The sequence below is a fragment of the Streptococcus sp. KHUD_012 genome (assembly GCF_052588255.1).
In genome coordinates this window covers 243689-301359 of the sequence record NZ_CP159355.1, presented here as the reverse complement: position 1 = coordinate 301359, position 57671 = coordinate 243689, and the positions used below count along the sequence as shown (strand labels likewise).

The following is a 57671-nucleotide window of genomic DNA, read 5'->3' as shown; positions in this document are numbered from 1 at the left end:
GCTTCCGGAGCAATAGCTGAGGTAATCAAGCGGTGCAACTCAGGAAGTTCATCCAAGCGTGCAATCAAGACATCTAAGACCGGATCACCAATCCCCAGTAGAATCGACTTGATCGTCGGCACATGCCCCAGAGTATCTCCTAGCTGCAAGAGATCCTTAGGATTGATCTTACCAAAGGAAACCCGACTCGCTAAGCGTTCAATGTCATAGACCCCTTTGAGGCTGTCGGTCAAATCGCTCCGTTCAAAGAAATGATCCATAAAGACCTGAATGATGTCCTGACGCTCTCGAATCCGTTTCAAATCGACTAAGGGTTTCTGAATCCAGGACCGCAACAAACGACCGCCCATGGCCGTCTTGGTTTCATCCAAATACCAATACAAGCTACCATGTTTCTTCCCAGTTCGCGCATTCTCTGTCAAATCAAGACTAGCCTTGGTCGCAAAGTCCATCTGCAAGAAATCGCAAATCTCATAATGATGGGCTTTTTTGAGGTGGCTTAATTCCCGCATTTGTGTCTGGTGGACATACTGGAGAAGTTTTCCAGCCGTTTTCTTTTCTAGCTCACTCAACTGATCCCCTAAGAGTTGAACATCGTCGAGCGCCGTCTCTACATGTGACAACAAGAGATTCATCTGGCTAATAAACACACGCTCTTCCTGTTCTGGCAACTCATAACCCAGGACCACCTCACGCGCACGTAAATTGCGGATTTCTCCACAAACCATGCTAAAGTCATTGAGGGTCGTCACCTGAAACTCCCCTGTCACCAGATCCATATAGGCTAGCCCATAATCAGTTCCTGAACGATCCAAAGCAACTAGGAAGTTATTCTCACTATCTGGCTTGGTCGAATCCACCACTGTACCCGGTGTAATCACCTGTACGACTTCACGCTTAACGACCCCCTTGGCTTCTTTAGGGTCTTCCATTTGTTCTGCAATCGCGACCTTATACCCCTGTTCAATGAGAACATCAATATACTGCTGGGCCGAGTGATAGGGAACACCCGCCATAGGGATCGGATTCTCTGCATTTTTATTCCGTGAGGTTAAGGAAATCTCTAAAATTTGAGCTGCATTCACTGCATCTTCATAAAATAATTCGTAAAAATCTCCCATTCGAAACAGCAAAAAGGCATCCGGATAGTCTTTTTTGATATCTAGATACTGCTGCATTCCTGGGGATATTTTCTCTACTGCCATACTTCTTTATTCCTTACTGTTGCGTCGTTTCCTGACACAAGCCCCATAGATGAAAACAGGAGTAGATAGCTCACTATCTTCCTCCTTTTGGCATCTTAACGGGGTATTTTCTTTCTCTCCAACAGGGCTTGATTACTGCATCATCCCTAAAATTTCATTTTGAATTTCAATGGCTGCCTCTTGGTCTCGACAAACAATCAAGAGGGTATTGGCCCCTGCTACTGTTCCCAAAATACGCTCATCTGACATTTCATCTACACCATTGGCCAAGAGAGCTGCTTCTCCTAGCTCTGTCCGCAAAACCAAGGTGAATTCTGCTCGTGAGACAGACTTGGCGTGGCTGGACAACATAATATAAATCTCCGCCACCTCAGGCTCATTTGGCAAAATATAATACAACTGGTCTTTTCGTTTCACCTTGACTAGACCCAGATCGCGCAAATCTCGTGACAGAGTTGTTTGCGTTACAGCAATTCCTTTTGCTTCTAATCGATCCTGAATCTCTTTTTGAGTCGACAATTTTTCATTTCGAATCATTTGTTGAATCAAAAGGTGACGTTCTGTCTTTTTCATTGGACCTCCACTTTTGAATAAATATACTTTAAATTATACCAAAAAAATTGAAAATTCGCTCAGAATTGTGTTAAAATAATAGTTAAAAGGACTAAGGAGCTAATATGAACAATAAAGAACTCATTGCTAGTGAATTGGCCAAAGTGATTGACTCTCTTGACCAAGATGCTATTTTAAATTTGCTTGAACAACCAAAATCATCTGATCTTGGTGACATTGCTTTTCCAGCCTTCTCACTTGCAAAAGTGGAACGCAAGGCTCCTCAAGCAATCGCTGCAGATATTGCTGAAAAGATCAACCAAAGCGCCTTCGAAAAAGTTGTTGCAACTGGACCTTACGTGAACTTCTTCTTAGACAAATCTAAGATCTCTGATCAGGTGATCAAATCCGTCATCGAAGCAGGGGCAGACTACGGTCAACAAGACGAAGGTCATGGCCAAAACATTACCATCGACCTTTCAAGTCCAAATATCGCAAAACCATTCTCAGTTGGTCACTTGCGCTCAACCGTTATCGGGGATGCTCTTTCAAACATCTTCCGCAAAATGGGCTACAACACGATTAAAATCAACCACTTGGGAGACTGGGGTAAACAGTTCGGTCTCTTGATGGTAGCCTACAAAAAATGGGGTAGTAAGGAAGCTGTCGAAGCCAACCCAATCGATGAATTGCTAAAACTTTACGTTCGGATCAACGCTGAAATCGAAAACGATCCTGAGCTTGATGATGAAGGACGTCTCTGGTTCAAGAAACTGGAAGATGGAGATCCAGAAGCGACTGAGTTGTGGCAATGGTTCCGTGACGAAAGCTTGGTAGAATTCAACCGTATCTACAAACTCCTCGGTGTTGAATTTGACAGCTTAAACGGAGAAGCTTTCTACAATGACAAGATGGATGAAGCTGTCCAAATTCTTGAAGACAAAGGCTTGTTGAAAGAGTCTAAGGGAGCTAGCATCGTTGAGCTCGATGATGTCAACCTTCCACCGGCTATGATTAAGAAATCAGACGGTGCCACTCTTTATATCACTCGTGATATCGCAACCGCTATCTACCGTGCACGGACTTACAACTTTGTGAAAAACATCTATGCTGTAGGTCAAGAACAATCTAACCACTTCCGTCAATTGAAAGCTGTTTTGAAGAAAATGGGATTTGACTGGAGCGATGATATGGTTCACGTTGACTTTGGTTTGGTGACAAAAAACCGCCAAAAATTGTCAACTCGTAAAGGAAATATCATCCTTCTCGAACCAACTCTTCAAGAAGCCATCTCTCGTGCCAAAGCTCAGATCGAAGAAAAGAATCCTGAACTTGAAAACAAGGAAGAAGTGGCACATGCAGTCGGTGTTGGTGCGGTTAAATTCTACGACTTGAAGACAGACCGCCGCAATGGGTATGACTTCGACCTCGAAGCCATGGTATCCTTCGAAGGAGAAACTGGACCTTACGTTCAATACGCTTACGCTCGTATCCAATCAATCCTTCGTAAAGCCAACTTCACACCATCTACAGATGCGACTTACAGCTTGAGCGACCCAGAAAGCTGGGAAATCATCAAGCTTCTCCAAGACTTCTCTCGTGTTGTCAAACGTGCCGCTGAAAACTATGATCCATCCTTGATCGCAAAATATGCTATCAACTTGGCTCAAGCCTTCAACAAATACTATGCACACACTCGTATCTTGGATGAAAGCCCAGAACGCGAAAGCCGTCTTGCTCTTAGCTACTCAACTGCAGTAGTCTTAAAAGAAGCCCTTCGCTTACTTGGTGTCGATGCCCCTGAGAAAATGTAATTTCTTATCTAATGATTGATAAGTAGAACATCTCATATGGGAGTGAGAGGAGAAACTAAATGCGATTCAATTTAGTTCTTTCTCACTCCTTTTCTCATGCCTAATGCCCTTCATTCTCTACATTTTCAAATCCTTTATATACAGGAGAAATCTATGAATCAAACCGTTTACATCTTAATCCTCATCAGTTTAGTGGTCCTCTTTTTATTCAACAAGTACGAAAGAGAAAAACTACAACGGCTCTTACAAGAGCAACTCTTGAAAGATCAAGCTTTCAAAGATAGCATCAAGGAAAAAATCCAAGAGACCGACAATATCAACGATGTCATCCATGCCATCAACAAAGACTATCGATTGGGACTCCTACTTGCTAAAGAAATCACAGAAAAATTAAAATAAGCCATAGAAGAGGAGTCATATAAAATGTGACTCCTCTTCTATTCAGTCGCAACAAATAAGAGGCTGGGACAAAAGTCCTAGCCTCTCAATTATTTTTGGATTGTCGAGCAAGACGCAGTGGTTGAGTGGGCTCTACTACGCTGATTTCATCAGCTTTTACAGCCCTACTCAACTGTGCGGAGGTGGGACGACGAAATCGAATTCTAACGAATTACCGATTTCTGTCCCACTCTCTTTATTTTAAAGATGATACAAATCTTCTACAATGGCGGCTACTTTTTTAATATCTCCCAACATCCCCCGCATTTCAAAATCGGCTAACATAGGGAAACCAAAGCGTTGGCTGTATTGCTTAGCGGTTAAACAATATTGATTGTTAAAATTCCGATTGCCTGATCCAACCACTCCTAAGCACTTGCTGGCGTTGCCTCCGTAAGCAATAAAATCTGCGACATCTGTCGTCAAAATTTCCACATCGCCATTGTCAACACCATTTCCACCCTCCAAATAGGTTGGCAAAAAAGTAATAAAAGGATTGGTCATTTCAAAGAAGGGCTGGCCCTCTTTGACCAGGTCTTTCACATGCACTTTCTCGATTTCAAGTCCGGGATGGGCTTCCAGCAAATAGTCACTTAAGCGGCGGACAAAACTCTCTGTATTCCCACTCAGACTAATATAAACAAAGGATACTTTCATCTTTTTTCTCCAATCAAGAAGCTCTCTTATCCTCTAAGAGAGCTCCATTCAAACTTATCTATTATGCCGTAGCTTGAGCTTTTCTCAAACGCAAGGTTTTATACAAAACAATCCCAAGGAAGAGAAGAGATAAAGCAGTCAAGAGTAACAAAGCAATGGACGAAGATGCCAGATATCGTTGGCGAAGGGACGGGGTTGAAAAACTAGCTAATAGTGGACGCCCTGCAAAATAATTATAGCAAGAGAAGGCTTGACTTAATAAAATCTGCCCCATGTAAGTATAATGGGCTGTTAACAGATCCTGCTTCATAAAGAGGAAATAGAAAGTTGCCAGTAAGGCAATCAGAATCAGGGAAACAAATAAAAAGGTTAGTGGAGACTGATTGAGTTGGGCTGATTTCTCATAATATGTCACGTAGTCAGCCTTGTCTTGAGCCGTTGTTAAACCAAGTTGTTTCGCAAAATCATCTGTCAGCTCAAAACTCTTTGAAGCTCCAAAGGTTGAGACAGCTGAAGTCAGGGTTCCAACCGTAGAGAAAAATAACAGGATGTAAAGATAGATAGGTTTCTTTTTCATACAAACTCCTTTTCATTTCTTACACCCTATTATATCGCGATACAGATAGAAAGGCAAGCGCCTCAAAACCGTGGAAGCACTTGCCTGATCACTGATACGTTCAAATGAAATTCATTTGGAAAAGTAATGTGTGCAAAAGATGAAAAGCCATCGCAACTGTATCATTGGAATGATTAGAGATATAACGGAGTCCTATAAACTTTCATTCGAACACCACCAGTATACCTCATTCTCTTCTTCTTGTGTCATCCATTTCTATTCTGCTTCATTTCGACACGATTTGGTCTATAAAAGCCATTTCCTCTCCTCATCCAAAAACTATTCTGTTCTATTTCTCAACTATTTGGTCATCACTCCATCAAAAAAGCCAGAAGAACTTGCCTTCTGACTTTCTTTATTTAGATGAATGAACGACAGAAATAAGAATTAATCTTCTTTTTTCTTGCGTGCAAGACCCAATCCAAGCAATCCAGCCATCGCACCTGCAAGAACAGCTGCAGTTGAGCTTTCTGTACCTGTATTTGGAAGCGTAGGTGTTTGTGGTTGCGCAGGTTGTACAGGCTGTTCCGGAACTTCAGGAGTTGGTTCGGTTGGAACCTCTGGAGTTGGTGGAACGATTGGTGTAGGTGGAACAATTGGTGTAGGTGGGTTGTATGGAGTTGGTGGAGTTGGAGGAACTGGTGTTGGTGGGGTTGGAATATCTGTTTCCGTTACCACTTTGTTCTTATGCCATTTCACCTCAGCTTCCGGTTTCACCGGATTCGTATTTGGAACGACTTCAGGAGTCGGTGGGGTTGGCGCTTTTGGTGGAGTTGGCGCTTTTGGTTCCTTCACATCAACTGTGATCACAGTGTAGTTAGGTTCTTTTGGAGCCGTTGGACCTTTAGGTTCTTCTGGTTTGCTTGGTTCTGCAGGTAGATTTTCCACTGTAATCGTTGGTGGAGTTGGAGCCTTTGGTTCTGTTGGTTTTGTTGGCTCTTTCGGTTCTTCTCCTGGCTCTTTAGGAAGACCTACATTTGAGTTGATGGCAAACCAGTAAACCGTTGGTTGACCAGCCGCATTGGCACCATTAGCCGTAAAGACTAAGTGTCCATCTGACATCTTCAAGCCTGCTCCACCATAATAGAGGTATGGAGAAGATGGATTATCCCAACCTTCAAGAGTTGTTGAAGATTCACCGTTAAAGACAGAGCCATGTTCAATATATTGGTTATCTTTAAAGGAAGTCACTTCTTTAGTAGCAGCATCATAAGAAACACTTGAGTTTGGAATTGGAATAAATTTATTATTTCCAACATTTACAGACTCTTGGTGTTCCACGTTTTCAAATTTCTTCTTAGGCGTGAACGTAATTTGACCTGTAGTTGCATCTACTTTGTATGATCCGATAACATCATCCTTACCTTCAAAGGTAAATTCTTCTGTACCAATAGAATGAACACTTCCTGAACCCGAAGCATTTACAGTTAACGCATCCGTTACTTCTTCCTTCTCAGGTGTCGTACCAGGAACCCATTTACCTGTGTCATCTTTAACATAACCATATTTCTGAGTCACAATTTTGAGAGGGTTGTCTGCTGAAATGGAAACAGTTGCAGTACCAAAGTCTGCTTTTCCTGTTTTAACCTTCACTTCATTGTTTTCAATGCTCATGGATGAACCATCTGCATATGGATCCCAAGTTCCACGAACAGTGTTGCCATTTTTATCTTTGGCTTCTACTGTAAGGGCACGAGGTTTGTCTCCACTATCGACATAGGAAGCACCTGTCCAGTGGTTGAGCGAGTTCAAAGCGACAATGGCATTGCGTTGAGTCAAATCAAATTTATTGCCATCACCATCATAGAATTCAACATCGACAGCAACCTTAACAGGTTTGTCTTGGTCTGTTGAAGCACCCACTGTCATGGTTACCGTTGGATCTGCGTTGACTGCTGCAATCCCTTTGCCATCATTTGATGGAAGACTTAAAATCTCATAACGGTAAATCACACGTTTGATTGGATGCATATCCGTATTTTCACGCATGCTGGACTGATTCAAGTTATCATAAGTAACGACAAATTTATCGCCTTCTTTCACTTGAATGTACTCAGTTTCATTATTGGCCCAAGGACTAGTTGCTACAATATCTGAAGCTTCCAATTTATTAGAATCATATTGATGGACATTGCTTGTATTTAAACGAGCTTGAGCATCACGAGTAAGATAAGTGCTGATGCCGTCAATGGTGTGAGTTGCACCACCTTCACGTTGGAAGGTCAAATCTTGAACAGTTGAAACATTTTTAAGGTCAGCATACGCATTGTCTGTCATATATTTGTCGTATGCTTGTTTCGCGTCCGTATATTGTTTTTTGGCAACTTCGTATTCAGCTAATTTCTTTTGATAAGCAATATAATCATTTTCGTACTGTACTTTTTCTACATTGTATTTTGCAAGATCAGCTTCGTATTGAGCCTTAGCAGCATCTTCTTCTGCCTTCTTCGCTACCAATTGATCATAAGCTGCTTTATCTTTATCGTATTGCGCTTTCTTAGTTTGGTATTCTTGTAAATCTTTATCGTATTGCGCTTTCGCTGTATTGTAAACAGCCATTTCTGCTTCATACTTAGCTTTTGCTTCTGCATTGGCCTTATCTGCTGCTGCTTTTTCTGCTACTTTAGCATCGTAGGCTGCCTTTTTAGCATTGTACTCTTCTAAAGCTTTATCATAAGCTGCTTGTTGGGTTTTGTAGTCTTCTACTTGTTTCTTGTAAGCCGCTTCTGCTTCTGCATTTCTCTTTTCAATCAATGTGATTTCTTGAGATTTTGCTTCATACTCCGCTTTTGCCTTTTTGTAGTTATCAACTACTGTGTTGATTTCAGCTGTTTGAGCTTTATTATCTGCTTCTGCTGCTGCGATAGATGGTTGGACTTTTTCAGCTTCTTCTGTAACGGTCACACCTTCTGTAGCCGCATCAGCTTTTGCTTTTTCAAGTTCTGGTGATTCTACATAAGTCGTCGTAACTGTTTTATTTCCTTCTGTCACAGTTGTAGATGTCAACTTAGAACTTGTTGAAACAGCTGCATCGCTTGTTGCTGTATCCGTAGTAGTCGCTTCAGTTGCAGGTGCTGTTGCCTCATCCGCTTTCACTTCTGCTCCGTAGGTATTAACAGTAGCCAATCCAGCGATGGCCAATGAAACAACACCGACTGATAACTTACGAATTGAAAATTTTTCCTGCTTCGAAACATGTTCACGATAGCTTTTCATTTTCAAAACTCTCCTTTTTTGTTTAAAAAAATCTCACTGTAGAGGCAAAAATATGCTACTTCCAGTTAACTTCATTGTATCACAATCAACCATTTTTATATATTTGTCAATTTAATTTTTTATTTTACTTTAAATATATAACAACTTGAATCCCCAAACTTTCCTTGCCTTCCCCATCTTTAGTTGAAAATATATGCAAACGCCTGTGAAAAAATCCTTTATTTTCAAGGGTTTTTAAGACACTTTCTCTTTTTATAAATTTCACCGAAAGGCTTTTTAAAGGGAAGTATTTTTTTATACCAATAAATTAGATTTGAAGACTGAAATAAAAATTATGTAATTTTTTCCCTTTAGGGGTTGCAAAATTCAAAAAAACAACACTTTTTGCAGAGTGTCCATTCCCTAAACTAGCTCCATTTCTTCTCCCAAATGAGAAGTAATGAAAAAGACCAAGGTCTTATGGACCTTGGTCTAACAACTAATGATTAGTTTAAGTGCCAGATATCTTCATTGTACTGAGCGATCGTACGGTCAGATGAGAAGAATCCTGCTTTAGCAATGTTTACGATAACTTGATCCAACCATGCATCACGGTCTTCGTAATCAGCCAACATGCGTTCTTTGGTTACAATGTAGTCTTCCAAGTCAAGAAGAGTCATGAACCAGTCTTTGTTGATCAATTCCTTGTGAAGACGAGTCAAGCGTTCCTTGTTACCAACTGCAAGAACGGCATCGCTGATAATGAAGTCTACCAATGGTTTGATAGCTTCACGTTCATAGAAGTCCGCTGATTTGTATGCTGATTTCTCATATAGATCGATTACAGTTTCTGAATCTTCACCGAAGATGTAGATGTTGTCACGTCCAACCAATTCAGCGATTTCCACGTTTGCTCCATCCATAGTACCAAGTGTTAACGCACCATTCAACATGAATTTCATGTTACCAGTACCTGAAGCTTCCTTAGAAGCAAGGGAGATTTGCTCAGAAATATCGCTAGCTGGAATCAAGTAGCTTGCAGCAGTCACGTTGTAGTTTTCTACCATAACGACTTGCAAGTGTGGAGCTACTGCTGGATCGTTTGCAATCACTTCAGACAAGCAAAGGATCAAGTGGATAATATCTTGTGCAATGGTGTAGGCAGGAGCTGCTTTACCACCAAAGAGAACAGTGATTGGGCGAGCAGGGATATTTCCAGCTTTGATGTCCAAGTATTTGTGGATCACATACAAAGCGTTCATTTGTTGACGTTTGTATTCGTGGAGACGTTTGATTTGGGTATCAAAGATAGAGTTAGGATTGATTTCCACACCTTGATGGTCTTTCAAGAAACGAGCCAATTTCCGTTTGTTGTGAGACTTGATGTTTTCCAATTTTGCTTTGACTGCATCTTTATCTTCATAAGAAAGAAGGTCTTCCAATTTAGATGCGTCATGGTGCCAGTCACGTCCGAGGATATCATCCAAGTAGTGTGACAAGGTTGGGTTGGCATGCATGAGCCAACGACGGAATGTGATACCGTTTGTTTTGTTGTTGAATTTTTCAGGGTAAATGTCGTAGAAAGCTTTCAACTCAGAATTCTTCAAGATTTCTGTGTGAAGTGCTGCTACCCCGTTTACGCTAAATCCATAGTGGATATCCATGTGTGCCATGTGTACACGATCATTCTCATCGATGATTTGAACAGCTGGATCTTTGTATTCAGCGCGAACACGGCGGTCCAATTCTTCAATGATTGGAACCAAGTGAGGAACCACTTCTTGCAAGAATTCAAGTGGCCATTTTTCAAGGGCTTCTGCAAGGATTGTGTGGTTAGTGTAAGCCGTCATGCTACGAACGATAGAGATAGCTTCATCCATTCCAATACCACGTTCTGTCAAAAGACGGATCAATTCAGGAATGACCATTGATGGGTGAGTATCGTTGATTTGTACAACCGCATAGTCAGCAAGGTCATGCAAGTTGCTTCCTTTTTCGATGGCTTCGTCGATGATCAATTGAGCACCATTTGATACCATGAAGTATTGTTGGAAGATACGGAGCAATTCCCCTTGACGGTTACTATCATCTGGGTACAAGAAGAGGGTCAAGTTGCGAGCGATATCTGTCTTGTCAAAGTTAATACCATCTTCAATAATAGATGAATCAACTGAATCTAAGTCGAACAAGCGCAAACGGTTCTTGGTATCGATCTTGTAACCAGGTACGTCGATATCATAAAGGGTAGAAGTCAATGTGAAGTGTGCGAATGGAACTTGGTAGCTACGGCTTGAACGAACGAGCCAGCTTTGGTCAGTCAACCATGCGTTTGGAATCGTTTCTTGTTGGTTGTTTTTAAGGACTTGTTGGAACAAACCAAAGTGGTAGTTCAAACCAACCCCATCCCCTGTCAAACCAAGGCTTGAGATAGAGTCGATAAAGCAGGCTGCCAAACGTCCCAAACCACCGTTACCAAGTGATGGTTCCAATTCCACTTCTTCGACTTCGATCAAGTCTTTACCAGCATCTGACAATTCTTTTTTGACATCGTCGTAAAGACCCAAGTTGATCAAGTTGTTAGACAAGAGTTTACCGATCAAGAACTCAGCTGAGATGTAGTAAACTTTTTTCTTACCAGTATTTAATTTCTTTTGGGCACTTGCTTGCTTGGTGTAATTAAGCAAAGCAAGGTACAATTCTTCATTTGAACATTCTGCAATTGTTTTTTGGTGATGATCAATCACATATTTTTGTAATGATTCCATGTTTTAAAGTCTCCTTTGTTTCAACAATTTTAATAGGGAAAGATTATTTTTCTGCTTTCTTAACTTCTTTTTTCAAGTCTTTGTTTTCACGACGATAGATCGTTGTGAAATCAAGCAATTCTTGCTCAACAGCTGGAGTCAATTGATCCGCTGTCATCCGCCATGACCAGTTACCACCAAGAGTTGATGGGAAGTTCATCCGAGCTGAGCCATCTAACTCAAGCAAGTCTTGCATCGTAGCAATCGCCATGAAGCTGACAGAAGCAAAGACTGTGCGAAGCATAGCATGTGGGACAGATTCGTACTCTTTCCGGTTGGTATAACGAGCAAGGTACTCACGAGTTGGATCGTCGATTTCATTGCGGTACCATCCAAGAACTGTGTTGTTATCATGTGTTCCAGTGTACATCACAGAGTTGTTTGGTGCCAAGTGAGGGCTATCGATACTTTCATCGTCAGGATTGAAGGCGAATTGAAGAATCTTCATTCCTGGGAAGCCAGTACGTTCGCGAAGCTCAATGACTTCATCCGTCATAAAGCCAAGGTCCTCAGCGATGATGTTCAAATCACTGAGCTCTTCCTTCACGGCTGCAAAGAGTTTGTAGCCAGGACCTTTGACCCATTTACCTGGTGCTGCAGTTTCAGAACCAGCAGGGATTTCCCAGTATGATTCGAAACCACGGAAGTGGTCGATCCGAACGATGTCATAGATCTTGAAGCTTTCACGCAAGCGTTCAATCCACCATTGGTAGCCATCTTTGTCCATTGCTTCCCAGTCATAGATTGGGTTCCCCCAAAGTTGACCAGTTGCTGAGAACTCATCTGGCGGGCATCCTGCAATGCAAGTTGCTTTTCCGTTTTCATCTGTTTTGAAGAGATGAGGATTAGCCCACATGTCGCTTGAATCTTCTGCTACATAGATTGGCATATCTCCCACAATTTCAATGTGGTGGTCGTTAGCATAAGCTTTCAAGGCCAACCATTGTTGGAAGAAGAAGAATTGAGTCACACGATGGTAAGTCAATTTATCAGCCAATTCTTCACGGTATTTAGCCAAAGCTTTTGGCTCACGCGCACGAATAGCTGCATCTGGCCACTCTGTCCAAGCTTTCAAATCAAAGTGTTCTTTAATAGCCATGTATTCTGCGAAGAGCTCCAACCAAGAAGCATTGGCTTCACAAAATTCTTGGAATTCTTTTTGATCACTTGATTTTAAGAAATTCGCAACTGCTTTTTCAAGCAAGGGACGACGTTGTTCGAAAACCTTTGCATAATCCACTTGAGTAGGATCTTGACCAAAGTCCACTCCTTTAAGGTCTGCTTCTGTCAACAAACCTTGTTCGATCAAAAGATCGAAATCAATAAAATGAGTGTTCCCAGCAAAAGCTGAGAAAGATTGGTATGGAGAATCTCCATAACTGGTTGTACCAAGCGGCAAGATTTGCCAGTAACGTTGCTTGGTCCGAACGAGGAAATCAACAAAATCATATGCTGATTGTCCGAATGATCCGATTCCGTATTGTCCAGGAAGGGAAGAAATGTGCATCAAAACACCACTTTGACGTTTTTTCATGGGTTACCACCTCTTTTTATTTCTTTGAAGCCTGCGATTCGGTGCACGGTATGGGTATCGTTGCAGAGTCGTATCCAGCTCTCAAGCGGCTCTACTCTTTGTTAAAATCGAACAGGCGCAACTCAGTTTACGCAATTTTTGCGAAAACGTTTGCGTACCATGTCATTATAAACTTTTTCCATATTTTCTGCAAGGGGTTTCTTAAAAACTTTTTAACTTTTTTCAGAATGTCCTCACCCCCCTAGTGTATTCTTTCCTTTGCCTAATGTCAACAAATTTAATGTATTTTATAGAAGAAAGTTCGGAATTAAAATATTTTTAAAAAATTTTCTCAAAATCACTTGCAAACGTTTTCGCCTTGTGATATACTTAAGTCGTTTTAGGAAAACGTTTGTCTAAAACGGTTTCTAATTATTATCTTTTTTTATTCTTTAGGAGGAATAAATCATGAAACGTACAATTTTACGTAGTGCTGCTGTACTTGGTACAGTTGGTTTTGCCGGCTTCTTACTTGCTGCTTGTAGCAATAGCTCTTCAGGTTCTTCTGAGGCAAGTAAAGAAATCAACGTCTATGTAGACAAAGGCTACAAATCTTATGTTGAAGAAGCTGCAAAAGCTTTTGAAAAAGAAAATGGCGTAAAAGTTAAAATCAAAACTGGTGATGCCCTTGGTGGATTGGATAACCTTTCTCTTGATAACCAATCTAAAAAAGCTCCAGACGTTATGATGGCACCATACGACCGTGTAGGTGGTCTTGGTAACGATGGTCAATTGGCTGAAGTGACATTGAACAAAGATAGCCACACAGACAAAACAACTGAAGCTCTTGTCACAAACGGTGGTAAGGTTTACGGTGCACCTGCTGTCATCGAAACTTTGGTTCTCTACTATAATAAAGATCTTGTAAGCGAAGCTCCAAAAACATTTGGTGACCTTGACAATCTTGCAAAAGATAGCAAATACGACTTTGCTAGCGAACCTGGTAAAACAACTGCCTTCTTAGCTGACTGGACAAACTTCTACTATGCTTACGGTTTGCTTTCAGGTAATGGTGGTTATGTATTTGGTAAAGATGGTACAGATCCTAAAGATATTGGATTGAACAACCAAGGTTCTATCGACGGTATCGAATATGCGAAAACTTGGTATGCTAAATGGCCAAAAGGTTTGCAAGATACTAAAGGTGCTGCTAACTTCATCCAAACACAATTCCAAGAAGGTAAAACAGCTGCTATCATCGATGGTCCTTGGAAAGCTGCTTCATTGAAAGAAGCTAAAGTAAACTATGGTGTCGCAACTATTCCAACTCTTCCAAACGGAAAACAATATTCTGCCTTTGGTGGTGGTAAAGCTTGGGTTATCCCTGCAGGTGCGAAAAACCTTGATGGCGCTCAAAAATTCATTGACTTCTTGACAAGCACTGACCAACAAAAAGCTTTGTTTGACAAGACAAATGAAGTTCCTGCCAACACCGAAGCTCGTAAATATGCGGTTGGTAAAAACGATGAATTGACAACTGCCGTTGTTGAACAGTTCAAGAACGCTCAACCAATGCCAAACATCTCTGAAATGAGTGCTGTTTGGGATCCAGCTGCTACTATGCTTTTCGATGCTGTAAGTGGTAAAAAATCTGCAAAAGCTGCTGCTGACGATGCAGTGAAATTGATTAAAGAAACCATCGAACAAAAATTCGGTAGCAAATAAGACAGTTTTTAGGTTTGAGTAAGAGGTTGGCGACAAGGTCCCAACCTCTTATGTTCCATTATCAACCTTCTACTTGATAACTGTCAAACTTGTCTTCTTGCTCTCTGGCAAGGACATTATAAGGAGATTTGAATGACTACAGAACAAAACCCTAAAAAGGCTATGTGGCTCTCTTTGATCCCGGGTCTTGGGCAAATTTATAACAAACAAAAAGCTAAAGGCTATATTTTTCTTGCAGTGACTGCTCTCTTTCTCGTTTACTTCATTGGAATTGGAGCTGGAGAATTATCGAAGTTAGTCACACTTGGAACCGTTCGTGGACAAGATAATTCCCTCTTTATCTTGATTCGTGGGGCCTTCCACTTGATCATCACTGTTGTTTACTTCCTATTTTATGCCTTAAATATTAAGGATGCTGGAACAGTTGCTAAACGCATCAACAACGGGATTGCCGTTCCAAAAACCTTTAAAGATATGGTTCACGCGATTTATGAAAATGGATTCCCTTATCTTTTGATTATCCCTTCTTATATCGCTATGACCTTTGCGATTATCTTCCCAGTTTTGGTTACTTTGATGATCGCTTTTACCAACTATGACTTCAAACATACCGCACCAACAACCTTGTTGGATTGGATCGGGTTCCAAAACTTCACTAACATGTGGACCTTGAGTACCTTCCGTTCAGCCTTTACATCTGTTCTTGGTTGGACCTTGATTTGGGCTCTCGCAGCATCAACTCTTCAAATCGTGCTCGGTATTTTGACAGCCATTGTGGCAAACCAACCATTCGTAAAAGGAAAACGAATCTTTGGGGTTATCTTTCTGCTTCCTTGGGCTGTTCCAGCCTTCATCACTATCCTTACATTCTCAAATATGTTTAACGATAGTGTCGGCGCCATCAACGCCCAAGTTATCCCATTGTTTGCTAAGATCTTCCCATTCTTAGATGGTGTCTTGGTTCCTTGGAAGACCGATCCTACCTGGACAAAAATCGCTTTGATTATGATGCAAGGTTGGCTCGGTTTCCCTTATATCTATGTCTTGACTTTGGGGATTCTTCAATCGATTCCAAACGATCTTTACGAAGCTGCTTATATTGACGGTGCCAACGGTTGGCAAAAATTCCGCAACATTACTTTCCCAATGATCCTTGCGGTTGCAGCACCAACCTTGATTAGTCAATACACCTTCAACTTCAACAACTTCTCCATCATTTACTTGTTTAACGATGGGGGACCTGGTTCTGTCGGAGGAAATGCTGGATCTACAGATATCTTGATTTCTTGGATCTATAAGTTGACAACTAATACCTCTCCTCAATATTCAATGGCCGCAGCGGTAACCTTGATTATCTCTGTGATCGTGATCTCAATCTCAATGATTGCCTTCAAGAAACTACATGCATTTGATATGGAGGATGTATAAAATGAAAAATTCAGTTCAATTTAAACGCCGCCTCAATCATTTCTTGACTTACCTGTACATGGTGGTTCTTTCAATCATCATTATCTACCCGCTGTTGATTACGATCTTATCGGCCTTTAAGTCAGGGAACGTCAGTGCCTTTACACTTGATTTTAGTGGCAATCTTAGTTTTGATAACTTCTCAAAACTCTTCTCTGAAACTCCTTATGGCACTTGGTATATGAATACCTTGATCATCGCGATTATTACGATGGTGGTACAAACCAGCATCGTTACCTTCGCAGGTTATGCCTATAGTCGTTACAACTTCTTAGCGCGTAAGCAAAGTTTGGTCTTCTTCTTGATCATCCAAATGGTCCCAACTATGGCAGCCCTCACAGCCTTCTTCGTTATGGCTTTGATGCTGAATGCCTTGAACCAACCTTGGTTCTTGATCTTCCTTTATGTTGGTGGTGGTATTCCAATGAATGCTTGGTTGATGAAGGGTTACTTCGATACCGTTCCAATCTCACTTGATGAGTCTGCTAAATTGGATGGTGCAGGACACTTCCGCCGCTTCTGGCAAATTGTCCTTCCACTTGTTCGCCCAATGATCGCCGTTCAAGCACTCTGGGCTTTCATGGGACCTTTCGGAGACTATATCTTGTCTAAATTCTTGCTTCGTGATGAAGTAAACTATACGGTAGCCGTTGGTCTTCAAACCTTTATCAGTGACCAAAAAGATCAAAAGATCGCCTTCTTTGCAGCCGGTGCCATTTTGATCGCGGTTCCAATCTGTATTCTATTCTTCTTCCTACAAAAGAACTTTGTTTCAGGCTTGACAGCTGGTGGGGATAAAGGATAAAATAGAACCTTATTTCAAACACATTTTATTTTTAAGTTAAGGGTAGTATGGTGGATTCTTTACTACCCTTCGTTAAGAATAAAATCAATCAAAGAGATTCCTCTTTGCATCTCTGATTCTCTTATGTTTAGAAAGGTCATCTCATGCCCTACCCTTTTAATTATTTCGCAAGTATCTTCAATTTCCGCTCTTCTTTTGCAAACCGCAAAAAGCTGAGTTGGTTCCAAATGATTTTTACTTCTTTCTTTCTGATTTCTGTCACACTATTACCAGTGGCTCTTCAAAATGCTCAACTCAAAACCTATCCCTTAACAACCTTTGTCAGCGATGTGTTTGATCCTTTATCAAATGACGTCATGAAAGATATCCAAGAACACGTTGTGATCAAAGACCAAGAGCTCACCTATACAGGAAACAACCCTGTACACAAGACTTCAAAAGGACAGGTTGTCTTGGGCCAAGAAGCAAAGGCGAGTGAGGGCAAGGAGTTAACCCTCCATTTTGATCGAAAACAGTTGATCATCTCAAAAGAAAATAAAGAACTCGCTACGGTCTCATACCAGGCTATCAATCAAGAGAGCCTTCGGGATAAAAAAAGCTTCACTCAAGCTATCTCTAGCGATTGGTTCCGTGAAAATCGACTCCCTGTCAGTCTCTTTCTCGTGATTTTCTCTGGCTTCTTATCGACAGTCAATTATTTGATTCTCATTGTAGGGGCATCTTTCTTCCTCTACTTGACGCGAAAATCTCGACTCTTTTCACTACAAACTTTCAAGGAATGTTTCAATTGTATTCTGAATTGCTTGGGACTCCCTATTTTACTAAGTGTCCTCATCAGTTTACTATTCCATCAAGTATTTACTACGACGATCATGATCCAAAATGTCTTATTTGTACTCTATCTTGCTATGGTATTTTATAAGACCCACTTCCGTGATCCAGACTATCACCGCTAGGAGGTTTTCTCATGCGTGTTACCATCAAAGATGTGGCAAAACTCGCTGGCGTCGCGCCTTCAACTGTCACGCGCGTCATCCAAAATAAATCCACGATTAGTGATGAAACAAAAAAACGAGTCCGTGAGGCCATGGTCGAGTTGGATTACCATCCCAACCTTAATGCTCGCAGTCTTGTCAGCCAATCTAGTCAAGTCATTGCTTTAGTTCTTCCAATCGATAGTGACGTCTTCTACCAGAATCCTTTCTTCCCAACTGTTTTAAGAGGGATCACCCAGATCGCCTCAGACAATGATTATGCTATCCAAATCTGTACGGGGCAAAATGAAGAACGGCGGCTCGACAACCTCAAGCAACTCATCTACGGAAACCGTGTAGATGGTTTGATTTTCCTATATTCTAGCCCGAATGATCCCCTCGTTGACTTTGCGATCAAAGACAAGTTCCCCTTCCTCATCCTCGGAAAGGCAGCTTCTCCTTTTGTTTCGCTAGTGGATAATGATAATATCAAGGCTGCATTTGATGCGACAGAATATTTCATTCAACAAAACTACCGGAAAATTGCTTTTATTGGAGGAAACAAAGAGCTGTCTGTGTCTCAAGACCGCTATGAAGGTTATAAAGAAGCTCTCCAAAAAGCAGGGATTCCTCTCGATGAAAAACTGGTTCATTTTTCATTTGGTTTTATGTTAGAAGACAATTCTTATCAATTGATGGAGAGTCTTCCTCTAACAGAACTAGATGCTATCATGACAACCGATATTCTCGTTGCTGAAGGGGTGCGCCAATACCTATTAGAACACCAGCTGACAATCCCGATTATTTCCTTTGATTCGATTAAGCCACGACTCGATATTGAAGCCTATATTGACATCAATGCAGTGGAACTCGGACGTGAGTCTGTTCGGACAATTCTACAAATTATCAAGGATCACAAAGAAGGAAAAACCGTTTGCTACCGTCAATTGATTGACCATACCATTACGAAACTCTAGGAGTCTTTATGTCTACATTTACTGCTTATTTAGATGACCAAGACCTGATTCGTATCCAAAAAGGAGAGGAGCATATCCTTCCTTTTTATTTGGAAACAAACCACGGTCGTCTTGCCTTAATCCCTGTCAAAACGTCAAGTGGAGCGACTGATACAGGAGACTATTTCTTAAGCCCTGTTCCGCTTGAACTGGGAGAAGAGTACACCATCTACGATGCTGCTGGAAATTCTTCTATTCTCCACTATCGTCAAATTGTTCGCAAACCCATTTTTGATCAAACCTTCACCTATAGTGGAGAGGATCTAGGAAGTTTCTACACACCAAGTCAGACACAATTTAAATTCTGGGCACCGATTTCGCAAGATGTGACCCTCCATATCGAAGATCAGGTCTATCCGATGAATCGTACAGAAAACGGTGTCTGGGAACTCGTGCTCAAAGGGGATTGGGAAGGAGCTGCCTACCACTATGAGTTCCGTGTCAATGGCCTAGAACGTCGGATCCACGATCCCTATGCTCTATCCTCTTTAGCAAACTCTGGAGATAGCTTAGTCGTCGACCGCAAGAAAATCACACGTCCTATCAGTCGTGCCACTCGTCAATTAGATCCGACAGAAGCAATCATCTACGAGATGAGCGTTCGGGACTTCTCTGCCCAAAAAGAGGCTGGCTTTAAACACCCTGGTAAGTTTAAAGGCTTGACAGAGTCGCCCCAACTCAATGGCCAGGTCCTTGGATTTGATTACCTTCAAAAACTGGGCATTACCCATGTACAGTTACTTCCTGTCTATGATTTCGGTAGTGTCGATGAAGAGGATCAATGGAAAGCCTACAACTGGGGTTATGATCCTGTCCAATACAATGTTCCAGAAGGAAGCTATGCGAGTGATCCTAACGATCCTTATGCGCGAATCCTGGAGCTCCAAGACACTATTGACACCTATCACCGGGCTAATCTGAGTGTCATCATGGATGTAGTCTACAATCACGTCTACCAGGCAGATGAGTACGCTTTTGAACAGATCGTTCCTGGTTATTTCTACCGTTATAATGCAGAGGGAGAGCGGACCAATGGAACCTTCTGTGGAAATGACGTGGCAAGTGAACGTTCCATGGTGAAACACTATATCAAGCAATCTCTCAAACAATGGGTTTCCCTCTACGGCTTTGATGGTTTTCGCTTTGATTTGATGGGAATCCTAGACATTCCAACCATGACAGAGATTGCAGAGGAGCTCCGTGAAATCTATCCTAACGTCTATCTCTATGGGGAAGGGTGGAAGATGGATACCGGCCTCTCTGAAGACCAGCTCGCTCACCAGTACAACTCAAAACGATTACCAGATTTTGGCTTTTTCAGTGATAATTTCCGGGATACGGTCAAGAGAACACTCTTAGCCGGTCACCGTTGTGAGAGTCAACATTCTGCGAATGATTTTGCGAACATTCTAACGGCGAATGTCGGGAAGCTAGGGCCTGCTCATTTCACCCAACCTCAACAAGCCATTCAGTACGTCGAATGCCACGATAATGCAACTGTTTTTGATTATTTCCAACTTGAAAAAGAAGAGATTCGTCTAGAGGAGCGAAAAGCTCTCTCACGCCTCGCTCTTCATTTGGTATTATTATCCCAAGGTGTACCTTTTATCCATGCTGGTCAAGAACGTTACCGCACAAAAGGGCTCGAAGAAAACACCTATAACTTGCCAGATAGTCTCAACCAATTGGACTGGACATCCCTTTCAAAATGCCAAGAAGAACTTGCTTTTCTTAAAGAATTGATTGCTTACCGGAAATCGCAACCTCTCCTTCGTTTGAAAAAAGGACAAGAGATTCGAGATTACTGTGACGTCAAATGGTTGTCTGATTATCATTTGATCTACACGATTGAAAAAAATCGTGAAAAAATAACGATTCTCGTTAATATCGGTGATCAGGACATGACCTATCAACATCCGAGCGATAGTCAACTGCTATTTGCCTATCCTCATGCAAATCTCCAAACACCTATTCCTAAAGGAAAGGAACTTTCTATTTCCGCCCATAGTTGGCTCCTTCTCCACGAAACGAAATCAGCAAAATAAGAGGCTGGGACAAAAGTCCTAGCCTCTCAATTATTTTTGGATTATCAAGCAAGACGCAGTGGTTGAGTGGGCTCTACTACGCTGATTTCATCAGCTTTTACAGCCCTACTCAACTGTGCGGAGGTGGAACGACGAAATCGAATTCGAACGAATTACCGATTTCTGTCCCACTCTCTTATTTTTATTCTTCTGTTTCCACAAAGCGTCCGATGATATGAACATTTTCTGAAATGGTGATAAAAGCCTGAGGATCAGCTTTTTTCATAATATATTTGAATTCATTAAACTCTGCACGCGTAATAACTGTCAGCAGAACCGCTTTTTCCTGATGGTTATAGGTTCCTTCTGCATTGTGGATAATGGTTGCTCCACGATGCAATTTTTTATGGATCTTTTCAATAATGGCATCCGGCTGGCTCGTTACAATCATGGCCTGCATCCGTTTTTGCTTGGTAAAGACAGCATCCGTTACTCGACTCGATACGAAGATGGTAATCATAGAGTAAAGAGCATACTTCCAACCAAAGGTCAAACCTGCAATCAACATAATGGTCCCATTGACCAAAAAGGAGATGCTGCCAACATTCTTTCCTGTCCGTTTTCGAATCGTCAAACTGACAATATCCGTTCCTCCACTGGAAATGTTGTTCCGAAGAGCAAAACCAATCCCTGTTCCCATGACAACCCCACCAAATAGGGCATTCATGATCGGATCGTTGGTCAACGTAATCACTGGCACGAACTGAATAAAGAGGGAACTCATCGAAACCGTAATAAAGGTAAAGATGGTAAATTTATGGCCAATTTGATACCAAGCCACAATCATCAAAGGGATATTGATGGCATAAAAGGTCAAGGAAACTGGAATCGTAAAGCCAATAAAGCGTTGGCTCAGAACAGACAAAATCTGAGCTAGACCTGTTGCACCGCTGGAGTATACATGTCCTGGTTGAAAGAAGAAGTTGACGGCAATCGCTGATAGAAAACCATACAGCAAGGAAGCTGACACTTTTTCATCGTATTTCTCACGGGAGATGCTCTTCAGCACGCGCAATAATTTAATGTTATAAGCTAGTCGCCGCACATGATAGCGAAATAGCTTATGAAAGCGAATTTTTTTCATTTTCAATCCATCGATTAGAAGAAAAGGAAAATCTTAGAGCAACTGATTCCTAGACTCTCCCTTTTCTCTCTTGTCCTATTCTTGCTCTGCTACTTCTACTTGAAGATTTAACTCATCCAATTGCTTTTCAGAAACGACAGAAGGAGCTTGTGTCATTGGATCTGTCGCCTTGTTATTCTTAGGAAAGGCAATGACTTCCCGAATATTATCTTCACCTGCAAGAAGCATCACGAAGCGGTCCAAACCAATCGCCAATCCTCCATGTGGTGGGAAACCATAATCCATTGCTTCCAACAAGAAACCAAATTGTTCATTGGCAGCTTCTTTTGTAAATCCAAGTGCCTTAAACATCCGTTCTTGCAAGTCTTTATGATTAATCCGTAGGCTTCCTCCACCTAATTCATAGCCATTTAAGACGATATCATAGGCAATCGCTCGAACTTTTGAAAGATCGCCTTCCAATTCATGCTCTGTTTCAGCTTGTGGGAGTGTAAATGGATGGTGAGCAGACATATAACGGCCTTCTTCTTCAGACCACTCAAACATTGGCCAATCCACTACCCAAAGGAAGTTGTATTGATTGTTGTCAATCAAGTCAAGCTCTTTCGCAAGACGAACACGCAAAGCACCAAGCGTTGCATTGGCTACTTCAAGAGTATCTGCTACAAAGAGAACTAGATCTTTGTCTTCTAACTGTAAAGCAGCTGTCAAGTCACTTGTCAAGTCTGTCAAGAACTTCGCAACAGGACCGTTCAAAGTACCCTCAGCATATTTCACCCAAGCAAGACCTTTTGCACCGTATTGCTTCGCAACTTCTGTCAATTTATCGATGTCTTTACGAGAGTAATGATCCGCTGCACCTTTGACAACAATCGCCTTAACTGCTGGAGCTTCTGAGAAGACTTTGAAGTCTACACCCTTGACAAGTTCTGTCAAGTCTTGGAGCAACATTTCAAAACGTGTATCTGGTTTATCTGAACCGTACAAGGCCATAGCATCATCATAATTCATCCGTGGGAATGGGAGTGTTACTTCAATTCCCTTGGTTTCTTTCATGACACGTGCAATTAAGCCTTCTGTGATATCCTGGATTTCTTGATCACTCAAGAAAGAAGTTTCCAAGTCGACCTGTGTAAACTCAGGTTGACGGTCTCCCCGTAAATCCTCATCACGGAAACACTTCACGATTTGATAATAGCGATCAAATCCAGCATTCATCAACAATTGTTTTGTAATTTGAGGACTTTGAGGAAGGGCATAGAAATGACCCTTATTGACACGGGAAGGAACCAAATAGTCACGCGCTCCTTCTGGAGTTGACTTAGAAAGAAAGGGTGTTTCCACATCAATAAATTCTAATTCATCCAAGTAATTGCGGATTGAATGGGTTACTTTTGCACGGAGTTTGAGATTTTCCAACATCTCAGGACGACGAAGGTCTAAGTAGCGGTAACGAAGACGGGTATCATCATTGGCTTCAATTCCGTCCTTGATTTCAAATGGTGTTGTTTCGGCAGTATTGAGAACCGTAATAGCTTCTACCTTGAGTTCTACTGCTCCTGTTGGCAAGTTGGGATTAGCTTGTTCACGAGCTTCCACAAGACCTGTCACTTCTACAACATATTCACTACGGATACTTTCAGCTGTAGCCATCACTTCTGCACTAACTGTTTCTGGATTGATCACCAATTGCATGATTCCTTCGCGGTCGCGTAGATCGATAAAGATCAAACCACCCAAGTCACGACGACGGCTAACCCATCCTTTCAAGGTAATACGAGTTCCAATGTGTTCTTCACGAACACGTCCAGCATACATTGAACGTTTCATTTCTAATTAATCTCCAAACTAATATTCTTCCTTCTATTTTACCATAAAGACCAGCAGAAAGTGGCCTTTAGCTCAACTTTTTCAGTCTCCAACTTCTTTAGTTATCGTGGCTCTCTTCTTTCTTTTTGGGATCATCGTAGAGAGTGGGTGCTAGCACCTTCATTAAAGTCGCCGTCCCAAATCGCAAGACAGCTGCTGCTAGTCCAAAAATAGGGGATAGGTAGCGGAAAAAGAAATCTCCCCTAAGTACATAGGTCATGCCACCCACAATAAAAAAGATCACAATTCCCTGAACGATTGCGTAAAACCAAATTTTTTTCACACTATTCTCCTTTTCACAAACCAGCTGACTTATCCACTGTTTTTTATCACTTATCCACAAAAATGTGGATAACTTTCACCTATTGCCCCCTCAAAAGAGGAAGCGTCATCAGCACCAGGACTTGTTTTCATCCATTTACAAGTAAGTTTCCCACAGCCTGTGGATAACTCTCTTGCTTATTTGTGACTTTCTCGTCACTTTCCTCACAAATCAAGGAGCCAGGATTTGATCCTGCCCCCTTTGATCAAGCATTATTTAAATTCGTCTGGTGTCCCTTTATATTGGGCCCAGTCTTTACTGAAGAAGCGATCATTTAGATGGTAAGTTGGTGCTTTTTCAGCCTTTGTGACAAAGGGATTGACCGCTTTATCAAAGGCTAGCCAACCATTCCATCCCATATGAATCGTATCTTCCATAAAGTAAGGCTGATCACCATCTTTAGAAAAGTCTGCAATATTGGTGAATCCTTGACTTTCCAATTGGTAACGAATCTTTTGAACAGCCTGTTCATACTTTTCTTGGCTCAAGCCTGTGTATTTCATCCATTTGGCATTAACTGGAGGAATGACAAAGATAACATTGGTCCGAGATTTAGCAAACTGGTCTAGAACCAACTGCAAGTCATTGTACTCAGGAGATTGAACATAGGATTCGTTTTTTTGGAAACCTTTTAGTTTCTTCAACTTCATTTTTAAACGAGTATTGTAAAAATGATTGCTGATTCCAAGGTCGTTGTTATTGGTTTTGACTTTTGCTTCAGCCGTTGCAATTTCTTCCAATTTCTCATATGAGAATTGATCTGGTAAATCTTGTAGACGTTTTTTGACCTTCTTATCGTAATTCCCGTTTGTACGCGTTGCAAGATTACTAAACAAAGCATCTTCGCGTTGAACAAGGTGGGAAACAAACTGGTTCAAAGACTGATCAAATCCGGAAATTTTCTTTCCTTGAGAAATTTTTGTTACAACACTTTGAAAGGCGACGTTTGGATACTGTTGTAATAGACGCTTTGCAGCATACTGGGATGCAGCATCCTGTTGGTGATTGGCAATAAAGCTATTCAACTGATCGCTATTAAAGAATTGTTGAAAAGCAGAGGAATCGTACCCCTTTTTGGTAAACCATTGCGGAGAAACTACATAAACAGCTGTATTGTCCTTGAGTTCTGGCAAAATCTGTTGCATCCCAAAATACTGGTTCAAAGAAGCCGCACCACGTTCTCCTAAAAAGTAGGGTCTATAATTGCGGTCATATTTCTCAGCCAAAACTGCTGGATGCACCACATCAAAGCGCAACCATTCACTGGAGCCGAAATAAGGGACAAAGCGATGCTGTGGATCAGAAAGTGCTTCTTGTTTCTTTGTACGACTCTTGAATCCTTCTGCATTCAGACTAACCGCAGCTTTTTTCTCTTCGGTATAGTTGTGCTTATGATTGATTGGATAAAAGAATAATAAAGCTGTTACCATGAGGAGCGCGCAAAATACGGGCCCTAAAATCAGCCACAAACGCTTAAGCATTCTGAAGCTCCGTTACACCTTCTACGATCTTGTTAGCAGTATTCCAATCATCGCGTCCAAATTCAGATACAGGAACACGGATGCCAAAGCGATTTTCCAATTCCACAATCAATTCGACTGTTCCCATACTATCAAGGACACCCGCATCAAAGAGATCCTCATCCATCATGTCTGAGACATCTTCCATAAACAATTCGTCAATAATTTCAATTACTTGTGATTTTACATCCATTTTTCTATTCTCCTTTTATTTCAATTTTGGAAACCATTGTTGATCCAAGAATCCTGAGAAAATCAGGAAGGACAGCATCACTGTGTTAAAGGTGATAAAGATCCCCAAAGCTTTGGTCCAACGATTGTCCGGTATAGGATCCAATCCTTTTGCTTTTCTTTCTTTATTGATGGTCTTTTTCTTACGAATCCAAGCATCATTGATAACCAGTCCAAGCCCATGGAAGAGCCCATAAGCGATGTAGTACCAGGTCACCCCGTGCCAGAAGCCCATGACCAACATATTGATAATATAGGCAACATTTGAGGTGGTAATTCGGCTCTTGAATACTTTATTGCGCATCAATACCATCACGAGACGCATAAAGACAAAATCACGGAACCAGAAAGACAAACTCATATGCCAACGATTCCAGAATTCCTTTAAGTCACGTGATTTAAAGGGACGATCAAAGTTGATTGGACTTTTAATTCCCATCAAATTTGAAGCTGCTAAAGCAAACATCGAATAGCCCGCAAAGTCAAAGAAGAGGTCAAAGCCATAAACATACATGACTCCCAGCGTTCCGATATTGAAGAATCCACCTTGAGACAAGGCATAGGTCTGCACATGTCCTAACAATAAGTGACCAAAAATATGAGCTAGGATAAATTTATAAAGGAAGCCATACATGATATACTTAACAGCTTGCTCCAACATATCCAATAATTCTTCACGCTCAGGAATAGCGTTATAATCCTCATTAAAACGCTTGAAACGATCAATCGGCCCACTTGAGAAGGTCGGCATAAAGAGCATAAAGCGTAAGAATTCCCAGAGTGTGAATTCTTTCAAGACACCATCTCGCATTTCGATGATCATTCCGACAGCCCGGAAGGTTAAATACGAAATCCCTAAAAATCCAAACAAGGATTGGTGCCCATTCTTGATTGCTGGCTCTACCTTCACAAAGATCAGAGGCAAGACAGACAAGAAGGAATGAAGATAGAAAATCCACTTATTGTCCGCTTTCTGACGATAAATCTTGTAGGAATACACAATCAAAATTTGCCAGACTACGTAAAAGAGCAGGGCATAAATTTGCTTGAGATTCGAACCTGTCAGCATCAAAATGATAAAGATCAGACTCACCAGTCCTTCATAGACCGGAAATCTCTTTTTGAAAAAGAGGCCCACAAAGATCGGCAAAAAAGCTAGAATGAGGTAGATAAAATAGATCGGTGTTCCATAGTGTTCTAAATGAGGGAGCTGTTTCAAAAACTCGATCATCGGTTGTTAACCTCGCTAATCAACCCTTTGATGTCGATTTTCCCGTTTGGTGTTAATGGCAGGCTGTCACGATAGAGGAATTTTGAAGGCATCATATAAGACATCATGATGTTTTCTAAATCTTCCTTAATGGCTTTCGTGATATCAATTTCGCGCTCAAATTGTTCTTTGACGCCCTCTTTTAAGATGACATAGGCCAAGAGATTTTGAACTTTGTGATCTTTATTATAACGCGGTACCGCAACTGCTGAGTCAATATACTTCGATTTGTTCAAGTTTTGAGAGACATCCTCTAGCTCGATACGATAACCGTTAAACTTGATTTGGAAGTCCATCCGTCCACCGTAGAGAAGGAGGCCTTCATCCGTCATGGTTCCGACATCTCCCGTATGGTAGGCTGGAAGACCTTCAAATTCGAAGAAGGCTTCTGCTGTTTTCTCTGGATTATTCATATAACCTTTTGAAACAGCTGGGCCAGATACGATGATCTCCCCTTGCTCACCATTTGGCAATTTGTTTCCTGCCTCATCAATGATGAAGGTTGGAGAATCTTCTTTGGTGTAACCAATTGGCAGACGTTTCAAAGTAGCTAACATCTCATCTGTTACGGCTACAGCCGAAAGAGCTACAGTTGCTTCTGTTGGCCCGTAAGCATTGATGATACGCGCATTTGGGAAACGCTCGCGCAATTTTTGAGCGGTTTTAACTGTCAACTCTTCCCCATCAAAGTAGAAATGGGTGATCCCTGGCATCTTTTCAGCATTGAAATCTTCAGACAACATGGCCATATCTGCAAAAGATGGTGTCGAAGTCCAGATAGCAATCGGAAGAGAAAAGATGGTCGCAAAGAGTTGTTTGAAGTCTTGAGTAATGGCTGATGGAAGAGCAAAAAGCGTTCCTCCAAGAGCCAAGGTCGGTGCCCAGTACATGACAGACAAGTCAAAGGAATAGGGCGGTTGCGCCAACATTTGCGGACGCTCTGGCGTTGCAAATTCCTTGTCCGTAATCATCCAGTTGGTAAAGCTGAGCAAGTTATCGTGCGAAATTTGCACCCCTTTTGGCTTCCCAGTTGTCCCTGAGGTAAAGATGATGTAGTAGTTATCATCCCCTTTGACCGGATGTTTCAAGTCATAGGCATGCTGAGCCGCATAAGCTTCACGCACTTGCTCCAAGGACATGATTGGAGCAGCTGGGTTTTCCAATGGAAATTCATTGATGGCAATAATCAAGCTTGGCTCTGCTACTTCAACAATGGCAGACACGCGCTCCAAGGCAGAGTGGCTATCAATTGGGATATAGGCATGGCCAGATTTTGTCAAGGCCACAAAGGTTGCTAACATTTCATATTCTTGACCACCAAAGACCACTACAGGTGACTTTTCAGGAAGTCCCATTTGGTCGATGTGGGCAGCCAAGCTATCTGAATCAGCCTTCAATTGGCCATAGGTATGCTCCTCACCAAGGACATTGTAGACAGGATAGTCTGGTTGTAGTTGCGCATAACGTTCAATTGTCTCGATCATATCAGTAATTGGTTGGTTTGACACGGCTAGGAGTCTCCTTTTCTAAAATTCGTTGTAGATAAAGCCACCCTGACCTTGACCAAGGTAACTAAAGAAATAAAGTAGGGCTAGGAAAATGGCGAAATACAAGACCGTCTGCCCGATAAATTTATAAAGTGTTTTATGTTTCATAAGTTTCACTCTTCATTTTGATTGTTACTCACTATTTTACCATTTTTTATACCAAGTAAGCAATTTTAAACATAGTGAGAATGTCGTAGAAAACGTTATCATTTCAGACATTTATCCCTTCTAACCAAAGGATTTTTTTCTTTAATCAGTTTTTCTGATTGAAATCCTGTTTTATTTAACATTCCCCTGACGAATCAACTCCAGACACTTGTCCAGATCCACATCTCTCTCGAAATGGCTAGGTGTCCAAGGAATCTCTATATCGGGTAGATCACCCTGATCCGTCATCCCTTTCCCTTTATCCACGCTTAAACAGCGAGAGGTGGGAAACATTAAACAAAAATTGCCATAATCAACCGTACAACAATTAGAGTAGTCTAGAATCCCGAGAGTTGGTCGACCCACCACCGTTACCTTCTTAAACTGCCTCATCATCTGAACAAAGTTATCCCCAGAAGAAGCGCAGTAGATATCTGATAAAATAAAGATCTGTTCAGGATAGTGGCCTCCTCTAACCTCTGGAAAGAATTCCTCGCTTTCTTCCTTATATGCTACATAGCCTTTTCCCCGATGGCGGAGCAAGTCCTCTTTCATATCTTCAAGCAGCTTAACTGTTTCAGGACTAATTTCTTCCTGTTGCATCCAGTCCTCAAAGTCTTTCAAGCGCAGATCAACATTACGTTCCGTGTAGAGAATTTCCATACCATCATCGTCCCAGTCAAGCGAATCATAGCCCTGATCCTTCTCTAAGCCTAGATGTAATAGAGGGAAATATAAAGAGTCTGTCCCTCCGCCGTTCTGTCGGACATCAATGATAAGAAACTTGACTTCCGTCATCATCGGTAAACACTCTTGATATACCCGACTAATGGCTCCTTCATCCATAAAATTATCCAGACGAAGATAAAGAATCTCATCGTCTAATCTTTTCCAAAAAATCTGATCTTGGATCGGTTCTCGACTAGGGACTACTTCAATGGTCTTTTCTATCCCTTCTCGAAGCAGGGTGACACTCGTTGACTGAGAGACCAAATCTGCCCATTCTCGGTAGTGTCTTTCAGGGGTCTTGCTGATAAAATAGTCTTTATGAAGAGAAGCTATCTGATCCAAGTCACTTCCATCCAGAGCTAGGATCTGATCTCCTACTTGAAGACCAGTCTCTTCATTAGCTTCCTCAACATACAATTTCTGTCCATTTATTCTCAAAAGGAACCCTTTTTGACTGGCCTTTTTATCTCGAAAGGAAACATGCCCGATCACCCCAAAACTAGCTAGGTAAGTCTTAACTTGATAGAGAAAGGCATCATCTGTCATATCATCTGTAATGTTTTCTCGAAAAGGCTCTGGATCGCATCCTTTTCGATCCTTGATGGTAGATGAATCATGGGTCATAATAGAGACGACATCTTCAAAAATAGCAGTCTTTTTCATAAGGGATTCCTTCCATTTTTTAGAAACAGTATACCACTTTTTCTTAAAAAGTTCTTAAAATCCTAAAAAACTATCCTAAAGTAGGATAGCCGTTATAGATTCTTTCTTTTCTTCGCTTTCTTTGTCAGAGCGACATCACAATTTTCAATCTTGCTAATCAATAGATTGGCAAGAGCAAAATCATCGATGTTCGATTTCATATTTACCTCGTAGTTCAAGGTCAGTTGTTCTCCAGCTTGGGCCGTTGTGACAGAAATAAAGTCAATTTCTGAACAACTTTGGTCCAACAACTGACTGATTTGTTCTGCAACAGAATCTTGTTCTGAGACGGTAATAGTCAAATGGCGGCGCCGTTGATGGTCTGCCTTACTCTGTTTGTTCTCTAATACCAGCCATACCCCTAGTAAAGAAAGGGTTGATAATATGGCCAATAAAAGATAGCCTGAACCTGCCGCTAGTCCTATAATCATAGCTAAGAAAATGGCAATCAACTCTCTCGAACCACTCGTAGCCGAACGAAAACGGATCAAACTAAAGGTCCCTGCCACTGCAATCGAGGTTCCCAAACTTCCATTGACCAAAAAGATCACTAAGGTCATCATACAAGGAAGCAAGGTCAAACTAATGACAAACTCTCGAGTGTAAAGTGTTCGGTATTTATAGGTCCAAGATAGGGCCAACCCTAGAAAGAGGCTGACCAAAAGGGCCAGCAGTAAGCGCAAGGGATCCACCGCTGCTGTGGCATTATTAAAAATAGAATCAAATAGATTAGACATAGGCAGCACCTACCGTTTCTTGAACTGGTCTTGGGGCATAATCCAAGCCTTGTGATTTATGATAAGCACAGCTATATTTTGAAAATTTCTGTTTGACCAGTCCGTACTTATCTAAAATATCCTTTAGCCATTTAGGTTCTTGCCCAGGAGCCTTAATTTCCATGATCACGAAGTCATCCTCTAGTAGAGGTTCTCCTTTCTTCCCATCAAAAAGGCTAACAGCCTGATCTCGAAAAACTAGGTTTTGATCGATTGTCACGCGAATCTTCTGATAAGGATAACCCTGAATGGATTTCTTTTCTTTGAGAGATAAGCGATCGTAATAAATGAACATCCGTGGTTCCAATCGATGACCATAACGTTTGCGCAATCTCTGAATCTCTTGCACTAAGTCTGGATCTTGTATCTGATGATCTACTTTCCCATCTGTCATCAAGTTGATAATGGCTTGCGAAGTGGCGACTAGACGGAATTTATGGCCAATTCCTTCTTCATCTTTTGACTTCACCTCTAGAAATACTGGACTGTCTGCTTGAGGTGTTTCTATATAAGTCCGCATTCGAATTTTTTCACGGCGGTGTTGTTTTGCAAGAGCATCTTGAATGACATCAAAATTTTCCGTGTCAAAATAAATGTTTGAAATGGTTGAGGTTGGGTAATCATCTTCTACGACGTATTCTTTTAAGTCTTTGATCAAGTCCTTCACGTCATCTTTTGCGACGATATATTTTGTTTCGATTCGTTTAAAACTTGTCTCAATTGTTTTTTTCATGTTTCTTCTCCTTTAAGAGGGATCTATTGTTTCTAACCTTCAGTAAGTATGAATACGACTTACGTGCTTTCTAGTTTAATGGGACTTTCTTAACTGGTCATTAAGCCAAATTTAAAGAAAACTAAAGTTAAGGTTCCTTTCAGAAAAACTTTAGGAAACTTTCAGCTAGCAACTTTAGACTAGGAGCATATCAATTGAACGAGAGGAAAAGCTCATGAAATCAAACAAATGGAAATTTTTATTAACGGGGGCCGCAACCCTCACCTTACTGACAGCTTGCACCCAGGCGTCATCACAATCAGCTACAAAAAGCAATACTGCACAAACAACCGCTACTTCTACTTCAAAAAATAAAACAAACAATTCCAACTATTTTACAGATAAGGACAAGGACACCTCTTATGATGAAAGCAAAGCCTCTACTGTAAAACTATCTGCTTCGTCTGCAAGTGTATCAGGTGACGGCGTAGCTGTATCTGGATCAACTGTGACCATCTCAAAGGCTGGAACCTATGTCATCTCTGGTGAATCCGATGGGGTTCAAATCAAGGTTGAAGCGGGTGACTCAGACGATGTTCACATCGTCTTGAAAGGCGTTACCATGACCAACACCAACGCGCCAATTTCTGCTACGAAAGCAGGGCATGTCTACCTCACTCTAGCAGACGGCACGACCAATACCTTGTCTGATTCAAGTTCAAACAATGATGAAGATGCCGATGCGGTCATCTTCTCTAAAGGCGACCTCACCATCAATGGTTCAGGTACGCTCAACATTGACGCCAAGATGAACAACGGTATCAAGGCCAATGACACTCTCCATATCACAGGTGGAACCTATAAGATCACGGCTGTAGGAGATGCCTTCAACGTCAATGACGAACTCAATATCACTGGTACGACCATGACCATCGATGCAGATGAAGATGCCGTCAAGGTGGATAATGATGAAGATACTTCGGTCGGAACCATGTATCTTTCAGACAACAAAATGACCATCACTGCAGGAGACGACGGAATCCATGCTTCTGGTGATCTGATCATCGATAGCGGAACCTATGAGGTAACCGAGTCTGTCGAAGGCCTCGAAGGAAAATCGATCACCATCAACGGCGGAGATATCACCATCTATGCAACCGATGATGGGGTCAATGCAGCCAATGCCAATGCCAACCAAGATGAAATTTTCTTCACCATGAATGGTGGAACCCTCAACGTTGAAGTTGGACAAGGCGATACCGATCCAATTGATTCGAATGGAAATATCACTGTTACCGGAGGAACCATTAAATTAACGGGTCAATCTGGATTCGACCTTGATGGTACTGCTACCTACACTGGCGGAGACATCTATATCAACGGTGAAAAACAAACGGAAATTGTCAACTCCATGCCTGGAGGCGGTGGCGGACCTCAAGGCGGTGGACCTGGAGGTGGGCATCCATAATAACAAATAAAGGCAGGATTTCTTCCTGACCTTTTTTTGTTACCCTTTTTATGATAGAATAGAAAATCAATCAGCTTATCGAAAGGAACATGATGAAAAAACAAACACTCCCTCTTTTCTTCACACTCTTGCTATCTCTTCTTTTTCTATCAGCCTGTGTGCCGGACCTTAAGATCGACTTTAAAAAAGAACCAACTACTACCAGCTCAAAAAAGAAAAACACTAAAAAAAGTAGCTCGAGTCGTTCTAGCCACCCGAGTCGTTCAACTAGTTTAAATAGCTCAAGCAACTCCTCTAGCTCTCCTTCAACCACAACGCAGCCCTCTTCTGACAGCGTCACAACCGAAGGACTCCCTAAAAATGCTCAAGAAGCTCCAAAAGATAAGATTTATGCGACAGGAAACCTAAAAGTGGCCTACTCTAGAAATGGCGATACTATTTTTGCCCAGACGCCGGACTATGAAGGATATACCACTGCCCTTGTCCAAACAATTCTTGGGAATCCAGAGAAACAAATAACAGCCCCTGCTTATATTGCCGAATCTTTTGAAAATACCGAATTAGAAAATATTAAAGCGCTCTACCATGAGGGAAAAATAACAGAAGAACAAGCGCATGCCTTTTTGATGGGAGCTGTTGATCTCAAACAAGCTTCTAAATCCGGAGTAGACTATACCATTTACACCTATAAAAATAACACCATCCAACTGGTCTTTGAAAACGACCAACTTCTCTATATTACTCCAAATCCTGATGTTGTTTTCTTTAAATAATAAGAGAGTGGGACAGAAATCGGTAATTCGTTAGAATTCGATTTCGTCGTCCCACCTCCGCACAGTTGAGTAGGGCTGTAAAAGCTGATGAAATCAGCGTAGTAGAGCCCACTCAACCACTGCGTCTTGCTCGACAATCCAAAAACAATTGAGAGGCTAGGACTTTTGTCCCAGCCTCTTGTTTCACATGAAACAAAAAACTCCCAACACATTCTGTTGGGAGTTCCCGAAGATTAGTCCTCTTCATATTGTTTTGGATTATAGAACCACATTCCTAGCCCTGCAAAAAGAGCAATAGTCATCAGAAGGAAGGCCACTTGATTTCCAATTTCTCCTGTCATCGAAATCGTTTGACGAAGACCAGAAACGGTATAGCTCATTGGCAAGAATGGATGAATGGCTTGGAAAAAGCCATTTGTCAAAGCAAGAGGATAGGTTCCTGCACTAGAAGCCAATTGCAAGAGCAAGAGGATCAAGGAAAGGAAAGCACCGATCTTTCTTTGCCATGTTGTCAAAGCAGTCACGATAGACATGAAGGCCACACTACCAATCACACAAAGGAAGAGAGTAGACATCTCATGATTAGCTGATAAACCAATCAAGTGAACGGCACCATAGACCAAGACTCCTGCAATCACCGCAATCGTTCCGTTGACCTCAAAGCGAGATTTAAACCATGCCCAGCGACTTTCAGGATGACGACCGGATGGCAATTTTGCAAAGATCATATTGGTTGACAAGGCACAAACAAAGAGTGCTACAGAGATCATATAAGGAGCCATTCCGACACCATTCACCGGGACATTGTCACGGTCTGTTTTAGACAAAGTGACAGGATCTGCTAAGGTTTTAGCGTTTTCTTTTTCAGTTGTAGCCACATTCAATTGTCCCTTAGCATCGTTTAATCCTTGACTCAAGGTTTGGCTTCCTGTTGCTAATTCACCTAAACCATTTGTCAATGTTTGGCCACCTGCTGCTAATTTGCTGGACCCATCTGAGATTTGATTTGCACCGTCGGCTAGTTTATCAGCTCCGGTCACCAGTTGACCTGATTTTTCTGTCAACTGATTGACACCAGTGACAAGTTTATTGACACCACCTGCCAACTCTGGAGTCTTGCTGTTCAATTGTCCTACACCGTCAGCTAATTTTCCAGCACCAGCAACCAATTCACCCGACTTACCTGTTAATTGGGTCGCTCCTGAAGCCAGTTGATTCATACCTGATGTCAAGGTAGGCATCTTCCCATTTAACTCACCTAGACCAGAAGCCAATTGATTGCTTCCTGCAAGTAATTCTGATGATTTACTATCTAGTTGATCAACACCTGCTGCTAACTGACTAGCCCCATTTGTTAAAGTACTGCTATTCGTCTGAAGTTGGGTTGCTCCATTAGCGATTTTATCGACACCAGCTGTATAAGCTCCGATCCCTTGATTGATGGTTTGACTAGCTGGCAACAATTGTCCACTAACTGCGGATTGAATCTTAGACAAGCCACTTGACAAGTCTGTCAAGGTAGAAGAAGCTGTCGGTAAAACTTGATTGGCTGCCGTTTGCAGTTGTGTCAAGCTATTTCCTGTATTCAAACTACCTTGGATCGTTTGAATCGTAGTCAAGATTCCTTGAGCCGCCGTTTCACTCGAGCTTGGGCTCGATGAGATCGCTGCATTGATTTCCGCTTGTTGGTCAGCTGTCATTGCTTGATAGGCTGCTGTCCCTTGCACACTTGCAAGGGCATTTGCACGATCCGCTTGGGCTGAAGCAAGGATTGATTGAGCTGAATTCGCAATACTCGTCAATCCAGACGACAGTTGACTGGTATCTACTGTAGCATTTTGAATCGCTGCATTTAATTGGTTTAAACCTGCTGCCAATTGATCAATCTGAGCGGATTGACTTGTAGAAGCTTGTAGCTGGCTTGATAATGTTTGAATACCTGATTCTAATTGTGAAACCCCATTTCGAAGGGTAGCAGATTGACTACTTAATTGACCCGCTCCCTCTGATAAAGTAGCGACTCCATTTGTATAGGTTGCTAAACCATTTGAAAAGTTTGACAGGCCTGAATTCAATTGACGCACACCATTGGTATAATTCCCAAGACCATCATTGAGGGTCCCCATACCGCTGGTTAACTGACCAACTCCTGAGGCCAACTGAGGGGTTTGACTCGCCATTTGATTGAGACCATTTCCTAATCGATCCACTCCGGTAGCGTAAGCCATCAAGCCTGTATTAAAAGTACCAAACCCATTATTTAATTGATTGACGCCAGATACCAAGTTTGGAAGTTGACCAGCCATTTGATTGAGACCATTTCCTAATTGACCAACACCATCTGTATAGGCTGCTAGACCCGTACGAAGAGTAGTCGCACCATCTGAAAATGCTAAGCTTGAACGAGCCAATGTATTCAAATTAGTAGACAGTGTTTGACCACCATCTTCCAATTTACTTGCACCATCTGCTAATTTAGCACTTCCATCTGCCGCTGTCCCCATACCAGTTTTAAGCGATCCCATTTTGGAAAATAAAGCTGTTGTATACGTATTGGTCACTTTTTCGGCCACTGACTGCTTCATCTTTGTCATCGCAGTGTCGCTCATTTTCCCTGCGATAAAACTATGACCACTGGATGTTTGGTAATCAATGGTCATCTGTTCCGGATGATTGGTTAAGATGGAGCTAGCTTTCTTTGAAAGATCCTCAGGCAGGGTTACAATCATATAATAATCGCCATTTTTAAGACCATCTTTCGCAGCTTTCTCATCTACAAAATGAAAATCAAGTGAGTCATTGTCCTTCAAATTGGACACCATGTCTTTTCCTATTTCCATCTTTTGTCCATTATATGTAGCAGATTGATCCTTATTGACAACCGCTACAGGAAGATCCGAAACTTGGCCATATGGATCCCACATGGAAGATAGAAAAATAATATTATAAAGAGCTGGAATCAAAGCAACTCCAATCATGACAATGATAAATGTTGGCTTTTTAAGAATAGCCTTCCATTCTTTCATCATATTTTTTGTCTCCTTTTTATACACATTGTCTAAATTTCTGATATAATAGATTATACAGTTTCTAGAAATTTTCACAAGTAGGAAATCTTTATTTTTAGACACTGTGTATAATTTTGTGCAAAAAGGATTAACAGATGACTGAGAGCAATAAACGATTAAAAACAAAACGAAATATCGAGGAGGCGATGGTTCGACTACTAGAAAAGGAATCATTCGACCAAATCACAACGGTTGAGTTAGCACAAGAATCCGGCATTAGTCGCTCTAGCTTTTATACCCACTATCGAGACAAGTACGATATGATCGAGCGCTACCAACAAGCACTCTTTCACAAGCTTGAATATATCTTTGACAAACACCAAGACGACAAGCGCCAAGCGATTACAGAAGTGTTCGAATTCCTAACCAAGGAGCCACTCTTTGCAGTTCTTCTGACAGAGAATGGAACCAAAGAGATCCAAACCTTCTTACGACATAAATTACAGATTCTTCTGGTTGATAGTTTGCAAGAGCGCTATAGTCATAAATCATTAACAGATATTGAAAGAGTCTACAGTTCTGTCTATCTGACCAATGCCTTCTTCGGAGTCTGTCAGATGTGGGTTTCGCGCGGAAAAAAAGAAAGTCCTCAACAAATGGCTGAATTTTTAATGAAAATGTTACGGTAACAGTCTCTCCTGATCGATCTAGATCAGGAGTTTTTTTATTAGCAGGTTTAGGTTTTAAGAAAACAAAAAGGGGAGCAAAGCCAGAAATCAACCCTTTAAGACAAAATAAAAAGCCCACTGTAGTAGGCTTTCTGCAAAGTATATCTTAAAATTAAAGCATTTTGTTGTAGAATTCAACGACAAGTGCTTCGTTGATTTCTGGGTTGATTTCATCGCGTTCTGGAAGGCGAGTCAATGAACCTTCAAGTTTGTCAGCATCGAATGATACAAATGCTGGACGTCCAACTGTAGCTTCAACAGCTTCAAGGATAGCTGGAACTTTAGCTGATTTTTCGCGAACTGAGATCACTTGACCTGGAGTTACACGGTATGAAGGGATATCAACGCGTTTTCCGTCAACAAGGATGTGACCGTGGTTAACGAATTGACGAGCTTGACGACGAGTAGTCGCAAGTCCAAGACGGTAAACAACGTTATCCAAACGACGTTCTAAAAGAAGCATGAAGTTGAAACCGACAGTTCCTTCTTTAACTTTAGTAGCTTGTACGAACAAGTTACGGAATTGTTTTTCACCAAGTCCGTAAGAGAAACGAAGTTTTTGTTTTTCAGCTAATTGCAAACCGTATTCTGACAATTTTGAACGGTTGTTTGGTCCGTGTTGACCTGGTACGTAGTTACGACGTGCCAATTCTTTACCTGTACCTGTAAGTGACAAGCCAAGACGGCGAGATTGTTTCCAAGATGGTCCTGTATAACGTGACATTTAAAATGTCCTCCTATAAAAATAATTTTTGTAGGAAATAACGTTTTAGACAAACCTGATTCGTTCAGAAAGCCTTCGCCCAAACAGCAAAGGTTACTTTTCTAGCTGACTTCCTGTTGACGAGCTTCATTTTGTCCTGCTGTCATTTCGCACAAATTCTATTTTATCACGGAATAGAAACTTTGTAAAGTCCTTCAAAACAATTTCAATGAAATTCAGACAATAATTCTATGATTCGTTTTTTATATTGCAATTGTTGCCAGTCCCTATCCGTTGCTGGATCCCATATTAAAGGAAGATCTGCAATAATTTCACCGGGATTATGATTCAAGATATAGACCCGATCACTCAATGTCAAAGCTTCTTCGATACTATGAGTGATCACCAGAGTGGTGAGGCCAAGACGTTCCTTACTTTCTAGATACCAGTGATAAAGATCCTGCCTTGTCAATTCATCTAAGGCACTAAAAGCTTCATCTAATAGGAAGACAGAATGACCCAGAAGATAGGTTCTCAATAGCGCCACCCGTTGCCGCATTCCCCCACTCAGCGCATTGGGATAAAGGTTGGCGATACTTCCCAATTTAAATTCATCTAACAATTTTAGAGCTGTAGATGTTGCCTCTTCCTTAGGAATCTTTTTTAATTGAAGGGGAAGAATAATATTTCCCAATACTGTCTTATGTTCTAACAAAAGATCCTTTTGTAGCATATAGCTGACTTTTCCAAAGGAGATCGGGGCATCATCTACTTCTATGGTACCCTTTTGTAAGGGAAGGATCCCAGCAATTAAATTAAACAAGGTTGATTTCCCTACCCCACTCGGACCCAAAATAGAGACAATTTCTCCTTTTTGCACCTCTAGTGATACATTGTTTAAAACTGCTTTATCTCCAAAAGAGAAATTTACATCTTTTACGGTTAAAATATCAGTCACCTACCAATTCATTTGTGAAACCTTTGTCTTCTAAGTCATTTGAAACCAATCCTTGCTCTTTTGCCCAAGCATAAAAAGCATTCCAACGCTTGGAGTCAAACTGCCCCCATTTATCCTTGTCTGAAGCATATTGACTGGAAAGATATTTTTGAGAAGCTAGTACAAAATCACGCTGGTTAGCCAAAGCAGGGGCCTGTTTAATCAAGATATCTGCTGCTTCTTCTGGATGCTCTATAGCATATTGGTAGCCTTTTTTCACCGCTTGAATGAATTTTTTTGCTTCCTCTTTATGAGATTTCAAATAGTCATTGTTAGCAATAATTACAGGTGAATAGTAGTCAAATGCAGGAACAAAATCTTTCATATAGAAGAAATTGGTTTTCATTCCCTTTTGCTCAGCCAAAATTCCATCCCAACCGTGATAAATCCAAGCAGCATCAAAGACCTTATTTTCAATCGGAGTAATGGAATTTGAATCACTATTTGGAACCAATTTTACTTGATTAAAATCAGCCCCCTCTTTTTTCATCATCGATTTGATCATTTCCAACTCAATCGGATCATTCCAGGTACCATACTTCTTACCAACCAAATCTTTTGGACTTGTGATCGCTGCATCTTTTCTTGAAATAATCCCTGACGTATTGTGTTCGACGATAGCTGCAACAGCGGTAATCCCCGCACCTTTATCCAATTTCTTGGCCATAGAATCTTGGAAATAAATACCAAATGGAGCTTTCCCATTAATAATCAAATCAGAACTACTGTCTTCCGGCGGAAGTTTTATATCTACATCCAGTCCTGCATCTTTAAAATACCCTTTTTCCTTTGCTACATAGAGACCCGTATGATTGGTATTCGGGGTCCAATCTAGAATAAAATCAATCTTTTTCAAACCACTTGACGATTGCTTGACAGAATTTTGACAAGCACTCAAGAAAACAAATCCCAATATTATTGAGAAAAATAAACCTATTGACTTTTTCATTAGCTATACCTCATTTACATTATTGTCAATTTATTTTTACAACATTTACATCATTGTCAATTATTTTTCCATTTTAGAATTCTTCTTTCTAGTAGGTCAACAAGGAACATTCCCAATAAGCTAATAGTAGAAATTAACACAATAATCGCAAACATTGTATCGTACTGAAACAACTTCTTCGATTGGATCATATAAACTCCTAATCCATTAAAGCCCCCTAGCCATTCTGACACAACGGTACTGATAAAAGCATAGGAAACACTGACACGCAAACCTGCAAAAAAATATGGGAGTGTTGCGGGAATCTTATAGTGAACTAAGGTTTGAAATCGATTGGCTTGCATAATCTGAAATAACCGTAAAATATCTTGATCACAATGTCGAAATCCGTCTAGAAGACTCACAACAATGGGAAACACCACTGTAATAATGATCAAGACAAGTTTTGGAAACACACCGTAACCAAACCAAAGAACCAGAATCGGCGCTAAGGCGATCGTTGGAATCGTCTGTATGATAACCATAAAAGGATAGACTAGATCATTGACCCATTGAAAACTATCCATGACAATTGCTAAACCTGCAGCTAGAAGAACCCCTATAACGAGTCCGAGCAAGGCTACTTGAAGAGTAGACAAGCTGTGATGCATCAGAAGCGCTCGATCCCGAACAAAAGCAGTCCCTATTTCAAGTGGTGTCGGCAATACAAATTTTGGCAAGATGTTTAAAAATCCTGCCAACTGCCAGAAGACAAGAAGACTGGTAATCCCTGCAATCCCTATTAACTGCTTTGAATATCTATTTACAAGAGACATCGTAACCTCCTTTCTCAAAACTAAAAACCGCCTCCAAAAAGGAGACGGTTAGCACAAGGTCACTCATAACGAAAAATTCATTTCATTTGTTTCCTACGCTGGCATTACCCAGATCAGGTGCGGTCGAAGCTTACACTTCCTCTCAGACTGTACACAGACTCCCATATGTATTTATTATAATAACTGATTTAAACGATAAAAGCAAGAAATTAATCCAAATAACGAATTAAATTTTTCTCTGTTAAAATATCTGAATAGGTGTAAGACTCCACGTAGGTATTAGCTGGTTCACCTGGCAGGCTATTGTCATTTGTATACTCAATGATAAATAAAGAAGGATAGACCTCAATCAAGCGTCCGAATTTATTCTTTTGACGTTTTCGTCCATTTTCAAGCGTCATTTCGACCACTTGTCCTTCATGAGCCTTGATCTCTTCTTTAATTTTTTTCATTTTTGCAACATCTGTAAATGCATCACTCATCTTATTGATCCTCTCTCTTTGAAATGCTTGAGAATTTATTGTATTCCTTTTGGAAAATTAATTCTACTGTTCCACGCGCACCTGAACGGTTTTTCTCGATAATCACTTCAACCGTATTATTGGGCATGCCATCTTCTTCCTCTTCACCAGCTCGATCATAATAATCATCCCGGTACAAGAAGGCAACAATATCCGCATCCTGCTCAATGGATCCAGATTCACGAATATCAGAAAGAACAGGACGTTTGTCTTGGCGCTGCTCCACCCCACGTGACAGCTGACTCAAAGCAATAACAGGTACTTTTAGTTCCTTAGCCAAAATCTTTAACTGACGGGAAATTTCTGAAACTTCCTGTTGACGGTTTTCTCTTCCAGTACCAGTAATCAGCTGCAGGTAGTCAATCAGAATCAGACCAAGATTCCCTGTTTCCTGTGCCAATTTTCTTGCTCTCGAACGAATCTCAGTAATCCGAATTCCTGGAGTATCATCAATGTAAATACTCGCGTTGGCCAAATTCCCTTGGGCAATTGCATATTTCCGCCATTCTTCATCTGTCAATTGACCTGTCCGAATCGAATGGGATTCAATCAAGCCTTCAGCTGCTAACATCCGGTCGACCAAACTTTCGGCACCCATTTCTAATGAAAAAATAGCAACTGTCTTGTCCAACTTTGTTCCGATATTTTGTGCAATATTTAGAGCAAAAGCTGTTTTTCCTACTGCAGGACGAGCCGCTAAAATGATCAACTCTTCCTCATGTAGCCCTGTTGTCATATGGTCCAAATCGCGGTAACCTGTTGCAATACCCGTGATATCAGAGGTTTGAAGCGAACGGGCTTCCAAGCTACTAAAGTTAGTATTCAAGATGTCTCGAATATTTTTAAATCCACTACGACTTGCATTTTCACTAACATCAATCAGAGCTTTTTCAGCACCAGCGATGATTTCATCTGACGGACTCGCACCATCATAAGCTTGATTAATACTTTCCGTTAATCGAGAGATCAATCGACGTAAAACAGCTTTTTCGGCAACAATCTTCGCGTAATACTCTGCGTTAGCTGAAGTTGGTACCGAATTAATGACTTCTACCAAATAGGAGAGACCGCCAATATTTTGGAGATCCCCCTGACTATCTAAAATATTTCGAACAGTCGTCGCATCAATCGCATCCCCGCGGTTAGCTAGATCGATCATGGCTTTAAAAATCAAACGGTGCGAGTACTTAAAGAAATCGCCAGGCTCGATATATTCACGAACAAAGACCAATTTCCCCTCATCAATAAAAATGGCTCCCAACACTGATTGCTCCGCTTGGATATCCTGAGGTTGTGTTCGTAATTCCTCTATCTCAGCCATAAAAAAACCTTTCTATCGATCGTGTTTACCCTTCGTTTACACGAATATTAATCACACCTGTAACATCTTGATAAATTTTTACAGGGACGTCAATCAATCCTGTTGAACGAATTGGAGAGGAAACTTGGATATGACGTTTATCAATTTTAATGCCAAATTGTTTCTCAAGCTCTTCTGCAATCTTTTTATTGGTAATAGAGCCGAAGGTACGACCATCTGGTCCAATTTTTTCAGTGAATTGAACAACAGTTGCTTCTTCTTCCAATTTTGCTTTAATCTTTTGCGCTTCCGCTAACAATTCAGCATGCGCTTTTTCTTCTGACTTTTGCTTTCCACGAAGCTCACCGATTGCTTGGGCATTGGCTTCTTTCGCAAGATTTTTCTTGATCAAAAAGTTTTGTGCATAACCAGTAGGCACTTCTTTAATTTCGCCTTTTTTACCTTTACCTTTTACATCCGCTAAGAAAATAACTTTCATTCTACATTCTCCTTTTCAATAGTTACTTCGTTTTCAATAGTCTCAATCAGTTGTTGACGAATACTCATCAAATCTTGACCCTCAATTTGAGAGGCTGCCGAATTGAAATGACCTCCTCCGCCAAGCTGTTCCATGATACGCTGTACATTGACTTTGCTTCGACTTCGTGCAGAAATCGAGACAGTCCCACTTTGATTGCAAGCAATGACAAAGGTTGCTTCCACCTCAGACATGGCTAGCATACTATCAGCAGCCTTACTAATAGTTACTGAATCATAGGCTTTAGTCGTATTAGCACAAGCTACGATGATATGTGGCAAAATCTTTTCACCAGTCAAGATCAGTTCGTTCACTTCGCGGTACTCGTCAAACTGAATCGCAGAGATCTCCTGGATAGCTACACTATCACTACCTCTTGAGCGAAGGTAACTCGCCACATCAAAGGTCCGACTTGTAACACGTGTGGAGAAGTTCTTAGTATCCAGCATGATTCCAGCCATCAAGACACTAGCTTGAATCTTCGTCAATCGATTTTTCTTCGACTTCTGGAACTGAATCAGTTCACTAACCAATTCGCTCGCACTACTTGCTCCACTTTCAATATAGGTGATCAGAACATTTTCAGGGAAATCATCATCCCGACGGTGATGGTCAATGACAATAATCTGTTGAAATTCCTGATAAAACTCTTTAGAAAGGGTCAAGGCTGTCTTAGAATGGTCCACCATAATTAACAAAGAGCGATCCGTCACCATTTGCATGGCTTCCTCTAGGGGAAGGATTTTCGTTACCTGCTCTTCTTCTAGTTTCGCAATTGCTCTTGAAATATCACTAGCCATTGCATACGGGTCATAGACCACATAAGAGGAAGCTAAAATATTGCTAGAGAAAAACTGCATTCCCACAGACGCTCCTAAAGCATCCATATCCAAGTTTCTATGTCCAACAATGAAGACTTGATCAACGGATTTAATCTTATCCGAAATAGCTGTCATCATAGCGCGTGTGCGAGTCCGAGTCCGCTTCACAGCCGAAGCTGTTCCCCCACCAAAGAAAATAGGGTTTTTCTGTTCATCATTTTCCTTGACAACCGCTTGATCCCCACCACGAACTTCTGCAAGGTTTAGGTTCAAGAGAGCCCCTTTACCAATCTCATCATGCTTCCCATCACCGTACGAGAATCCCATACTTAAGGTAATAGGTAGCTCACGATTTTTAGCTTCTTCACGGAATTGATCGATGACAGAAAATTTTGATTCCATCAACTGTTCTAAGACCGTGTAGTCTGTAAACAAATAGAAACGATCCATCCCCACACGTCTGTAAAACATATGGTAATGAGCTGTAAACTCTTCTACAAAGTTGGCAATAAAACTATTGATATTGCTAATATCAGAGTCTGAAATGACATCTTCTAGATCATCATAGTTATCAACAGAAATAATACCGATAACGGGACGAGTTGTCACCAATCCCACAGTTGCTTCATACTCACTTGAAACATCAAAAAAGTAAACAACACTAGACGTCTGATCAAAGTAAACGGAATATTTCTTATCGGCTACAGTGACATAATGACCTTTATCCTCAAACAGAGTATTGAGTAACTTTTTCAATGATTCAACATCAAAGTCCCCATCATCTGTTGAAAAAATCAATTCAGCATAAGGGTTGAACCACTCTACTTCATTTGACTCTTCATTAATTTTGATAACACCAACAGGCATTTTATCAAGGAGGGATGCTAATCCGCTTTCTGCCTGATGGTTAACATATTGTATTTGTTCTAATTCATCTAACTCTGAAATTTGTAACTGGTATTCAAATAAAGCAATCAATCCAGCTAAGACTAAAAAAATTGCAATGAGAGTTACATAGCCTTTGCCAAAGATTCTTAAAAAAATTGCTAAAATTGCAAATGAAATAAAACCAATTAACACATAATGGATGAACGATAAACGAAATTTTTTCATCATAAACCTCTTCTCGGAATTATACCATAAATAGAGGTAAAAAGCGAGGTTTCTCTCTATATTACAGAGAAGAAAGACCACTAAAAGGCTCTTCCTCCGCTTCACTACTTTGTAAACAAGGTTTACAACTGTGTAAATAGTAACAACAGATTTCAATCCATAAAATTGAGGCTGAAACATCATCTCAGCCCCATTTTATTAGTGGTTTGCTTTGTTTTTGGAGATACTCCGAGATTTACCTTCTAAGTAAACCATTAAAATAGAGATATCCGCTGGATTGACACCTGAGATACGACTTGCTTGACCAATCGTTTCTGGATTAATTAATTTAAATTTTTGACGCGCTTCGGTTGCAATAGAGTCAATATCATCCCAGTCAATATTCGCAGGAATTCGTTTTTCTTCCATACGCTTCATTTTTTCGACTTGGTCCATTGCTTTTGAGATATAGCCTTCGTATTTAATTTCAGTTTCAATCAATTCAATGATTTTATCATCCAGTTCTTCAGCTGCAGGACCGATAAATTCTACCACATCTTGGTAAGAGACTTCTGGTCTTCGCAAGAATTCTTTAGCAGTGACAGCATCTGTCAATGGTTTAAAGCCCATTGCAGCAACCTTCTCATTGGTTTCCTTTACAGGCTTTAACTTAATGCTATCCAAACGCTTCATCTCGTTTTCAAACTGATACTTCTTGGTTTCGAAACGTTGCCAACGTTCATCATCTACCAATCCAATTGCTCGTCCCATTTCTGTCAAGCGCATATCGGCATTATCATGACGCAAAATCAGACGGTATTCTGCACGGCTTGTTAACAAACGATACGGTTCGATCGTTCCCTTTGTTACCAAGTCATCGATCATGACCCCAATATAACCATCACTGCGTTTCAAAATGAGTTCTGGTTTTCCTTGGATTTTTAGAGCCGCATTGATCCCTGCAATAATCCCTTGACCAGCAGCCTCCTCATAGCCAGACGTTCCATTGGTTTGGCCAGCTGTAAAGAGACCTGAAATTTTCTTAGTTTCCAAAGTTGCGCGCAATTGATGAGGCAAAACCATATCATACTCAATCGCATAACCCGTTCGCATCATTTCTGCCTTCTCAAGTCCCTTAATAGAATGGACGAGATCCCGCTGAACATCCTCTGGTAAACTTGTTGACAGCCCTTGAACATAGACTTCTTCTGTGTTTCGTCCCTCAGGTTCTAAGAATAGTTGATGACGCTCTTTGTCAGCAAAACGGACAATTTTATCCTCAATGGACGGACAATAGCGAGGACCTACTCCCTTTACAACCCCTGTAAACATAGGTGCCCGGTGTAAATTATTCTGGATAATTTCATGACTATGCCCATTCGTGTAAGTCAACCAACAAGGAACCTGATCCTTTACATAATCTTCATCACGCGATGTATAAGAAAAATGATTTGGAGCTTCATCTCCAGGTTGAATTTCCGTTTCGTCATAGTTAATTGACGATGCCTTTACACGAGGTGGCGTCCCTGTTTTGAAACGTCCAATTTCTAATCCTAGCTGTTTGAGATTGTCGGCCAAATTGATAGAAGCTAGACTATGATTAGGTCCTGATGAATACTTGAGATCTCCAATGATAATTTCTCCGCGTAAAGCTGTCCCAGTAGTGACAATAACAGCCTTTGCCCCATACTCTTGGTGAGTCGCAGTCCTTACACCAACAACCTTACCATTCTCCACCAAAATCTCATCAATCATAGTTTGGCGAAGAGTTAAATTTTCTTGGTTTTCAACCGTTTTCCGCATTTCTTTTGAGTAAAGTTCTTTGTCTGCTTGAGCCCGAAGTGCACGAACCGCAGGACCTTTACCAGTATTGAGCATTTTCATTTGGATGTAGGTCTTGTCGATATTCTTCGCCATTTCTCCACCGAGGGCATCGACTTCACGCACGACAATTCCCTTAGCAGAACCACCAATAGAGGGATTACAAGGCATAAAAGCCAGCATTTCAATGTTAATAGTCGCAAGTAAGACCTTACAACCCATACGGCTAGCAGCTAGAGAGGCTTCTACTCCCGCATGCCCCGCACCGATTACAATGATATCGTATTCTTCTATAAAGTTATAATTCATTCTATTTCTCCTATTTCTCAAGATGGATGTGTCGTAATTTTCCGTCCCAGTCTGGTAGGGCTGATTTTAAAAAAGCCGGTTTCAGGTCAACAGTATGTAAATCATCTAAAGCAATCCAACGGCAAGGTAATTGCTTTGTATCTTCCTGCATGACCAAAGGTGCATCTTCCAGCAAGTCCACAAAATAATGAAATTCAATGTTATGGTAGTGGATTCCAGCTTGTTCAAAGTGATTTTCAACCACGAAAGCTAGTGGACCTGCTTTAGATGTAACACCAAGTTCCTCTTTGACTTCCCGAACTACAGCATCTTCTGTAGTTTCATTGACTTGAATAGCACCTCCGATTGTATAACAGCCGTCCTCATCTTCTATGACGAACAAGCGATTATCTTTTACAATCAAAGCAGTCGCTCTCACACCAAAAACAGTAGAACCTATTTTCGTCCGAAAATCCTGTTGCCTCATTTTACTTCCTTTCGAAATCACACAAAAATAGTCAAAACTCTGAGAAGTGCAGGACAAAAAAGCCTGCAACATCCATGAGCTTTGACCATCATTTCTATTGCTTTTATTATTGTAGCAAATTGAGAAAATTTGTCAATTTAAATATACTAAGACTGACGGATTGCTTCAAAAACTCCTTTGTCAATCTCAACTGGATCAGAGAATGCATCTAGAACAATCCCTCTCACTGGAAACTTTCCTATCCTTTCTGCAGTAAATAAACAGTCCGTAAAAGGTATTTGCAGCCAAGAAAAACGATCGTAATAATCTTTAGGAATATCCTGTTCCGTCAAGAAACAAGGATAAAAGTAGTCGTCTCCCTTTCGTAGAATATCCGGTTTTAGACGAACACCTTCTTGTTCATCACTCCCATCCATTAAAGAAGCATTAAAGGGAACCCAAACTTTAGATTGCTTCAATTCCTTGAACAAAGCTTCAATTGACTCCGTCGTTTTTTCCCTCAAATACTGTTTCTTATAATCAGAGATAGTCTTTGTATTCTCTATTTTTTTCTTAAAGAACTGAAACACTTTCGTTCCTCCTAGAAAATTCTAAATATACTGACAAACTTTTCCATCCCGATAAGCATTGTCAATCAAGCCACCGCCTAGGCACTCTTCACCGTCGTAAAAAACAACAGCTTGTCCTGGTGTAATGGCTCGTTGAGGTTCTGCGAAAATCACTTCTGCCTTGTCACCTTTAACGTGTACAGTCACCTTGGAGTCAGGCTGACGATAGCGGAACTTAGCTGTACACTCTAATGTAAACTCTTCTGGCATATTTCGTGTAAAGTGAACTTGACTAGCCTGTAAACTTGTTGACATCAATGCTTCATGGTAGAAGCCTTGACCGACATAAAGAATATTTTGACTGAGGTCTTTCCCAACTACAAACCATGGGGCATTGTCTCCACCTTGTTGGCCACCAATTCCAAGCCCACCCCGTTGACCGATTGTGTAATACATCAAACCTGCATGTTCACCCATATCTCGTCCATCGATGGTCATCATTCGACCTGGTTGGGCAGGAAGATAGTTCCCTAGAAATTCTTTGAAATTCTTTTCTCCGATAAAGCAAATCCCAGTTGAGTCTTTCTTTTTAGCTGTTGCTAATCCAGCTTCTTCAGCTAGACGACGAACCTCTGGCTTTTCCAAATGTCCCAATGGGAACATGGTTTTTTGAAGTTGTTCTTGTGACAGCTGGCTTAAGAAATAAGTTTGGTCCTTCCCGTTGTCAACGCCGCGTAACATATGAACAATGCCATCTTCATCACGCGCCACACGCGCATAGTGCCCTGTCGCTACATAATTTGCACCGAGTGTCATAGCATAATCTAAAAAGGCCTTAAATTTGATTTCCTTATTACACATGACATCCGGATTTGGTGTTCGACCAGCTCGGTATTCGGCAAGGAAATATTCAAAGACACGATCCCAGTATTCTTTCTCAAAGTTGACAGAATAGTAAGGAATGCCAATTTGGTCTGCAACCGCTGCTACATCTTTGTAATCTTCTGTAGCTGTACAGACGCCATTTTCGTCTGTGTCGTCCCAGTTTTTCATGAAGATGCCGATGACATCGTAACCTTGTTGCTTTAATAATAAAGCTGTTACAGATGAATCCACACCACCACTCATACCAACAACAACACGTGTTTTCGAGTTATCACTCATAGATTTCTCCCATCTTTTCGTTTCTCACGATTGAAGGTCGTGGTTTGCTTCAACGATTGAAGGTCGTTTTGAGCAGTTACCATTTTAACACGCTTTATATTAGAAAACAAGCATCTTACTATTCTTTTGTTGATCAGGATCGATGGGTTTACAGGCCTGTAAATATAAAAAGAGTCCTATTCAAGAACTCTTTTCATACGAATTTAATACCAGCCATTTGCCAACCAGAAATTTTTAGCTGCTGACCATGATCCATAACGGCTGACAACATATTGATTGGCCACTTTTTCTTGGTTTGCAGGTGATAAATCACCATTCAAATAAGTGATAGTCAATTGGTAACGGCCATAATATTGGCCATTTTGTGCTGTATAACTACCACTTGACTCTTTTTGGGCAATCCATTCCTTAGCAGCTGCATCCTCCGCACTCAAGCCATCTGAAGCAGAGACAGTAGTTGTTGCTTGTGTAGTATCAGTTTTACTAGCAGGAGCTTGCTCCGTGGTTTTCTGCGTTGTATTTGCATCTTCAATCTCAAGAACTTGACCAACTGAGATGAGATTCACGTTACTAATCTTATTTTTCTTAGCAATTGCATCAACCGTTGTGTTCTTCTCTTTAGCAATAGCTGATAAAGTATCACCTGATTTTACAGTATAAGAATCTGCATTCGCTACAATTGGAAGGAAAAGTCCTGCAAGTAAACTAAGTCCAATCATTCGTTTCATCATTTGTTTTTTATTCATTATTATGTACTCCTTTATTGGTATACCTCTATACTACACAAGAAATATTTCATATTTATTGAAATAATGTGTCAAATATTTCAGTCAGATGTTAGAAATACTAAAAATCCAGGATAATATAAATGCTTTAAGCCCCCTTTAAGATTTCTCAGATATTTCGGGAAAAATATAAGAAATCATCAGCCATATCTGATATAATGAAGTAAAGTGATCACAAAGGAGCAGAGCATGAACTCTTTAAAATTCCAATCAGTTTTTGATATTATTGGACCTGTAATGATCGGCCCATCCAGTAGTCACACTGCAGGTGCTGTTCGAATTGGTAAAATTGTTTCTTCTATCTTTGGAGAGGAGCCAAAAGAAGTTGAGTTCCAATTATTTAATTCCTTCGCCAAAACCTATCGTGGTCATGGAACAGATTTAGCCTTAGTAGCGGGCATCTTAGGAATGGACACAGATGATCCTAGAATCCCAGATAGTCTAAAAATTGCACATGAACGAGGCATTCGGATTGTTTGGTCTATTCAAAAAGAAAGCAATGCTCCTCACCCAAACACAACGACTATTACTGTTAAAAATGATCATAAAACGATTTCTGTCACCGGAATCTCAATTGGTGGTGGGAACATACAAGTTACTGAGTTAAATGGCTTTGCTATCTCGCTAAATATGAATACTCCAACCATTATCATTGTTCACCAGGACGTCCCTGGAATGATCGCCCATGTGACAGAAGCTCTTTCTCGCTATGATATTAACATTGCACAAATGAATGTGACGCGGGAAAAAGCTGGAGAAAAAGCGATTATGATTATAGAAGTTGACTCAAGGAGTTGTGAAGCAGCGATCGAAGATATCCGTAAAATTCCTCATCTTCATAATGTCAACTTTTTCAAATAAGGAGTTCATATGTTTTATTCAATTGTAGACCTCGTAGAACAAGCAAGCACGCAATACCAAGGAAACGTCGCAGAGTTAATGATTGCAACTGAATTTGAACTAACTGGTCGTGAACGAGAAGAAGTCCTACGATTAATGACCCGTAATTTAGAAGTGATGATTGATTCTGTAAAGTTAGGGTTAAATGAAAACCACTCTCGTAGTGGGTTAACTGGTGGGGATGCCGCAAAATTAGATCGCTATATCAAATCAGGGAAAACGTTATCTGACTTGACCGTCCTAACCGCAGCGAAGAATGCTATTGCTGTCAACGAACACAATGCTAAAATGGGACTGGTCTGTGCAACACCCACTGCAGGATCTGCTGGCTGCCTTCCCGCAGTTCTCACTGCTGCAACTCAAAAATTAGGGTTAAACCGTCAGCAACAATTAGATTTTCTACTGACAGCTGGGGCTTTTGGTTTAGTGATCGCAAATAATGCTTCTATTTCAGGTGCAGAAGGTGGTTGTCAAGCAGAAGTTGGTTCTGCTTCAGCTATGAGTGCGGCAGCATTGACACTAGCTGCTGGAGGAACTCCTTATCAAGCGAGTCAGGCAGTCTGTTTTGTTATCAAAAACATGCTTGGCCTCATTTGTGATCCAGTAGCAGGACTCGTAGAAGTTCCATGTGTCAAACGAAACGCAATGGGAGCCAGCTATGCCTTCATTGCTGCTGATATGGCCTTAGCAGGTATTGAATCAAAAATACCTGTGGATGAAGTTATTGACGCCATGTACCAAGTTGGTTCTAGTCTTCCGACTGCCTTTAGAGAAACAGCTGAAGGAGGATTGGCAGCAACACCGACCGGACGTAGATTACAAAAAGAGATATTTGGAGAATAACATGCAAGCCTTATTTTTTGATTTAGATGGAACATTAGTTGACAGTTCCAAGGGAATTACAGAGAGCTTTCAACATACATTCGATACTTTGAAGGTTCCTCAACCCGATCTCAAAACCATCCGTAGTTTTATGGGACCACCTTTGATTTCTAGTTTTGAAGCTACTCTTCCTGAAGCTTTGGTAGATCAAGCAGTGACGATCTATCGCCAGTATTATCATGAAAAAGGTCAATACAAATCAACTCTGTTTCCTCAGATAGTAGAAGCTTTGAAAGCATTACAAGACGAAAACATTCCTCTTTATGTAACCACTTCAAAACATGAACCAGTTGCTTTACAGATGTGTCAAGATTTAGGTATCGCTAAATACTTTAAAGGAATTTATGGATCAAATTCAGATCGTATCCACAAAGCCGATGTCATTCGATACGCCTTGTCAAGCAATGACCTTCCAAAAGAGGAGACAGTGATTATTGGGGACACAAAATTTGACCTCATTGGAGGTCAAGCAGTTGGTATAAAAACCATGGCAGTCACTTGGGGATTTGGAGATCTTGAAGAGCTACTTCTTTACTCACCAGATTTTATTTGTCACTCTCCACTTGATATTCTTGAGACATTAAAAAAATAGGTTTACAAATTGTAAACCTATTTTTTAATAACCCCAAGCTGATAAACCTTGTGAGCTATATGCATTGTATGCAGACTGGATTTGATCATCAACTGTTGCAGTTGAACCCCAACCTGGCATTGTTTGGAACAACCCACTAGCACCAGAAGCATTTGCTGCATTTACTTGACCATTTGATTCACGGGCAATAATTGCTTCCCAAGTAGAAGCAGGTACGCCAGTCATTTCAGCCATACGAGCAGCTGCATAAGATCCTTGTTCTCCAGCAGTATTCCCATTTGATAGAACAATTCCACCATTTGTTGATTGTGCAGAAGTCACTGCAGCATTTGCTGCATAAGTTGTTTGTTTTTGAGCAGTTTGTGCTGTTGCAGTTGCTGTAGGTGCACTTTCAGCAGGTTTTGCTTGCTCTTGTGGAGCAACTTTATCAATCATAGATTTTGAACGCTCACCTAACTCAATAATTTGTCCTGCATAGATCAAATCTTCATTGGTCAGATTGTTAGATGCAATAATATTTTCTACTGAAGTGTTATTTTCTAGTGCAATTTTTGATAGAGTATCTCCAGACTTCACTTCGTAAGTTTCAGCATTCACTGTAGCAATACCAGAAATGAAAAGTGATGCTGCTGAAAGTAGGGAAGTGACTGTCCATTGGAACTTTTTACTGTTCATGAATTCTATTCTCCTTTCGAACATAATTCTATCATACACACAAAATGTTACAGTTTATTGTAGAATATATTACAAATGTTACAAGAATATGTGAATTTAATGTAAAAAGCGCTTTGTATAGCGCTTTTTCCTTATTTTTGAACCAATACAACTAGCTCTATCCATTTTTTAGATAAAAAACTATCAACATGAGACACAGAATAACGAGCAATGCTAGGGTATCTTTTACTCCCCACTGCAGAGTCCGATAGCGTGTTCGTCCCTCACCGCCTTTGTACCCTCTCGCTTCCATCGCAATTGCTAATGCATCTGCGCGTTTAAAACTAGAAGCAAATAGAGGAATGAGGATCGGAATAAAGGAACGGATCCTTTTTAATAGATTTCCTTCACCAAAATCAACACCACGCGCCCTTTGCGCATTCATGATTCGATTCGTATCATCTACTAAGGTTGGAACAAAGCGCAAACTCATAGATAGCATTAACCCAATCTCATGAGCCGGAACCTTAATAATTTTTAGTGGTGTAAGGATCTTTTCAACAGCATCTGCTAAACTCAATGGTGTCGTCGTCACTGTTAAAATCGTCGAATAAAAAATAATTAAAATAAATCTACAAAATATGATGGCGGCTTGCATCAATCCTTGGTCGGTTAATTTAAAAAACCACCATTGATACAAAATAGTTCCTTGAGAGGTCGCAAATAATTGAAAAATAGTTGTAAAAGCAATGATAAAAATCATTGATTTTAAGCCTTTAATATAAAAACTAACCGAAATCCTCGTTAGATACATTAAAACAAAAATAAAACCAAAGAGAAGAACATTTGTCTGGATATTATTTGCCCAAAACAGAAGAAATATGAATAAAAACATTGAGAGCAACTTCCCACGAGGATCTAGTTGGTGGATAATGGAGTTTCCAGGAATATACCTTCCCAAAATCATATTATTCATGAAGTAACAGCTCCTTTAGTTCCTCAATTTTGATTGGTAGTCTGTCCAGAGGAAGTCCTCTTCGTTTCAATTGAAGAGCAAAATTCGTAATTTGTGGGACTCCTAATTGAAGTTTTTGTAAATACTCAACCTGTTGAAACACTTCCCTTGGGGATCCGTTTAGGACAAGTTTTCCCGCTTCTAAAGCAAATACAGTATCAGCAAAATTTGCTACATCATCCATCGTATGAGTTACCAGAACTAGGGTCATCCCATTTTTATGTAATGTCTCAAACAGTGCCATCAATTCCTTTCTTCCAGCAGGATCTAGCCCTGCTGTCGGCTCGTCCAATACTAAAATCTCTGGTTCGATAGCTAAAATACCCGCGATCGCAACTCGCCTCATTTGTCCACCAGATAGTTCAAATGGACTTTTATCATAGATAGACTCTTCTAAACCAACGATCGCTAATTTTTCTTTGGCTATTTCCTCCGCTTTGTCCTTAGGTACCCCAAAATTCTGTGGTCCAAAGGCTACATCAGCTAGAACGGTTTCCGCAAATAGCTGACTTTCTGGAAATTGAAAAACCAAACCGACTTTTTTTCTCAGGTACTTCATTTCTTTTGGCTCAGAATGATTATCTAAAACAAAATCTTCAAATTGAATCGTTCCTGTAGTCGGACGCAGTAAACCATTTAGTAATTGCAACAAAGTAGACTTGCCACTACCAGTATGCCCGATGATGGCTGTATAAGATCCATTTTTTATTTCCAAACTAATATCAGAAAGCGCCTGCCCTTCAAAAGGACTTCCCTCTTGATAAGTATAATAGACATTCTTTAAAGAGATTCCCATAGTTGGTCTAATAACTCACTTTCTGTTAGATAATCCTGTTTTAGCGGAAAATGTGAGCTGAGAGATTCTTGAACCTGCTTACTAAAAGGCTTATCTAATCCAATCTCATTCAGATCATTTCTTGAAAACAATTCCCGCGGTGTCATAGAAGACTCTAGTTTTCCTTTTTGAAAGACGAGTGTTCGATCACTTAAGGCAATTTCGGTTAAATCATGGGTAATAGAAATAATTGTTAATTGAAACTTTTTCTGAAGTTCTCTCATTACCGCCATTAGATCCTCTCTACCTTCTGGATCTAACATACTAGTTGCTTCATCAAGGATAATAATAGTTGGTCTCAAGGCGATAATACCTGCTATGGCCACCCGTTGCTTTTGACCACCTGACAAACGAGATGGTTCGCGATCTTTAAACTCCAGCATACCGACTTGCTCAATAGCCTTCTCCACACGTTGAAGCATTTCTTCCCGTGGAATTCCTTGATTTTCTAAACCAAAGGCAACATCATCTTCTACTGTCGCACCAACAAATTGGTTGTCAGGATTCTGAAATACAATCCCAATTTTACTACGGATTTCCCATATGGTTTCACGAGTCAGTTGTTTTCCATCAACGTAAATCTCACCAGACTCAGCTTCCAAAAGGCCATCAATCAGGCGTACAACTGTAGATTTCCCACTACCATTGTGTCCAACAATCGAAAGCCACTCTCCTTGTTTCACGTGAAACGAAACCGTGTCAATTTGATACTCTTCTACTGTTTTATCGTATCGAAAGGATACATTTTTTAGCTCAATCATCTGTTTCATTTATTTAAATGTGTCTTTAAAGAGATAGCTACTTCCCTTAAAGTAGTCGTAACCAGAATAAATTGTGAAAATCAATGCAATATAAAGCAACACTTGCCCCGGAAGTGTCCAATGGCAAAGCAAAAAGATAATGGCAAACATTTGGCTAAAGGTTTTAATTTTTCCTGGCATGGCTGCAGCAAGAACTGTACCACCTGTCTCAACAAGTAGAAGACGCAAACCAGTAACAGCTAACTCACGACAAATGATAACGGCTGCAATCCAAGCAGGAACCATTTTTAATTCAATCATCATGATAAAGGCTGACATGACCAATAATTTATCTGCCATTGGATCGGCAAATTTACCAAAATTACTAACTACATTCCATTTTCGTGCAAGAAAGCCATCTAAATAATCTGTAATACTAGCAATTGCAAAAATAACTGCCGCTACAATATGTCCTAAGTAAGAGTGACTTAAACTTAAAATGGCAATAAAAATAGGAATCATCACAACCCGAAATAATGTCAATGCATTAGGAATATTTTCTTTTTTCATACTTCCTCCAAAAAATAAACTATCTTTACATCTATTTTACAGATGCTGTAAACTCATAAAAATATACGATATAAATCACAAAGCCAAGAATGGCAAAACTAACTAGTAGATAATACAGGATTGGTAACCAGCTCGCTTTCTGTCTTACTTTTCTTGAATGAAGCTCTTCATCATCTACAAGTATTTCTTCATCAAATAACAATTCTTTTCCTTCGCGAAAAGCTGTCAATAGGATGGACTCATCTAATCCCAAAGCCCATGCTAACTTTTTAAGATAGATCTGAGCGTAAAAGGGACTCGGTAATAGATCAAACTCATCGTTTTCCAACGCTTCTATATAAGGAATTTCAATGGCTGTCTTATTTGACACATCCTGTAAACTTAAGTGTAAATTTACTCTTGACAGTTTTAACACTTGACCAATCGTTCTCTTCTTCATGTTTTCCCTTCTTGATACATTGTTTACTACTTTTGAAAAATCATATAATCAACCATCTCAGCCTGGTCGATGAACTGACGCCCTAATTTGATGATATCTTGTAAACTAATACCTTGTAAAATCTTTGGAAGATCATAAGAAGTGCTACCGTCTGAAAAATATTCAAACTGAGTGGCACTATACTCAAGCGAATTTAAACCTTGTAAGAAATCACCAAACATTTCGCTTTTAATCGTATCCAAATGTTCTTGATTCACATCTGGATCCTTCTCAAATTGTTTGATCGCTGACCTAAATTGATGAGATAAGGACACCGGTTCTTGAGTATCCATTGTCAAAATAACGAAATGAAATAATTCCTCAACCTCGACTTCAAGTGTCAATGAGTTGTCAATTTTCCCAGCTTCATATAAACTTTGAAACCGTTGCGAAGTCCAACCAAACATCATCGAAAATAGTAATTT

The 57671-nt window shown here is 40.7% G+C and carries 53 protein-coding genes (2 of these 53 running past the window's edge); 14 read left to right on the top strand and 39 right to left on the bottom strand.

The genetic code is table 11. The features are described from left to right. Nucleotides 1-1205, bottom strand: partial view of a DNA mismatch repair protein MutS gene (mutS, locus tag ABVF55_RS01700; RefSeq protein WP_445285419.1) — the 5' end (the start) only. Its footprint begins 1345 nt before the window's first position; only the first 1205 of its 2550 coding nucleotides appear in the window; the start codon lies at nucleotides 1203-1205; its stop codon lies off the left edge, out of view. A 132-nt stretch (nucleotides 1206-1337) separates the two neighbouring features. Beyond that, complete coding sequence (argR, locus tag ABVF55_RS01695; protein WP_023919910.1) at nucleotides 1338-1778, bottom strand: arginine repressor; 441 nt, start codon at nucleotides 1776-1778, stop codon at nucleotides 1338-1340. Nucleotides 1779-1882: 104 nt separating this feature from the next. Here argR and argS point away from each other — a divergent pair, with 104 nt between their 5' ends. Next, a complete protein-coding gene (argS, locus tag ABVF55_RS01690; protein WP_223325817.1) occupies nucleotides 1883-3571 on the top strand; it encodes an arginine--tRNA ligase in 1689 nt (562 codons plus the stop codon). A 153-nt stretch (nucleotides 3572-3724) separates the two neighbouring features. Next, nucleotides 3725-3970 carry a hypothetical protein gene (locus ABVF55_RS01685; RefSeq protein WP_023919916.1) on the top strand — a complete coding sequence of 82 codons (246 nt, stop codon included), beginning with the start codon at nucleotides 3725-3727 and terminating at the stop codon, nucleotides 3968-3970. A gap of 240 nt (nucleotides 3971-4210) precedes the next feature. Here the strand turns inward: ABVF55_RS01685 and nrdI are convergent, their stop codons facing one another. From nrdI to malQ, 5 genes are all read right to left on the bottom strand, one after another. After that, nucleotides 4211-4666, bottom strand: coding sequence for a class Ib ribonucleoside-diphosphate reductase assembly flavoprotein NrdI (gene nrdI, locus ABVF55_RS01680; RefSeq protein ID WP_155125189.1), 456 nt, complete (start codon nucleotides 4664-4666; stop codon nucleotides 4211-4213). A 61-nt stretch (nucleotides 4667-4727) separates the two neighbouring features. Beyond that, nucleotides 4728-5243: an ABC transporter permease gene (locus tag ABVF55_RS01675; protein WP_070587705.1), complete on the bottom strand. Its 516-nt coding sequence runs from the start codon at nucleotides 5241-5243 to the stop codon at nucleotides 4728-4730. Nucleotides 5244-5669: 426 nt separating this feature from the next. Then, nucleotides 5670-8498, bottom strand: coding sequence for a GbpC/Spa domain-containing protein (locus ABVF55_RS01670; protein WP_320909632.1), 2829 nt, complete (start codon nucleotides 8496-8498; stop codon nucleotides 5670-5672). A gap of 485 nt (nucleotides 8499-8983) precedes the next feature. Continuing rightward, nucleotides 8984-11242 (bottom strand): glycogen/starch/alpha-glucan family phosphorylase, encoded by a 2259-nt coding sequence (gene glgP / locus ABVF55_RS01665; protein ID WP_320909631.1) that lies wholly within the window; start codon nucleotides 11240-11242, stop codon nucleotides 8984-8986. 43 nt (nucleotides 11243-11285) lie between these two features. Continuing rightward, a complete protein-coding gene (malQ, locus tag ABVF55_RS01660; protein ID WP_320909630.1) occupies nucleotides 11286-12815 on the bottom strand; it encodes a 4-alpha-glucanotransferase in 1530 nt (509 codons plus the stop codon). 447 nt (nucleotides 12816-13262) lie between these two features. Here malQ and ABVF55_RS01655 point away from each other — a divergent pair, with 447 nt between their 5' ends. The 6 genes from ABVF55_RS01655 to pulA all read left to right on the top strand — a co-directional run bounded on the left by ABVF55_RS01655 (nucleotide 13263) and on the right by pulA (nucleotide 20826). After that, nucleotides 13263-14519: an extracellular solute-binding protein gene (locus ABVF55_RS01655; protein ID WP_320909629.1), complete on the top strand. Its 1257-nt coding sequence runs from the start codon at nucleotides 13263-13265 to the stop codon at nucleotides 14517-14519. 132 nt (nucleotides 14520-14651) lie between these two features. Then, nucleotides 14652-15947: a sugar ABC transporter permease gene (locus ABVF55_RS01650; RefSeq protein ID WP_320909628.1), complete on the top strand. Its 1296-nt coding sequence runs from the start codon at nucleotides 14652-14654 to the stop codon at nucleotides 15945-15947. A 1-nt stretch (nucleotide 15948) separates the two neighbouring features. Next, complete coding sequence (locus tag ABVF55_RS01645; protein WP_041818389.1) at nucleotides 15949-16791, top strand: sugar ABC transporter permease; 843 nt, start codon at nucleotides 15949-15951, stop codon at nucleotides 16789-16791. 143 nt (nucleotides 16792-16934) lie between these two features. Then, entirely contained in the window at nucleotides 16935-17747 is an 813-nt protein-coding gene (locus ABVF55_RS01640) for a DUF1189 family protein (RefSeq protein WP_049518381.1), read from the top strand. An 11-nt stretch (nucleotides 17748-17758) separates the two neighbouring features. Further along, entirely contained in the window at nucleotides 17759-18742 is a 984-nt protein-coding gene (locus tag ABVF55_RS01635) for a LacI family DNA-binding transcriptional regulator (RefSeq protein WP_070661671.1), read from the top strand. 8 nt (nucleotides 18743-18750) lie between these two features. Next, entirely contained in the window at nucleotides 18751-20826 is a 2076-nt protein-coding gene (gene pulA / locus ABVF55_RS01630; RefSeq protein WP_320909627.1) for a type I pullulanase, read from the top strand. 181 nt (nucleotides 20827-21007) lie between these two features. Here pulA and ABVF55_RS01625 read toward each other — a convergent pair whose 3' ends face one another. The 11 genes from ABVF55_RS01625 to ABVF55_RS01575 all read right to left on the bottom strand — a co-directional run bounded on the left by ABVF55_RS01625 (nucleotide 21008) and on the right by ABVF55_RS01575 (nucleotide 31795). Further along, nucleotides 21008-21949, bottom strand: coding sequence for a YitT family protein (locus ABVF55_RS01625; RefSeq protein WP_003009152.1), 942 nt, complete (start codon nucleotides 21947-21949; stop codon nucleotides 21008-21010). A 75-nt stretch (nucleotides 21950-22024) separates the two neighbouring features. Continuing rightward, a complete protein-coding gene (aspS, locus tag ABVF55_RS01620; protein WP_445285418.1) occupies nucleotides 22025-23779 on the bottom strand; it encodes an aspartate--tRNA ligase in 1755 nt (584 codons plus the stop codon). Nucleotides 23780-23876: 97 nt separating this feature from the next. Then, nucleotides 23877-24101 (bottom strand): hypothetical protein, encoded by a 225-nt coding sequence (locus ABVF55_RS01615; protein WP_021154124.1) that lies wholly within the window; start codon nucleotides 24099-24101, stop codon nucleotides 23877-23879. 251 nt (nucleotides 24102-24352) lie between these two features. Continuing rightward, a complete protein-coding gene (dltD, locus tag ABVF55_RS01610; protein WP_049506233.1) occupies nucleotides 24353-25621 on the bottom strand; it encodes a D-alanyl-lipoteichoic acid biosynthesis protein DltD in 1269 nt (422 codons plus the stop codon). Continuing rightward, entirely contained in the window at nucleotides 25614-25853 is a 240-nt protein-coding gene (gene dltC / locus ABVF55_RS01605; RefSeq protein WP_003002265.1) for a D-alanine--poly(phosphoribitol) ligase subunit DltC, read from the bottom strand. Before dltC ends, dltD begins: the two co-directional genes overlap by 8 nt. A 15-nt stretch (nucleotides 25854-25868) precedes the next feature. Further along, entirely contained in the window at nucleotides 25869-27122 is a 1254-nt protein-coding gene (dltB, locus tag ABVF55_RS01600; protein WP_049492700.1) for a D-alanyl-lipoteichoic acid biosynthesis protein DltB, read from the bottom strand. Beyond that, nucleotides 27119-28669, bottom strand: a complete 1551-nt coding sequence (gene dltA / locus ABVF55_RS01595; RefSeq protein ID WP_021154127.1) for a D-alanine--poly(phosphoribitol) ligase subunit DltA — start codon at nucleotides 28667-28669, stop codon at nucleotides 27119-27121. The genes dltB and dltA overlap by 4 nt, the downstream gene beginning before the upstream one ends. 18 nt (nucleotides 28670-28687) lie before the next feature. Continuing rightward, nucleotides 28688-28816, bottom strand: coding sequence for a teichoic acid D-Ala incorporation-associated protein DltX (locus ABVF55_RS01590; RefSeq protein WP_003002102.1), 129 nt, complete (start codon nucleotides 28814-28816; stop codon nucleotides 28688-28690). Between the two features lie 171 nt (nucleotides 28817-28987). Continuing rightward, the gene (locus ABVF55_RS01585; RefSeq protein WP_445285417.1) at nucleotides 28988-30247 is read right to left on the bottom strand and encodes a S41 family peptidase; all 1260 of its coding nucleotides are present in this window, start codon (nucleotides 30245-30247) and stop codon (nucleotides 28988-28990) included. A gap of 92 nt (nucleotides 30248-30339) precedes the next feature. Beyond that, the gene (locus ABVF55_RS01580; protein ID WP_070587679.1) at nucleotides 30340-31023 is read right to left on the bottom strand and encodes a DUF4956 domain-containing protein; all 684 of its coding nucleotides are present in this window, start codon (nucleotides 31021-31023) and stop codon (nucleotides 30340-30342) included. Beyond that, nucleotides 31016-31795, bottom strand: coding sequence for a polyphosphate polymerase domain-containing protein (locus ABVF55_RS01575; protein WP_320909625.1), 780 nt, complete (start codon nucleotides 31793-31795; stop codon nucleotides 31016-31018). Before ABVF55_RS01575 ends, ABVF55_RS01580 begins: the two co-directional genes overlap by 8 nt. A 214-nt stretch (nucleotides 31796-32009) precedes the next feature. Between ABVF55_RS01575 and ABVF55_RS01570 the strand changes: the two genes are divergently transcribed. Continuing rightward, nucleotides 32010-33242 (top strand): carbohydrate-binding domain-containing protein, encoded by a 1233-nt coding sequence (locus ABVF55_RS01570; protein WP_445285416.1) that lies wholly within the window; start codon nucleotides 32010-32012, stop codon nucleotides 33240-33242. Between the two features lie 89 nt (nucleotides 33243-33331). Next, nucleotides 33332-34015, top strand: coding sequence for a DUF4947 domain-containing protein (locus tag ABVF55_RS01565; protein WP_042766417.1), 684 nt, complete (start codon nucleotides 33332-33334; stop codon nucleotides 34013-34015). 233 nt (nucleotides 34016-34248) lie between these two features. On the opposite strand, the gene ABVF55_RS01560 is transcribed toward ABVF55_RS01565, so the two are convergent. Continuing rightward, the gene (locus ABVF55_RS01560; protein WP_445285415.1) at nucleotides 34249-37044 is read right to left on the bottom strand and encodes a YhgE/Pip family protein; all 2796 of its coding nucleotides are present in this window, start codon (nucleotides 37042-37044) and stop codon (nucleotides 34249-34251) included. Between the two features lie 134 nt (nucleotides 37045-37178). Between ABVF55_RS01560 and ABVF55_RS01555 the strand changes: the two genes are divergently transcribed. Continuing rightward, nucleotides 37179-37712, top strand: a complete 534-nt coding sequence (locus tag ABVF55_RS01555) for a TetR/AcrR family transcriptional regulator (RefSeq protein ID WP_003001962.1) — start codon at nucleotides 37179-37181, stop codon at nucleotides 37710-37712. Between the two features lie 151 nt (nucleotides 37713-37863). On the opposite strand, the gene rpsD is transcribed toward ABVF55_RS01555, so the two are convergent. From rpsD to ABVF55_RS01490, 13 genes are all read right to left on the bottom strand, one after another. Then, nucleotides 37864-38475, bottom strand: a complete 612-nt coding sequence (rpsD, locus tag ABVF55_RS01550; RefSeq protein WP_003002210.1) for a 30S ribosomal protein S4 — start codon at nucleotides 38473-38475, stop codon at nucleotides 37864-37866. A gap of 205 nt (nucleotides 38476-38680) precedes the next feature. Continuing rightward, nucleotides 38681-39412 (bottom strand): ABC transporter ATP-binding protein, encoded by a 732-nt coding sequence (locus ABVF55_RS01545; protein ID WP_320909621.1) that lies wholly within the window; start codon nucleotides 39410-39412, stop codon nucleotides 38681-38683. Then, the gene (locus ABVF55_RS01540; protein ID WP_049506426.1) at nucleotides 39405-40400 is read right to left on the bottom strand and encodes an ABC transporter substrate-binding protein; all 996 of its coding nucleotides are present in this window, start codon (nucleotides 40398-40400) and stop codon (nucleotides 39405-39407) included. The genes ABVF55_RS01545 and ABVF55_RS01540 overlap by 8 nt, the downstream gene beginning before the upstream one ends. A 56-nt stretch (nucleotides 40401-40456) precedes the next feature. Then, complete coding sequence (locus ABVF55_RS01535) at nucleotides 40457-41215, bottom strand: ABC transporter permease (protein WP_445285414.1); 759 nt, start codon at nucleotides 41213-41215, stop codon at nucleotides 40457-40459. A 209-nt stretch (nucleotides 41216-41424) separates the two neighbouring features. Beyond that, the gene (locus ABVF55_RS01530; protein WP_003009183.1) at nucleotides 41425-41697 is read right to left on the bottom strand and encodes a Veg family protein; all 273 of its coding nucleotides are present in this window, start codon (nucleotides 41695-41697) and stop codon (nucleotides 41425-41427) included. Nucleotide 41698: 1 nt separating this feature from the next. Beyond that, a complete protein-coding gene (dnaB, locus tag ABVF55_RS01525) occupies nucleotides 41699-43057 on the bottom strand; it encodes a replicative DNA helicase (protein ID WP_445285413.1) in 1359 nt (452 codons plus the stop codon). Between the two features lie 25 nt (nucleotides 43058-43082). Next, a complete protein-coding gene (rplI, locus tag ABVF55_RS01520; RefSeq protein ID WP_003002156.1) occupies nucleotides 43083-43535 on the bottom strand; it encodes a 50S ribosomal protein L9 in 453 nt (150 codons plus the stop codon). After that, the gene (locus ABVF55_RS01515; protein ID WP_445285412.1) at nucleotides 43532-45511 is read right to left on the bottom strand and encodes a DHH family phosphoesterase; all 1980 of its coding nucleotides are present in this window, start codon (nucleotides 45509-45511) and stop codon (nucleotides 43532-43534) included. The genes rplI and ABVF55_RS01515 overlap by 4 nt, the downstream gene beginning before the upstream one ends. Nucleotides 45512-45706: 195 nt before the next feature. Next, complete coding sequence (gene mnmG / locus ABVF55_RS01510; RefSeq protein ID WP_003009189.1) at nucleotides 45707-47617, bottom strand: tRNA uridine-5-carboxymethylaminomethyl(34) synthesis enzyme MnmG; 1911 nt, start codon at nucleotides 47615-47617, stop codon at nucleotides 45707-45709. Nucleotides 47618-47627: 10 nt separating this feature from the next. After that, entirely contained in the window at nucleotides 47628-48083 is a 456-nt protein-coding gene (locus ABVF55_RS01505; protein WP_049492729.1) for an NUDIX hydrolase, read from the bottom strand. A 146-nt stretch (nucleotides 48084-48229) separates the two neighbouring features. Then, complete coding sequence (locus ABVF55_RS01500) at nucleotides 48230-48652, bottom strand: SseB family protein (protein WP_049471774.1); 423 nt, start codon at nucleotides 48650-48652, stop codon at nucleotides 48230-48232. Nucleotides 48653-48673: 21 nt separating this feature from the next. Continuing rightward, nucleotides 48674-49795, bottom strand: a complete 1122-nt coding sequence (mnmA, locus tag ABVF55_RS01495) for a tRNA 2-thiouridine(34) synthase MnmA (RefSeq protein WP_049492732.1) — start codon at nucleotides 49793-49795, stop codon at nucleotides 48674-48676. 203 nt (nucleotides 49796-49998) lie between these two features. After that, complete coding sequence (locus ABVF55_RS01490; RefSeq protein ID WP_023919981.1) at nucleotides 49999-50541, bottom strand: LysM peptidoglycan-binding domain-containing protein; 543 nt, start codon at nucleotides 50539-50541, stop codon at nucleotides 49999-50001. A gap of 228 nt (nucleotides 50542-50769) precedes the next feature. Here ABVF55_RS01490 and sdaAB point away from each other — a divergent pair, with 228 nt between their 5' ends. From sdaAB to ABVF55_RS01475, 3 genes are read left to right on the top strand one after another with little or no spacing between them, the layout of a single operon-like run. Beyond that, nucleotides 50770-51441, top strand: a complete 672-nt coding sequence (sdaAB, locus tag ABVF55_RS01485) for an L-serine ammonia-lyase, iron-sulfur-dependent subunit beta (protein WP_003002135.1) — start codon at nucleotides 50770-50772, stop codon at nucleotides 51439-51441. 9 nt (nucleotides 51442-51450) lie between these two features. Then, nucleotides 51451-52323, top strand: a complete 873-nt coding sequence (gene sdaAA / locus ABVF55_RS01480) for an L-serine ammonia-lyase, iron-sulfur-dependent, subunit alpha (protein ID WP_045760056.1) — start codon at nucleotides 51451-51453, stop codon at nucleotides 52321-52323. 1 nt (nucleotide 52324) lies between these two features. Further along, nucleotides 52325-52954, top strand: a complete 630-nt coding sequence (locus ABVF55_RS01475; protein ID WP_070505962.1) for an HAD hydrolase-like protein — start codon at nucleotides 52325-52327, stop codon at nucleotides 52952-52954. Nucleotides 52955-52978: 24 nt separating this feature from the next. Here ABVF55_RS01475 and ABVF55_RS01470 read toward each other — a convergent pair whose 3' ends face one another. The 7 genes from ABVF55_RS01470 to yfmH form a co-directional block, all read right to left on the bottom strand. Next, nucleotides 52979-53629 (bottom strand): LysM peptidoglycan-binding domain-containing protein, encoded by a 651-nt coding sequence (locus tag ABVF55_RS01470; RefSeq protein ID WP_155168202.1) that lies wholly within the window; start codon nucleotides 53627-53629, stop codon nucleotides 52979-52981. 157 nt (nucleotides 53630-53786) lie between these two features. Continuing rightward, entirely contained in the window at nucleotides 53787-54584 is a 798-nt protein-coding gene (locus tag ABVF55_RS01465) for an energy-coupling factor transporter transmembrane component T family protein (RefSeq protein ID WP_024054768.1), read from the bottom strand. Beyond that, nucleotides 54577-55419, bottom strand: a complete 843-nt coding sequence (locus ABVF55_RS01460; RefSeq protein WP_201037411.1) for an energy-coupling factor transporter ATPase — start codon at nucleotides 55417-55419, stop codon at nucleotides 54577-54579. The genes ABVF55_RS01465 and ABVF55_RS01460 overlap by 8 nt, the downstream gene beginning before the upstream one ends. Continuing rightward, on the bottom strand, nucleotides 55404-56228 hold the full coding sequence (locus ABVF55_RS01455; RefSeq protein WP_003010767.1) for an energy-coupling factor ABC transporter ATP-binding protein: 825 nt from the start codon (nucleotides 56226-56228) through the stop codon (nucleotides 55404-55406). The genes ABVF55_RS01460 and ABVF55_RS01455 overlap by 16 nt, the downstream gene beginning before the upstream one ends. After that, complete coding sequence (gene pgsA, locus ABVF55_RS01450; RefSeq protein ID WP_201037410.1) at nucleotides 56229-56768, bottom strand: CDP-diacylglycerol--glycerol-3-phosphate 3-phosphatidyltransferase; 540 nt, start codon at nucleotides 56766-56768, stop codon at nucleotides 56229-56231. Nucleotides 56769-56799: 31 nt separating this feature from the next. After that, nucleotides 56800-57207, bottom strand: coding sequence for a helix-turn-helix domain-containing protein (locus ABVF55_RS01445; RefSeq protein WP_201037409.1), 408 nt, complete (start codon nucleotides 57205-57207; stop codon nucleotides 56800-56802). A gap of 26 nt (nucleotides 57208-57233) precedes the next feature. Beyond that, on the bottom strand, nucleotides 57234-57671 hold the 3' end of the coding sequence (gene yfmH / locus ABVF55_RS01440) for an EF-P 5-aminopentanol modification-associated protein YfmH (protein ID WP_201037408.1). 837 nt of this gene lie beyond the right edge of the window; the window shows 438 of its 1275 coding nt (coding positions 838-1275); its start codon lies off the right edge, out of view; the stop codon is at nucleotides 57234-57236.

Bases quoted from the DNA above. Each gene is read 5' to 3' on its own strand.
- argR (WP_023919910.1), bottom strand. From the start codon at position 1,778: ATGAAAAAGACAGAACGTCACCTTTTGATTCAACAAATGATTCGAAAT.
- argS (WP_223325817.1), top strand. From the start codon at position 1,883: ATGAACAATAAAGAACTCATTGCTAGTGAATTGGCCAAAGTGATTGAC.
- ABVF55_RS01685 (WP_023919916.1), top strand. From the start codon at position 3,725: ATGAATCAAACCGTTTACATCTTAATCCTCATCAGTTTAGTGGTCCTC.
- nrdI (WP_155125189.1), bottom strand. From the start codon at position 4,666: ATGAAAGTATCCTTTGTTTATATTAGTCTGAGTGGGAATACAGAGAGT.
- ABVF55_RS01675 (WP_070587705.1), bottom strand. From the start codon at position 5,243: ATGAAAAAGAAACCTATCTATCTTTACATCCTGTTATTTTTCTCTACG.
- ABVF55_RS01670 (WP_320909632.1), bottom strand. From the start codon at position 8,498: ATGAAAAGCTATCGTGAACATGTTTCGAAGCAGGAAAAATTTTCAATT.
- glgP (WP_320909631.1), bottom strand. From the start codon at position 11,242: ATGGAATCATTACAAAAATATGTGATTGATCATCACCAAAAAACAATT.
- malQ (WP_320909630.1), bottom strand. From the start codon at position 12,815: ATGAAAAAACGTCAAAGTGGTGTTTTGATGCACATTTCTTCCCTTCCT.
- ABVF55_RS01655 (WP_320909629.1), top strand. From the start codon at position 13,263: ATGAAACGTACAATTTTACGTAGTGCTGCTGTACTTGGTACAGTTGGT.
- ABVF55_RS01650 (WP_320909628.1), top strand. From the start codon at position 14,652: ATGACTACAGAACAAAACCCTAAAAAGGCTATGTGGCTCTCTTTGATC.
- ABVF55_RS01645 (WP_041818389.1), top strand. From the start codon at position 15,949: ATGAAAAATTCAGTTCAATTTAAACGCCGCCTCAATCATTTCTTGACT.
- ABVF55_RS01640 (WP_049518381.1), top strand. From the start codon at position 16,935: ATGCCCTACCCTTTTAATTATTTCGCAAGTATCTTCAATTTCCGCTCT.
- ABVF55_RS01635 (WP_070661671.1), top strand. From the start codon at position 17,759: ATGCGTGTTACCATCAAAGATGTGGCAAAACTCGCTGGCGTCGCGCCT.
- pulA (WP_320909627.1), top strand. From the start codon at position 18,751: ATGTCTACATTTACTGCTTATTTAGATGACCAAGACCTGATTCGTATC.
- ABVF55_RS01625 (WP_003009152.1), bottom strand. From the start codon at position 21,949: ATGAAAAAAATTCGCTTTCATAAGCTATTTCGCTATCATGTGCGGCGA.
- aspS (WP_445285418.1), bottom strand. From the start codon at position 23,779: ATGAAACGTTCAATGTATGCTGGACGTGTTCGTGAAGAACACATTGGA.
- dltD (WP_049506233.1), bottom strand. From the start codon at position 25,621: ATGCTTAAGCGTTTGTGGCTGATTTTAGGGCCCGTATTTTGCGCGCTC.
- dltC (WP_003002265.1), bottom strand. From the start codon at position 25,853: ATGGATGTAAAATCACAAGTAATTGAAATTATTGACGAATTGTTTATG.
- dltB (WP_049492700.1), bottom strand. From the start codon at position 27,122: ATGATCGAGTTTTTGAAACAGCTCCCTCATTTAGAACACTATGGAACA.
- ABVF55_RS01590 (WP_003002102.1), bottom strand. From the start codon at position 28,816: ATGAAACATAAAACACTTTATAAATTTATCGGGCAGACGGTCTTGTAT.
- ABVF55_RS01585 (WP_445285417.1), bottom strand. From the start codon at position 30,247: ATGAAAAAGACTGCTATTTTTGAAGATGTCGTCTCTATTATGACCCAT.
- ABVF55_RS01580 (WP_070587679.1), bottom strand. From the start codon at position 31,023: ATGTCTAATCTATTTGATTCTATTTTTAATAATGCCACAGCAGCGGTG.
- ABVF55_RS01575 (WP_320909625.1), bottom strand. From the start codon at position 31,795: ATGAAAAAAACAATTGAGACAAGTTTTAAACGAATCGAAACAAAATAT.
- ABVF55_RS01570 (WP_445285416.1), top strand. From the start codon at position 32,010: ATGAAATCAAACAAATGGAAATTTTTATTAACGGGGGCCGCAACCCTC.
- ABVF55_RS01565 (WP_042766417.1), top strand. From the start codon at position 33,332: ATGATGAAAAAACAAACACTCCCTCTTTTCTTCACACTCTTGCTATCT.
- ABVF55_RS01560 (WP_445285415.1), bottom strand. From the start codon at position 37,044: ATGATGAAAGAATGGAAGGCTATTCTTAAAAAGCCAACATTTATCATT.
- ABVF55_RS01555 (WP_003001962.1), top strand. From the start codon at position 37,179: ATGACTGAGAGCAATAAACGATTAAAAACAAAACGAAATATCGAGGAG.
- rpsD (WP_003002210.1), bottom strand. From the start codon at position 38,475: ATGTCACGTTATACAGGACCATCTTGGAAACAATCTCGCCGTCTTGGC.
- ABVF55_RS01540 (WP_049506426.1), bottom strand. From the start codon at position 40,400: ATGAAAAAGTCAATAGGTTTATTTTTCTCAATAATATTGGGATTTGTT.
- ABVF55_RS01535 (WP_445285414.1), bottom strand. From the start codon at position 41,215: ATGTCTCTTGTAAATAGATATTCAAAGCAGTTAATAGGGATTGCAGGG.
- ABVF55_RS01530 (WP_003009183.1), bottom strand. From the start codon at position 41,697: ATGAGTGATGCATTTACAGATGTTGCAAAAATGAAAAAAATTAAAGAA.
- dnaB (WP_445285413.1), bottom strand. From the start codon at position 43,057: ATGGCTGAGATAGAGGAATTACGAACACAACCTCAGGATATCCAAGCG.
- rplI (WP_003002156.1), bottom strand. From the start codon at position 43,535: ATGAAAGTTATTTTCTTAGCGGATGTAAAAGGTAAAGGTAAAAAAGGC.
- ABVF55_RS01515 (WP_445285412.1), bottom strand. From the start codon at position 45,511: ATGATGAAAAAATTTCGTTTATCGTTCATCCATTATGTGTTAATTGGT.
- mnmG (WP_003009189.1), bottom strand. From the start codon at position 47,617: ATGAATTATAACTTTATAGAAGAATACGATATCATTGTAATCGGTGCG.
- ABVF55_RS01505 (WP_049492729.1), bottom strand. From the start codon at position 48,083: ATGAGGCAACAGGATTTTCGGACGAAAATAGGTTCTACTGTTTTTGGT.
- mnmA (WP_049492732.1), bottom strand. From the start codon at position 49,795: ATGAGTGATAACTCGAAAACACGTGTTGTTGTTGGTATGAGTGGTGGT.
- ABVF55_RS01490 (WP_023919981.1), bottom strand. From the start codon at position 50,541: ATGAATAAAAAACAAATGATGAAACGAATGATTGGACTTAGTTTACTT.
- sdaAB (WP_003002135.1), top strand. From the start codon at position 50,770: ATGAACTCTTTAAAATTCCAATCAGTTTTTGATATTATTGGACCTGTA.
- sdaAA (WP_045760056.1), top strand. From the start codon at position 51,451: ATGTTTTATTCAATTGTAGACCTCGTAGAACAAGCAAGCACGCAATAC.
- ABVF55_RS01475 (WP_070505962.1), top strand. From the start codon at position 52,325: ATGCAAGCCTTATTTTTTGATTTAGATGGAACATTAGTTGACAGTTCC.
- ABVF55_RS01470 (WP_155168202.1), bottom strand. From the start codon at position 53,629: ATGAACAGTAAAAAGTTCCAATGGACAGTCACTTCCCTACTTTCAGCA.
- ABVF55_RS01465 (WP_024054768.1), bottom strand. From the start codon at position 54,584: ATGAATAATATGATTTTGGGAAGGTATATTCCTGGAAACTCCATTATC.
- ABVF55_RS01460 (WP_201037411.1), bottom strand. From the start codon at position 55,419: ATGGGAATCTCTTTAAAGAATGTCTATTATACTTATCAAGAGGGAAGT.
- ABVF55_RS01455 (WP_003010767.1), bottom strand. From the start codon at position 56,228: ATGAAACAGATGATTGAGCTAAAAAATGTATCCTTTCGATACGATAAA.
- pgsA (WP_201037410.1), bottom strand. From the start codon at position 56,768: ATGAAAAAAGAAAATATTCCTAATGCATTGACATTATTTCGGGTTGTG.
- ABVF55_RS01445 (WP_201037409.1), bottom strand. From the start codon at position 57,207: ATGAAGAAGAGAACGATTGGTCAAGTGTTAAAACTGTCAAGAGTAAAT.